This is a genomic window from Prevotella falsenii DSM 22864 = JCM 15124 (assembly GCF_000613945.1).
GTDB classification, from domain to species: Bacteria; Bacteroidota; Bacteroidia; order Bacteroidales; family Bacteroidaceae; genus Prevotella; species Prevotella falsenii.
In genome coordinates this window covers 1-44,437 of the sequence record NZ_BAJY01000023.1, presented here as the reverse complement: position 1 = coordinate 44,437, position 44,437 = coordinate 1, and the positions used below count along the sequence as shown (strand labels likewise).

General features: G+C 45.0%; 25 protein-coding genes, 3 pseudogenes and 1 riboswitch. Of the genes and pseudogenes, 15 read left to right on the top strand and 13 right to left on the bottom strand.

Going from position 1 to position 44,437, the window contains the following annotated elements:
• Positions 1–199 precede the first annotated feature (199 nt).
• The 10 genes and pseudogenes from tsaB to JCM15124_RS08965 all read left to right on the top strand — a co-directional run bounded on the left by tsaB (position 200) and on the right by JCM15124_RS08965 (position 9,570).
• Positions 200–892 carry a tRNA (adenosine(37)-N6)-threonylcarbamoyltransferase complex dimerization subunit type 1 TsaB gene (tsaB, locus tag JCM15124_RS09010; protein ID WP_024999166.1) on the top strand — a complete coding sequence of 231 codons (693 nt, stop codon included), beginning with the start codon at positions 200–202 and terminating at the stop codon, positions 890–892.
• A 53-nt stretch (positions 893–945) separates the two neighbouring features.
• Positions 946–1,548: a DUF4290 domain-containing protein gene (locus tag JCM15124_RS09005; RefSeq protein WP_024999165.1), complete on the top strand. Its 603-nt coding sequence runs from the start codon at positions 946–948 to the stop codon at positions 1,546–1,548.
• 4 nt (positions 1,549–1,552) lie between these two features.
• Complete coding sequence (murA, locus tag JCM15124_RS09000; protein WP_024999164.1) at positions 1,553–2,866, top strand: UDP-N-acetylglucosamine 1-carboxyvinyltransferase; 1,314 nt, start codon at positions 1,553–1,555, stop codon at positions 2,864–2,866.
• 13 nt (positions 2,867–2,879) lie between these two features.
• Entirely contained in the window at positions 2,880–3,401 is a 522-nt protein-coding gene (gene rimM, locus JCM15124_RS08995; protein WP_024999163.1) for a ribosome maturation factor RimM, read from the top strand.
• Positions 3,402–3,410: 9 nt separating this feature from the next.
• A complete protein-coding gene (locus JCM15124_RS08990; RefSeq protein WP_024999162.1) occupies positions 3,411–4,565 on the top strand; it encodes a 1-deoxy-D-xylulose-5-phosphate reductoisomerase in 1,155 nt (384 codons plus the stop codon).
• A 53-nt stretch (positions 4,566–4,618) separates the two neighbouring features.
• Positions 4,619–6,019: an RIP metalloprotease RseP gene (gene rseP, locus JCM15124_RS08985; RefSeq protein WP_024999161.1), complete on the top strand. Its 1,401-nt coding sequence runs from the start codon at positions 4,619–4,621 to the stop codon at positions 6,017–6,019.
• Positions 6,020–6,026: 7 nt separating this feature from the next.
• Positions 6,027–6,863: a LicD family protein gene (locus tag JCM15124_RS08980; protein ID WP_024999160.1), complete on the top strand. Its 837-nt coding sequence runs from the start codon at positions 6,027–6,029 to the stop codon at positions 6,861–6,863.
• A 43-nt stretch (positions 6,864–6,906) separates the two neighbouring features.
• Positions 6,907–7,625 (top strand): annotated as a pseudogene (locus JCM15124_RS13910) (IspD/TarI family cytidylyltransferase).
• A gap of 2 nt (positions 7,626–7,627) precedes the next feature.
• A pseudogene (locus JCM15124_RS13905) lies at positions 7,628–8,661 on the top strand (NAD-dependent epimerase/dehydratase family protein).
• A gap of 3 nt (positions 8,662–8,664) precedes the next feature.
• Complete coding sequence (locus tag JCM15124_RS08965) at positions 8,665–9,570, top strand: hypothetical protein (RefSeq protein ID WP_024999159.1); 906 nt, start codon at positions 8,665–8,667, stop codon at positions 9,568–9,570.
• A gap of 260 nt (positions 9,571–9,830) precedes the next feature.
• Here the strand turns inward: JCM15124_RS08965 and JCM15124_RS13900 are convergent, their stop codons facing one another.
• The 13 genes and pseudogenes from JCM15124_RS13900 to JCM15124_RS08890 all read right to left on the bottom strand — a co-directional run bounded on the left by JCM15124_RS13900 (position 9,831) and on the right by JCM15124_RS08890 (position 34,140).
• A complete protein-coding gene (locus tag JCM15124_RS13900) occupies positions 9,831–15,260 on the bottom strand; it encodes a DUF4465 domain-containing protein (RefSeq protein ID WP_232220142.1) in 5,430 nt (1,809 codons plus the stop codon).
• A gap of 443 nt (positions 15,261–15,703) precedes the next feature.
• A riboswitch (cobalamin riboswitch) is annotated at positions 15,704–15,887 on the bottom strand.
• A gap of 544 nt (positions 15,888–16,431) precedes the next feature.
• Complete coding sequence (ispF, locus tag JCM15124_RS08955) at positions 16,432–16,908, bottom strand: 2-C-methyl-D-erythritol 2,4-cyclodiphosphate synthase (RefSeq protein ID WP_024999158.1); 477 nt, start codon at positions 16,906–16,908, stop codon at positions 16,432–16,434.
• A gap of 41 nt (positions 16,909–16,949) precedes the next feature.
• On the bottom strand, positions 16,950–18,128 hold the full coding sequence (gene porV, locus JCM15124_RS08950; RefSeq protein ID WP_024999157.1) for a type IX secretion system outer membrane channel protein PorV: 1,179 nt from the start codon (positions 18,126–18,128) through the stop codon (positions 16,950–16,952).
• 88 nt (positions 18,129–18,216) lie between these two features.
• A complete protein-coding gene (gene porU, locus JCM15124_RS08945) occupies positions 18,217–21,762 on the bottom strand; it encodes a type IX secretion system sortase PorU (RefSeq protein WP_024999156.1) in 3,546 nt (1,181 codons plus the stop codon).
• Positions 21,763–21,804: 42 nt separating this feature from the next.
• Entirely contained in the window at positions 21,805–22,422 is a 618-nt protein-coding gene (locus tag JCM15124_RS08940; protein ID WP_024999155.1) for a fumarylacetoacetate hydrolase family protein, read from the bottom strand.
• A gap of 716 nt (positions 22,423–23,138) precedes the next feature.
• The gene (gene tsf / locus JCM15124_RS08930) at positions 23,139–24,137 is read right to left on the bottom strand and encodes a translation elongation factor Ts (RefSeq protein WP_024999153.1); all 999 of its coding nucleotides are present in this window, start codon (positions 24,135–24,137) and stop codon (positions 23,139–23,141) included.
• Positions 24,138–24,250: 113 nt separating this feature from the next.
• Positions 24,251–25,092, bottom strand: a pseudogene (gene rpsB, locus JCM15124_RS08925) (30S ribosomal protein S2).
• A 206-nt stretch (positions 25,093–25,298) separates the two neighbouring features.
• Complete coding sequence (gene rpsI, locus JCM15124_RS08920) at positions 25,299–25,685, bottom strand: 30S ribosomal protein S9 (RefSeq protein ID WP_004367320.1); 387 nt, start codon at positions 25,683–25,685, stop codon at positions 25,299–25,301.
• Positions 25,686–25,698: 13 nt separating this feature from the next.
• Positions 25,699–26,163 carry a 50S ribosomal protein L13 gene (gene rplM / locus JCM15124_RS08915; RefSeq protein ID WP_024999151.1) on the bottom strand — a complete coding sequence of 155 codons (465 nt, stop codon included), beginning with the start codon at positions 26,161–26,163 and terminating at the stop codon, positions 25,699–25,701.
• 265 nt (positions 26,164–26,428) lie between these two features.
• Positions 26,429–29,062, bottom strand: a complete 2,634-nt coding sequence (locus JCM15124_RS08910) for a DUF3943 domain-containing protein (protein ID WP_024999150.1) — start codon at positions 29,060–29,062, stop codon at positions 26,429–26,431.
• Between the two features lie 714 nt (positions 29,063–29,776).
• The gene (locus JCM15124_RS08900) at positions 29,777–31,405 is read right to left on the bottom strand and encodes an SIR2 family protein (protein ID WP_024999149.1); all 1,629 of its coding nucleotides are present in this window, start codon (positions 31,403–31,405) and stop codon (positions 29,777–29,779) included.
• 319 nt (positions 31,406–31,724) lie between these two features.
• A complete protein-coding gene (locus JCM15124_RS08895) occupies positions 31,725–33,062 on the bottom strand; it encodes an SLC45 family MFS transporter (RefSeq protein WP_024999148.1) in 1,338 nt (445 codons plus the stop codon).
• A 52-nt stretch (positions 33,063–33,114) separates the two neighbouring features.
• Complete coding sequence (locus JCM15124_RS08890; protein WP_024999147.1) at positions 33,115–34,140, bottom strand: LacI family DNA-binding transcriptional regulator; 1,026 nt, start codon at positions 34,138–34,140, stop codon at positions 33,115–33,117.
• 276 nt (positions 34,141–34,416) lie between these two features.
• Here JCM15124_RS08890 and JCM15124_RS08885 point away from each other — a divergent pair, with 276 nt between their 5' ends.
• From JCM15124_RS08885 to JCM15124_RS08865, 5 genes are all read left to right on the top strand, one after another.
• Positions 34,417–37,497, top strand: coding sequence for a SusC/RagA family TonB-linked outer membrane protein (locus JCM15124_RS08885; protein WP_024999146.1), 3,081 nt, complete (start codon positions 34,417–34,419; stop codon positions 37,495–37,497).
• 23 nt (positions 37,498–37,520) lie between these two features.
• The gene (locus JCM15124_RS08880; protein ID WP_024999145.1) at positions 37,521–39,158 is read left to right on the top strand and encodes a RagB/SusD family nutrient uptake outer membrane protein; all 1,638 of its coding nucleotides are present in this window, start codon (positions 37,521–37,523) and stop codon (positions 39,156–39,158) included.
• 57 nt (positions 39,159–39,215) lie between these two features.
• Positions 39,216–40,400: a SusF/SusE family carbohydrate-binding protein gene (locus tag JCM15124_RS08875; RefSeq protein ID WP_024999144.1), complete on the top strand. Its 1,185-nt coding sequence runs from the start codon at positions 39,216–39,218 to the stop codon at positions 40,398–40,400.
• Positions 40,401–40,426: 26 nt separating this feature from the next.
• Positions 40,427–41,473, top strand: coding sequence for an Outer membrane protein SusF domain-containing protein (locus JCM15124_RS08870; RefSeq protein ID WP_024999143.1), 1,047 nt, complete (start codon positions 40,427–40,429; stop codon positions 41,471–41,473).
• 206 nt (positions 41,474–41,679) lie between these two features.
• Complete coding sequence (locus JCM15124_RS08865; RefSeq protein ID WP_024999142.1) at positions 41,680–43,698, top strand: alpha-amylase family glycosyl hydrolase; 2,019 nt, start codon at positions 41,680–41,682, stop codon at positions 43,696–43,698.
• Positions 43,699–44,437 lie beyond the last annotated feature (739 nt).

Genomic DNA, 44,437 nt, shown 5'->3' with positions numbered 1-44,437 from the left:
AAGACAAAAACTAAATTTTCAAACACCAAAATCAGAGTTCTACAGAAAAATATAATAATTTTGCACTTGCTGGTTGACTCTACCCTTTTGCTACACTTTGGTTGCTTTAATTTATTTTCAATACTATAAGGAGGAATAATCCAAAATTTAGTATTATCTTTGCAAGTTGTATGGATTTAGAAAGCTAAAGAAAAAGAATATGTCGTGTATATTAAACATAGAAACCAGCACCAACGTTTGCTCGGTGGCATTGAGCGAAGACGGTGCCTGCATCTTTACACAGGAAGACCATGGCGGCCCCAACCACGGCGAACAGCTGGGTCGGTTTGTCGATGAAGCCTTGTCGTTTGCCGACAGCCACGCCATTCCCGTCGATGCTGTTGCCGTCAGCAGCGGGCCCGGTTCTTACACGGGGCTTCGTATAGGCACATCGATGGCAAAGGGCATCTGCTATGGCACCGACATTAAGCTGATAGCAGTGCCTACGCTCGAACTGCTTTGCGTGCCTGTGCTGCTGCACCACGACGAGATAGAAGACAACGCATTGCTCGTTCCGATGATTGATGCACGCCGTATGGAAGTGTATGCACAGGTGTTCGACCGTGCCTTACACGAAATTCGACCTGTCCAAGCCGACGTTGTAGACGAAAATACCTACAAGGAATATCTCGACAGAGGGGCAGTCTATTTCTTTGGCAATGGTGCCGAAAAATGTATGGAAACCATCAATCACCCCAATGCACACCTGATAAAAGGCATCGAACCACTGGCAAAAAACATGCTGCCGTTGGCTGAAAAGCGCATTGCATTGGAACAATACGAAGATGTGGCATACTTTGTGCCGATGTACCTAAAAGACTTCGTGGCAAAGCAAGCCAAGCCCTTGCTGTAAAACAAGGCAGAACACAGACAAAAGAAACGAAACAGAATAAAAAGAATAGTTGAATGAAGATAGACGGACTGGATTACAACACGCAGCGCGAGAAACTATTGTTGCCTGAATACGGACGCGAAATACAAAACATGGTGAGCCACTGTGTGGGACTTCCAACGAAGGAAGAACGACAGCAATGTGCCGAAACCATCGTTTCGATTATGGACAGAATGAACCCGCAAGGCAGAGAAAGTGCCGACCACGAGCAGAAACTGTGGGACCATTTAGCCATTATGGCAGACTTCAAACTGGACATTGATTATCCGTACGATGTATCGCAGGCATTGAAAATAGCAACGAAACCGGAACCTATGCTCTATCCGATGTCGAAAATACCTGTACGCCACTATGGGAAAATGATGTTCGAGCTGTTCGAACAGCTGAAAACAATGGAGGAAGGCGACGAGAAAGAAGAGCTTGTAAGATTGGTTGCCAACCAGATGAAACGCTGTTTGATACAATGGGGGCACGGTTCGTCGGACGATGAGAAAGTGGCTTCCGACCTCGCACGCTTCACCGACGGTGCAGTGCAATTGGACTTGGACGTCTTTAAATTCGACAAGATAAACCCCAAAGAATTGCAACCTGTACGCAACAACAAGAAGAGAAGATAAGTCTATGGAGTGTTTTGTCATTGAAGGCGGACACCGCCTATCGGGTAGCATCGTGCCTCAAGGGGCTAAGAACGAGGCTTTGCAGGTGATTAGCGCAACATTGCTGACCACCGAAGAAGTTGTTATCGACAACATTCCGAACATCTTGGACGTAAACAACCTTATAAAACTGCTCACAGACATTGGCGTAAAGGTAACAAAACTGAACGAAAACAAATACTCTTTCTGCGCCGACGAGGTGAATTTAGAATACTTGGAAAGCGTAGAATTTGTTGAAAAATGCTCGTCGCTGCGTGGTAGCGTGCTGCTTTACGGGCCTTTGCTGGGCAGATTTGGCAAGGCAACGATAGCCAAACCGGGGGGCGACAAGATTGGGCGTCGCCGTTTGGACACCCACTTCCTTGGTTTCAAAAATCTTGGAGCACACTTTGAACACAGAGAAGAGCGCAATGTGTACGAACTGAAAGCCGAAAAACTTGTCGGAACTTATATTCTTTTAGACGAAGCATCGGTTACGGGCACTGCCAATATCGTTATGGCAGCCGTCTTGGCAGAAGGTACAACCACGATATACAATGCGGCTTGCGAGCCTTACTTGCAACAACTGTGCAACATGCTCAACGCCATGGGTGCGAAAATCAGCGGCGTTGGCAGCAACCTGCTTACCATCGAGGGTGTGAAAACACTGAAAGGAACGCAACACCGCATACTTCCCGATATGATAGAAGTAGGGTCGTTCATCGGCATGGCAGCCATGATAGGCGACGGCATCAGAATAAAAGATGTGTCGGTAAAGAACCTTGGCATCATTCCCGACACGTTCCGACGACTTGGCGTGCAGATTGAAGAAGAAGGCGACGACCTTTTTATTCCACGGCAAGAGCATTACATCATTGATTCGTTTATCGATGGAACCATCATGACCATTGCCGATGCACCGTGGCCGGGCGTAACACCCGACCTTATTTCGGTGTTGCTCGTAGTCGCAACACAAGCAAAGGGCAGTGTACTCTTCCACCAGAAGATGTTCGAAAGCCGCCTGTTCTTTGTCGATAAGCTCATCGATATGGGGGCACAAATCATTCTTTGCGACCCACACCGTGCGGTAGTGGTGGGAAACGACAACCTTCGTGCGTTGCGAGGGGGCAGAATGTCAAGCCCCGATATTCGTGCAGGCATTGCCTTGCTCATCGCTGCCATGTCGGCACAAGGCACCAGTCGCATCGACAATATATCGCAAATAGACCGCGGGTACGAAAACATTGAGGAACGGCTCAATGCACTCGGTGCGAAGATAAAGCGTGTGGACGTTTGCTAAAGAAGTCTTACAGATGATAAAACGAGAGGAAGTATATAAGATAGGTGTACTTGGAAAGCCGCACGGAGTAAAGGGCGAGATACAGTTTCGCTTCACCGACGACGTGTTCGACCAATGCGATGCCGACTATCTGGTGCTTGACATGGAGGGCATTTTAGTGCCCTTCTTTATGGAAGAGTACAGATTTCGCTCTGACGAAGTTGCACTGATGAAGTTCTGCGACATCGACACCGAAGAGCGTGCACGCGAACTTACAGGCACGGAAGTGTACTTCCCACGTGCCATTGCCGAAGAAAACACAGACGAATTGTCGTGGGCACAAATCATCGGATTTAAGTTATTGGACAGCAAAACAAGCAAGGTGGTGGGCGAAATAGTGTCGGTCGATGAAACAACCATCAATCTGCTGTTTGAAATAAAGACCGAAACAGGTGGCGAACTCCTTATACCTGCCAACGAAAACCTTATAATAGGAATAGACAAGGCACGGCAAACGATAGAAGTAGAAATACCTGACGGACTTTTAGAGCTTTAGTTTAGAAAGATGAAACAACAAATATGTATCCTTGGTTCAACGGGAAGCATCGGCACACAAGCCCTCGATGTGATAGAGCAACATGCCGATTTATACGAGGTTTATGCCTTGACAGCCAACAACCAATGGCAGAAACTGGCAGCACAAGCACGTAAATTCCGGCCTGCAGCAGTGGTCATTGCAAACGAAAGCCACTACGAAGCATTGCAAAAGGAACTTTCCGACCAACCCGACATAAAGGTTTATGCCGGCAAAGAGGCGTTAAAGCAGATTGTTGAAGCCGAATCTATCAACATGGTGCTTACTGCCATGGTGGGTTTCTCAGGTCTTGAACCTACCATACACGCTATTAAGGCACGCAAAAGAATTTGTTTGGCAAACAAAGAAACACTTGTTGTGGCAGGAGAACTGATTTGCAAGTTGGCAACCGAATATCATACGCCTATTCTTCCCGTAGACAGCGAACACAGCGCAATATTCCAAAGCTTGGTAGGAGAGGATAATAACGAAATAGAAAAGATATTGCTGACATGCTCCGGAGGGCCTTTCCGCCTTTTCGATGCAGACAAATTAAAGACTGTTACCGCTGCCGATGCACTGAAGCACCCCACTTGGGACATGGGAGCAAAGATAACAATAGACTCCGCTTCGCTGATGAACAAAGGCTTTGAGGTAATAGAAGCCAAATGGTTGTTCGGTGTTCCTGCCGACAAGATACAGGTTTTGGTGCACCCACAGTCGATTATTCACAGTGCCGTGCAGTTTGTCGATGGTGGCGTAAAGGCACAATTGGGAGTCCCCGATATGCGTTTGCCTATACAATATGCCTTCTCTTTCCCCGAAAGACTTGCACTAAAAGGCGACCGTCTGGACCTATTCAGCCGGCCTTTGGAGTTCTTTGAGCCTGATATGGAGAAGTTCCGCTGTCTTGCCATGGCGTACGAAGTCATTGAAAAAGGCGGTAACATGCCTTGTATCCTCAATGCTGCCAACGAAATAGTAAACGAGGGGTTCCGTAAAGGGCAATGCTCGTTCCTTAAAATGGGCGAAATCATCGATGAAACGATGCAAAAAGTGGCATTCGATGCTACGCCATCGCTTGACGTTTATTTGCAAACCGATGCCGAAGCACGCAGAATTGCAAGTGAACTGATGGGCAATTAAGAGATTAGAAAATAAGAAAACAGAAATAAAAAATAACGATTATAAAGTAACGAATGGAATCAATTCTTATACGATTGCTCCAGTTTATAATGGCAATCTCGCTGCTTGTTCTTCTCCATGAAGGCGGCCACATGTTCTTCGCAAAGCTCTTTGGTGTTCGCGTAGAAAAGTTTTTTGTATTCTTCGATATGGCTATCGGCAAATGGAACGGTATGCTGTTCAAGTGGAAACCCAAGAATGACGACACAACATACGGCATGGGGTGGCTCCCACTCGGCGGTTACTGCAAGATTTCAGGTATGATTGACGAGAGTTTCGACACGGAACAGATGAAGAAAGCACCACAACCGTGGGAGTTTAGAGTGAAACCGGCATGGCAACGCTTGCTCATCATGATTGGCGGCGTACTTGTAAACTTCCTTTTGGCACTGTTTATCTACTCCATGATAATGTTTACGTGGGGCGAAACCTACTTCAAGGTGTCGGATATGAGTATGGGTATGCAGTTCAACGAACAGGCAAAGGCACTCGGTTTCAAGGATAAAGACGTCATGTTGGGCACCGATAAGGGGGCTTTCCGCGAGTTTGCCAACGTAAACGGCGACTTCTTCCGCCAGATTGCACAATCTAAATATGTGGAAGTGTTGCGCAATGGCAAGAAAACACGCATCGAAATGCCGGGCGATTTGGACATGCTTTCCATGATAAAGGAGCGTCCTTTCTTTGCCGAGCCTTATATTCCGGCTCGCATCGACAGCGTTGCAGCCAACACACCGGCAATGAAAGCGGGCATAAAGGCAGGCGATTTGCTGAAGTCTATCAATGGAAAAGCAGTTGAAACATGGGCAGACATGAACTACCAAATGGGTATTTTGAGCGATGTGGCAGCTGTTAAGAATACCCATAAAGATTCTTTGGCACTCCGCAACGTAGTACTTACCGTGCAACGCAGCGGCACAAGCAAGACAGACACCATAAGAATGCAGCTCAATGCCGAACTTAAAATGGGCGTAACACAAAGTACGTTGCTCTCGTACTACAAGCCCACGCAAGAGAAATATTCGTTCTTCGAGAGTTTCCCGGCAGGTGTAAAGTATGGCGTGAACATTCTTCGCGGCTACGTAGGCAACTTTAAGTACCTTGCTTCTGCCGATGGTGCAAAGAGTTTGGGAGGCTTTGGCTCAATCGGAAAGATGTTCCCACCTTATTGGGACTGGTATATGTTCTGGAACATGACTGCTTTTCTGAGCATCATTCTTGCTTTTATGAACATTCTGCCTATCCCCGCACTCGACGGCGGACACGTTATGTTCTTGCTTTACGAGATGATTACACGTCGTAAACCATCAGAGAAGTTCATGATTCGTGCCGAATATGTGGGCATCACCATACTTATTTTTCTGATGGTCGTAGCCAACCTGAACGACGTTTTGCGCTGGTTGGGCGTAATGTAGCATTGGAATGACAAAACAATTCAACACCGGCGAGACCCAAGAAACCCTCCGTCAGGACTACAACCCTGACGGTTCGGTACTGCGGCGGGCACAGATGCGCATGCTCGATATGGCTATCTACTTGCAGGAAACAGCCAAGAAGATAGGCATTCCGCTAAGGTTAGACGGTGGAAATGTGCTCGGAGCGTTGCGCCACGGTGGTTTTATTCCGTGGGACGACGATATAGATATGGTAGTAAGTCAGAAGGATTTCAAACGCCTGTGCGACTATCTCAAGGCGCACCCCCACCCCGATTACGTGTTGCAAGACAACTCTACCGACCGCGGATTTTATAAAGAATGGGCTTGTCTACGCGATTTAAGAAGCGAAAACCGCAGCCACGAAACTTCCGAAAGCGAGAACCGGCGCATTCACGAAGCGCAGAAATATCGCGGATTGCACGTCGATATATTCCCTTACGAGGGCAATATGATACCTTGGCTGCAACGTTTTGCAGCGAAACTATCGGTGAATGTGAACCTTAAAATGGCAGGTCGATACCCCCGGATGGCACAAACGTGCTACAATGTGTTGCACTTCGGTGTCTTCCCAATGTTCCGTTTCATCGGTAAAATATTCGGCAATCCGGACTTATATATGCACTCTTACGGTGCGTGGTTCTACGAACAAAACCCCAAACGCATTATGGTGCCGCACAAAGACATTGTTTTCGAAGGCTACACGTTTGAAGGACCGGCTGATGCGGAGGAACTTTGCCGCATCGCTTACGGCGAATTTATGAACCTTCCACCACGCGACAAGCGCGACAGACACAAGGTTGATGTGGTGTTTTTCGACGAGTAGAAAGCACCATAAAGACAGAAACAAAACCAAAAACAGCATAAAAATGAATATAGCCGTTATCTTTGCAGGTGGTTCGGGGCTACGTATGCACACCAAATCGCGCCCCAAACAGTTTCTCGACCTAAACGGAAAACCCATTATCATCTACACGCTCGAACTCTTCGACAATCACCCACAGATTGACGCCATTGTTGTTTCGTGCATCAAAGAGTGGATTCCGTTCCTCGAAAAGATGCTCCGCAAGTTTGAAATAAACAAGGTGGTGAAGATTGTTCCGGGTGGAGCAACGGGGCAAGATTCTATTTACAACGGTCTGTGTGCTGCCGAAACGTATGCGAAAAACGAGGCAGCAACCGTGCTTATCCACGACGGCGTGCGCCCGTTGATAACCGAAGAAACCATAACGGACAATATAAATAAGGTGGCGGAATGCGGTTCGTGCATCACCTGTGCGCCTGCTACCGAAACGTTTATCGTAAAACAGGAAGACGGCAGCTTGGAAATTCCGACACGTGCCAACTCTCTGATAGCACGTGCACCGCAAAGTTTCCACCTCGCCGATATTCTTTCAGCCCACCGCCGTGCGATAGCCGAAGACCGGCACGACTTTATCGACTCGTGTACGATGATGAGCACTACGGCTACAAGTTAGGAACGATTATCGGTCCGATGGAAAACATAAAGATAACCACCCCCACCGACTTCTTCGTATTCCGTGCAATGGTAAAGGTTCACGAAGACCGGCAAATCTTTGGCTTATAGAAATGAATGCTATTCTTGAACAAGATGTAGAGCAATTCGCCCATCGCTTCGCCCTAAAAGACGAACTGCGGGGAAAGACGGTTGCCGTAACAGGGGCAACAGGACTGCTCGGAACGTGCATGGTGCGCTGTCTGTTGGCATTAAACCGCCGGCAAGGGCTTGGTCTGCGAGTGCTGGCAGTGGTCAGAAACACGGCAAAAGCCGAAGCAATGTTTGGCAAACAAGATGCTACATTGGGGTTTTATGCTTACGACTTTTCGGCAAACGAGGTCTTCAACCCTACCGAAAAGATAGATTTCATCGTACATTTTGCCGGTCCTACGGCTTCAAAATACTTTGTGGAATATCCTGTTGAAACAATGGTTACGGTGTTTAACGGCACGAAAAATCTACTCGACTATGCACGCAAGCACCACACTCAATCGGTATTGCTGGCATCGTCGTTGGAAGTTTACGGCACCATTACCGACGACAGCACACCGCTTACCGAAGACGCACAGGGCTATCTCGACCCAATGGCGGTGCGCAGCAGCTATCCAATGGCAAAGCGGGCTGCCGAAACGCTCTGCCACGACTATGCAAAAGAATACGGAACACACGCGAAAGTGGCACGTTTGGCACAGACTTTCGGTGCGGGCGTGGCACAAGACGATAACCGTGTGTTTGCACAATTTGCCCGCAGCATTATCAAGGGCGATGATATTGTGATGCACACAAAGGGCGAACTCTGCCGAAGCTATTGCTACACGACGGACGCCGTCGCTGCCATGCTCTACATTCTTCTGCGCGGCAAAGACGGCGAAGCCTACAACGTGGCAAACGAAACCACTTATATCTCCATAAAAGATATGGCAACTTTCCTTGCCGAAACATTCAATCCGCGTGTGAAAGTGGTGGTAGAACCAAAAGAGAATATGGCTATTCGCCTACAACAAAGTTGCGTTTGTCTACCGATAAGGTGCAACAGCTGGGTTGGACACCCCAATACGACCTACAGGAAATGTTCCACCGTCTCATCTCATCGCTGAAACAATAGTCTATGTCTGACAATATCTTCCACCGAATCAGCCGGTCGCTCTTTCACGTCTACGAGCGGAAAGACCTTCGCCAATGGGACGTTGCTCCACAAAAGCACCTCCCCATTTACGGCATCTACCACATTATGTTGGACACCGGCTGGGAGAAACTGGCACGAAAGCAAATAGAAAACTTGAAAAACAGCGGACTCTTGGCAGCTACCGAAAAGCTTTTTATCAGCTGTATTGCAGCCGACGAGGGTAAAGTTGATGAACTAAAGCGATTGATTGACAGCGAGAAGGTTGAACTCATCGCCTTCTCTACCAACCCCCAAAAGTACGAATACCCTGCCCTTCAGTTTATCAAGGAACTCAGCCAACGCGAAGATTGCCTTCTATATTACTTCCATTCAAAAGGCATTTCTTACCGGTCGTTAGCGTCTGACGACCGCCTTTTCCGTGCCTTCCAACAGAAAATAGAAGCATGGCGCGAAATGTTGGAGTACTTCGTGTTCGATAAATGGCAGGTGGCTGTAAACGCTTTGTCGAACAGTTTCGACACTTACAGCTGCTATCGCTGGCCTCCTCGCAACTACACAATGTATTCGGGCAGTTTCTGGTGGGCAACATCGGCGCACATTCGACAGCTACCCGACTTCCAACCCGACGTTATTTCGGCTAACCGCTTCTACTCCGAAGTGTGGCTGTTCGAGCGCAAACACCGTCAGTTTTCGGCGTTCGACACCATTGCCGACCTTTATTTCGTGCGCATTCCACGCTCTGTTTATGCCGACGGAACGCCGTCTTTCATCGACAAACTTCGTTTCTCGTTTATGTATAACTTCCGAAAAATAGAGAAACACATATTCCATTACAACTACAAAAAGCACTGCCAACAACGCTTTCAACAGCTAAAAAAGAAGATATAACGAGCAGTAGAAACTTCGTTTGGCAAGGGATAATCTGCTCCTTTTTATGGAAGAGGAAAACCGAAAAAACACCTTTACTTTGTAAAGATTACTTCTTTGAAAAACGATAATTTCGATTTGGCAGGGCGAATAGGAAGTTTTACCTTTAAACACCCCTACTATCAATAGACTGCGATGCCGATACGACAACGCTTCTGTATAAACAAAGAAACCGTGTGGCATTGCTGCCACACGGTTTCTTCTATTCTGATATTCGTGTATTACTTTACAAGAACACTCTTTGTAATCTTTTGGTTGCCCATAACAACCTTGACAATGTACAAGCCCTTGGCAGTGCTTGGTATGCGAACTGAGCTGTTAGCGGTTCCGTTCTCCTTGCCTACCAACATTCCCGATGTAGAGTAAACCTCTACGGTGTAGTCGTTTGCTGCACCCTTCACAACGATTTCGCCGTTCTGAACGCCGATAGTTGCGTCGTTAGAACCTTCGGCAAGTACGTCAATGCCGGTAGCAAAGGTTACAGGAATGCGGACATACTGCGTCTTACCGGCCTGTGTCATACTTACAACGATTGCAAACTCCTCGTTGGTTTCGCCCTTAATGGTGAGTTCGCCCGTTGCTTCGTTGATGCTAACCGATGCCTTCACCGTGCTTGGAACAAGTTCTACGATAGCATATTTCATCGTAGCCTTGCTGCCATCAGGTGTAAAGTTAGACGAGATGTCGATAGGTTGGCCTTGTGCCACTACTGCTGCGCCCGTCTTTTCGTTGCGTACGCCGTTGAAGTTATCGAAAGCAAAGTAAGTCGGTGTGGTAAGACCCCACTTGTTCTTCTTCGTTCCTTCCATCTTGAACGAAACGGTTTTCACTTCGCCCAACGAGCTAAGGTCTACCCATTGCCACGTATCAATAATGTAACGGTCGGCTTCGTTCTCTGCACGATAGTCGGCAAGGTAGTATTCTACTTTGCTTTCCGTACCGTCAGCCTTCTTACCTGTAACGGTAAGTTTGAAGTAATCGTCCTTTTGGAAGCCACCTTCAACATCCGACATTCCGTCTCCATCTTTAATAGCATAGTAAGTCCATGGAGTATTTGTAATGTAGAAACCACGAATGCTGTCGCCGTTTTCCTTGTTCATTACATCAATCGTACCTTTTTGCGGATAAGCTACACCATAGATTTCAGAGTTGTCGTAGCCCTTGCCAACGATGTTGCGCCATTGGTCTGACAAGTCTTTGTATGTTGTGGCAGTCTCGTTTGAATACATACAATCGTAGTAGAAGTTGTATTGAGCGTTGGCTCCGTTATGGAATTTGTAAGAGCCGCTGAGGAAGTAACCGCCTCCTTCGCTTCCGTTCCAATGGCTTTCCTTATCCAAGTAAAGGTTTTCGAGGGTTGCAGTTACGGCTTCGCCCTTTACAATAACATCGCAGACAGCCTTTGCAGTCTTACCGTTCTTGTCTACAACCTCTACCGTGTATTGGTCGCACTCGGTAGGAACAACATTAGGTTCTACCTTCTGACGCTTGCCGTTGTACCACGTTATGGTATAAGGCTCGGTTCCACCGGTTACAGTTGCCTTGAGGTTGGCAGGTTGTCCTGCTTCTACCGTAATGTTTTCTGCAGTAACTACCGGCTCAGGTATTGGTGTTGGCTTGGCAACCTTGAATGGTTTGGTAGCCTCAACCTTACTCTTGCCACCACGTGTGCCCTCGTAAACAATGTATGCCACGTAGGTTTCGTCCTTGGTTAAGTCCTTGATAGTCTGTACAACTTCAGTGTCTTTGCTGATAGAAATAGCAGTACCGTCCTTCTCTACTTCTTCTACCGATGGAGCGGCGTCAGCTTCTTTCTTCACAAGGATATAAACCTTGCCGTTTTCGTCAGCCTTAATCTTAATATCAGCAGAGTTGTCTGTAATGTTCACAACTTCAGGATAGCCCTCTACCGACTTAGGTATTACGACCTCTTGAGAAAATTCGTAAGCACCCATGGTTGGGTGGTCGGCATTGCGTTGCTTGTTGTTAATATCCTTTGTAGCATAATCAAGCAATACGGTATTTACCAAATGACCGACTTCTTTTGGCTCAAGCACTTCTGCATCTAAGAATTCAACCTTTTCGTTGTAGCTGTCTGCCTCCTTAGAAACGGCTTTCCAATCGTCAAAGGTTGCATACTTGGTACCGGTCTTTATTGCAAACGACTCGCCCGTTGTATAGAGATTATTCTTCAAGAACTTAATGGCATCAGGCGAGTTCTTGCCTGTGAGGAAGTAAACGTAGCCGCCTGCTTCGTTCTGAATGATGTTTTGAGTAACCACGACGTTGCTCAAATCAGATGAAAGTTGAACAGGCTTGCTTCCTTTCGCATTACCACGGAAGACAACCGTGTTGTGTGCGATGTTTATATTTGCAGTTTCTGTTCCGCCAATCTGTATGCCATAAGAAGTATCAAAATTAGTTTCGTTTATGATAGAGTTGTTTACAATCGTTGCAGGAGTCGCAGCATCGGCAGCAATAGCACGAACATAGATAGCACCTGAATAATCTTTCGTCTTCAGGCTAATCTTGTTTTGTTCTATCTTAACTTGCCCATAAGCCGTTATATCAATAGCTTTGAAATCTTTTTTGTCGGCTTCAGTATTAATAATGGTGTTGCCAATGATTTGCGCATCGTCTTCCCTTGTAACATACATAGCCTGCGTACCATTGTTTTTGAAGGTGTTATTCAAAACCTTACCGCCCACTTCTTTTGGAAATTTTACCGTGGTGGTACCACCCAACTTAATACCTTGTCGTCCACCTTCGAGGGTTGAGCCCTTCAATGTAAAATGGTCGTTGTTCTTGTTAGGCTCGCTAAGCGAGTACATATTTACGAGTATGACACCATCTGAAAGGTTGGAACTCATCGTGGTGTGAATGTAACAGTCTTCAACAGTTACGTTACGGCTCATATTGCGAACGTGTACTACTGATGGATACTTCGCATTTCCATCAATTGTAACTTCAATTCCACGGAGCGTTGTATAAGTTGCACCATCGAAAGTGAATACGCCATACTCTCTTGCTAACTTGTCGTCGGAGTAGCCAAGTGAGTATTTGTCATTATGTAACTTAACATCAGAAGACTTTCCGGTAGATGAAGTAATGAGCAATGTATTGTTTTCAGACATACCGGCAATAGCAGGTACAAGCACATTTTCCTTATAATCGCCCGGCTGAATGCTGATTGTTACAGGACCGTCAATACCACCCTTCAATGCATCGACAGCCTTCTGAATGGTTTTATACTCCTTATCTGCACCTACTTCCAACGTTCCGCTTATACCTTTCTGAATAGTTGTAACAGCTGTAACATTGGCTGCAGGAGTTTCAGTCTTGATGTTTGTTGTGATTGAAGCGAGTGTAGCAGAAGCCTTATCGCCTTCGTTTGCAGTGGTAGAAAGGTCGTAAGTAATCCAGAAGTAGTATGTACCGCGGTCGTTCATCGTATAATCACCCTTTACTTCATAAGGGCTTGTAGTAGTCTGACCGAAGAGATTCACCGATGCAAATGTCTTGTCCTGACCTGTTGCATAAACTTTTACGTTCTTAACGATTGCTCCGTCGGTCGCTGTTACGGCGAAATTCTTAACGTCTACCGTACCATAGTCGCCCACAGTCTCAACATCGACACGCATCATAGGAAGGTTGGTAGAGCCTTTCATGCTCTTTTCGCCTACGATACTTTCCGTCTTAACAGAAGCAACGGCAAGTTCCGAGATTTTAACACTGCTCACTTCGATTGCAAAACCCTTACCGGCGTAAGTTGTAGTGTTATAGTTTACAGTGATTTTACCGTCCGGCGACTTTGTAATGAGTTCTTCAAGCTTAGGGTCTCTGCCATATTCCAAGTCTGCCTTGTCCTTCTTTTCGCCACCATAATAGATAAACATCTTGTTTCTACCGGCTACATTCCACTCCTTGGCAACAAGTTTGATACCGTAACCTTGGCTTGCAGGCACGAAAGTAATTGTACCATCGAAGTTCTTAGACTCATTTCCATCGGCACCACCGTCATCGTAGAACATTACAGAACCGCCGTCAGAGATTGTCTTTGTTTTATTCTCACCCTTCTGAAGTACAACAATATGCTTTACAACACGCTCTCCTTCAGGGTCGCCATTACTTATATTTTCCTTCTTATCGCCAAAATCGAGTGCAGTAAGTGCTGCGTCGAGCTTGCTTTCTGCCTCTGCATCGTCTTTCACATCATAGCGTACACGCAACCAATTGTTGCCCTCTACGAGTGCAAGTGGTTCGGTAAACTGAATGTCAAGTGTATTGTTCGCACCAAATTCGGTTACGGTAGCAACTGTTTTGGCATTGCCTGTAGCTTCTTCCGTATCAGCTGCGCCCAGCACTGTAATCTTGCTGATAGCCTTCTTTGATGACTTAAGGTCGAGTGTAATACCCTTTAGGTTGAGTGTGCCCTTATCGCCTTCCACCTTAACATTGAAGCTGATAATGTCCAAATCGGTAGCACCTGCTGCTGCAATATCTTTAGAGAGTTGGTTTACAACAGCTTCTTTAAATGCAAGGGGTTTACTTTCGTATTCAGCAACTTCCGCTTCAAAACCATCGCCGGTATAATAAGAAGCGTCTGTCTTAGGATTGAAGACGACAGTTAATGCGCCATCGTCTGCTATTGAGCGTAAAATCTTCTTAGGACCGACCTTTGCAAGGTTGTGATTATCGAGTTTCCAAAGTAATTGTCCGTTCTTGTTACGACCGCTGTAAACTGCAAATTCAGCACGAACACCGTAGGTTGCGCTACTTGAATACATTATATCAAAACGTGAGAAGTCTATCTGAATTTTCTTTCCTGCGTGAACCGGCAAGAAGGTCATAGTGCGTTCTTCTTGCGAAGTCTCATAGCGAGTGCTGTAACTATTGGCGTTCTTTGTCTTGAAAATAAGTTTGTTGTTTACTTTTCTTGTATTGTTGCCTTTTACAAACTCGGCAACATTCTTTACCGTTCTGTCGCCGACAGGATTTCCGTTATCAACTGCGTGCTCGCCATCGCTGAGTGTTGCACTGATGAGAGCAGCATCGACTTTCGTTCCTTCCTCTGCCGTCTCGCTGATGTCGTAGGTCAGCCAGAACCGGTTATCGCCTTCAAAGAGTGCTGTTGCTGCCGTAGAAATAACGAATTCATCAGCATTTACAGCTATTTCGCCTATCTTTTTAGCTCCTTCAAACTTATCAGACTGCCCTGCGTAATAAAGCGTTGCATGTGCGATTTGTGCCTGTGTACCGTTCGTTTTAAACTTAAAACTCGTGGTTGTAAGCGGGTTCAACACTTGTTCGGCTTTGATATTGAAGCTAAGAATCTGTTGTCCTTTATCATCGGCACATACCGTTCCGTCGGTAAACTGCTTCACATCGAAGCCGGTAACAGTCATTTGCTGCGGCGTAAACAGAGAAACGACAGCCTCCCAGCCTGCTTTTTCCATCGCATAATCGTTCTCGAACACTATTGTAAGTGCGCCGTCGTCAGCCATAGACCTTACAATGCCTGTTTCATTCTTTGTAAAAGTCTTCAGCCAGTTAGCGTTTTTTGCTTCCTTTCCGCTGTAAACCTTCAAGTATTGACTGTTCTTTTCTCCTAAAGAAGACAGGAAAATGTCCACCTTAGTGAAGTTTACCATCACCTTTTTATCCGGGTTTTCCGGCACGAATGTGATTTCGCTAACTCGCTTAACTTCGCCTTCTCGAGGTTTTGCCGGCCCCGTAGGTCCGCCTTCATCGTAGAAATTGATACTATTGTCTCCAACAGTAATCGTTTGTTTAGTGTCCGAAATATTGACTTCCGTAGCGTTCCCTGTGCCATTACGGGCATAGAGATAGCCGACAGTGCCATTGATAACGACACCAATAGTAGTTTTGTGTTCATAAATATAACTTGTTAATATAAAAAATTTAATTCCTCTTGTTTATAGTTTCCGCTTTCTCCCGACGGATTTACGCTCTCGCACATAGCCCAATACTACGGTTTTCTTGTATAAGCTATAAGCAAATACTAAAAACCGGCAATGTCTAATCTTATGTAAACTTCAATTATTCTACTTCACAACCTATCCCAAAGAAGTTTTATAGAAGTATTGCAATGGCAGGTATTCTGACTTATTGTCTGACCACAAACCCCTTCCCAAGCCTTTTGCTCAGTGGTATATGTTTGTGTCTACAATGACAACTTACAGCAGCCGGACTGTTTAGGTTTTGCACCTAATTCCCTATTAATCGCTGTTGCGAACCAAATTGCACTGCAAAGATAACGATAAAAGATTGAATAAACAACAAATCGACCATTATTCAGCAAAAATAGGAAGTAAAAAGAAGTTTTAGAACACATTTGTTCCGCTTACAACATGCAGGCAATAAACCCTACGTGAACCGTGCATCGCATGTTGCGGAACAGTACGAAAATAAAGCGGAGACAACTTGCTTTATAGGCAGAAAAAAGGCGAAAAATTTGTAAACATTTATCGCAAGCGTAGCTATTGCGTAACTATTTATTTATCAACGCTTTACAAAACCTATTGTTTTGCATTCCAAAACCGTAGGTTTTGCACGGTAAAAGCGTAGGTTTTGCGTTGCAAAACCTACGCTTTCGCAACGTCAAAACGCAAATACCGATTTTTAACGAAATTATCTTTACAAATTAAGGGTGAATTTCCGTGTCTGTCTTCAGTAAGAAAACGAAAAACAAATGCCTGAATATCGACTTACGGAAGAAGGATACACGTTATACCAACACGTAGAAAACGGGACGAATTTCAAGGTACGGAAAAAGGGTAAACTTCTTTTAAGTTCAGAAGTTTACCCTTTTTCTATTAAGCAAACAGCGTAGGCTGCCATACCTTCTTCTCTTCCTACAAACCCCATTCGCTCGGAGGTTGTGGCTTTGATGGATATGTCGTCTTCGTCGCAACCGATGATTTCTGCCATACAAGCCTTCATTGCCGGTATGTGCGGATTTATCTTCGGACGCTCGGCACACACTGTTGCATCTATATTTCCTACACGGTAGCCCTTTGTTGCTATCAGTTCTACGGTTTTGCGAAGTATCACCTTGGAGTCCATATCCAAAGTTTCGTCAGCCGTATCGGGGAAATGGTAGCCTATGTCGCGCATATTGGCTGCACCCAGCAACGCATCGCAAACTGCGTGCAGCAATACATCGGCATCGCTATGACCGAGCAAACCGAGCGCGTGGTCTATCTTTATACCTCCCAGATAGAGCGAACGCCCTTCTACAAGTTTATGGACATCGTAGCCCATTCCTATTCTTATCATCTTCAAGGAGTTTGTGGGAAACAGCCTGATCGCTACTGCCGTTATCTTCTATTAAACAAATCCTTCAGTCCGTCCATATCGAACGTTAAAGAGAAACGCAAAGTCTGGTCGAGTGGGTTGCTCTTTGCCGTTGCAATAACATAACCTGCGTCGAGCGAGAATACGCTCATCTTGAACCCTGCCCCCACGGTGAAGTACTTGCGGTTGCCTTTATTCTCGCTTTCGTGGTGGTAACCGGCACGAAGAGCAAACTTATCGTTATACACATACTCTGCTCCAAGGCTCCAGTTTACCTCTTGAAGCTCTTCTTTTGCTCCGCCCGGGGCATCGCCGAAGCTCTTGAAAATACCCGAAATAGACGATATGTCGTAGTATTCCTTCTGCAAACGCTCTTGGTAATCTACTTCCGACTCGTCGGTTTTGCGCTTCGGATAAGTGGGAACAAGCAGCTTGTTGGCGTCGGCAGAGATGGTGAAGCGGTTGAATTCATCGACAGGAATCATCAGCGATGCACCCAAACGCAAGTTGGTAGGGATAAATTCGGAACGATTATCGCCACCGAACGTAATTTTCGAACCAATGTTAGAGATGTTCAAACCTAAACCCAACTGGCACTCGCGACTGCCCATATTGATGTAATTCTGATAATAGGCAGAGATGTCGGCTCCGAAAGCAGAACCCGGTGATGTCTCTTCTGTGAAAGTGTAGGTAAGGTCAGAGTATATCCAACGTACGGCAGCACCCAACGAGAACGTTTCGCTCAACATCAGCGAATAGGCTATATCGGCAGAAAGTTCGTAAGGCTTAATGGTCAATGCAGCCGAACCATCGGTGCTACCGGTGGCTTGCACTTCGCCCAAAGAGAAATAACGAAGCGAACCGGACACTGCACTGTAATCGCCAATGCGGTAGTAACCCGAGAGATAAGCCAAGTCCATATCGCTTACCAACTGCCGTAACCAAGGCGTATAGTTCAATGAGACGCCGGCACGAGAGATTGTAAACGGATATTTTGCAGGGTTCCAGAACTGCGAATTCACATCAGGGTCGGTGGCTACGCCCACGTCTCCCATACCTGCTGCACGAGCATCGGGTGCTATCATCTGCGACGTAACGGCATGGTTCACCGGGTTAAAAATGTCCTTCTTGTCTTGCGCCATCGCTACGGAAGTAACTAATGTAAGCAAGAACAGGCTTAATATTCTATAAGTCTTATTCATTCTTTCTGTATTCCTTTCTGTTTGTTTGCATAATAGTCCGAAGCCAATTGCTTAAGAACATAATTAAAACACAAACGTACAGAAAGTCTTATTTATTGTTTATAATAATGAGTTTCTTTGCTTTCGACTCTTTCACGGCACCGCCACAGCTTAAACGGACACGATAAAGGTAAACACCCGTTTGTAAACGTGCACCCGAATTAACGGTTAAATCCCAGTTCACGGTGTAGGCATTGCCCGTTGATACTCCGTTTTCGTTGTGTCGCCACAACAAACGACCCGACATGTCAAGCACTTCTAACTCTATGTCTACATTGGAACCAACATAATTGTGGGTTACAATGAACGTTGTTTCGGTCTTGGCAGGATTGTTTGTGCAGCTCACATCTTGTATCTCAGGAGCCATTCCCTTATCTACCGTAAAGTCGAGAGTGGCAGTAGAGACATTGTTAAGAATGTCCCAAACACGGAACTTCAGCTGATGGCGACCCTCTGACAGCTCAGGAATGCTGAAGAAAGTGGAACCTTTCGTGTAGCTACCAAAATCAAAACGGAAGTTATCGTTAAGGTTGTAAGTGCGCATCATATCGCCATCGATGATAAGTTGCATATCGTGCCCGACTCCGTTGCCCGCTGCATTGATGCCATTGGCATCGGTAACTTGCGCTATAAAATAAGGTGTGCTGTTCACCTTGCCACCGTTTACAAACGACGGTGTGTTGAGATAACAATAGATGGAAGGACCTATGGAATCGTTGCTTACCTGCTCTGAGCCGTTAATACTGAACTTGTCTTCTGCGCCATTCGCCAATAAAGTATGGTCGTTATTTACTGCATAGACATTTATAAGACCGCTACCATTGGCATAATTAAGGTCGCGGGGAACAGCAAAAGTAAAACTAAACTCGCCATTGCGAACACTGTCTGAACCATTGTACAGCACTTTTTGGCGGTCGTAATAGGTAAAGGCGGTGCTCGAAGTCTCTTCTTGCTCCTTGCAAGTTATCAGCTCTCGGGTGTCGCGCACGGTTGCCCACATCAGTCCGTTAAAGCTCTTCACCTTTTCAGAGTCCTTCTCTATATGTCCTTTCACAGTGGCAATAGAGCCTCCTTTCAGTATTATTTGGTTTTCATTGTTCACGACTGTGCCGTTAATGGTGTCGATAACAACGTTTAAGGTGGGCAGATTAAGCGACAAGGCAGGGTCGCCCAACAAGGAATATTGCAGCTTATTGCGTGTTTGGTCTTGCCCTGTATTTATCATATCTATCTTCGCCAAGCGTTGTGCTTCGCCGAGTGTGATAGGCTTACCATCTTTAAAGCTCAGCACATGCTTCAAGAAAGCAGTGTTTATGTGTTTGTTATAACTTGCATATACGGTTCGGGTAGTTCCCCAAAAAGCGACAGAGCCACCCTTTTTATTCAACATTGCTTCTTCTCCGATGGTGGCTATTGTTCCATCGAAAGGCATAATGTCGCAGCTGGCAGTTATCCAAAGCGGAAGGTTGGCATTGGTAAAGTTTGTAAAATCGGTAATGCGCAAGACAGCTTCGTGCGATATTTGTATTTCAGAACCATGCCCGGCATAGTCCATAATGAGTGCACCTTGTGCCTGTTGTTGCTTTATGACAGAGCTTACTTCGGGATATGTAAAGCCTGTAGAGGTGCCAACGCGGGTATAAGCGTCCCACATAACCTTCTTTACCAAATAGTTTGGATAGGCCGTCATAATGGTTTCGGCAGTATAGTTTACGTCGCGCATGTGGAGATTGTCGTTTCCATCGTCTCCCATAAACATAATAACGTTCTGCCAATCGCCGGCATTCTTGTTGCTTGCATAGTTGATGGTCTTGTCTACAACGGTCTGCGCATCGACAACCGTGGTAACAGGAAATCGCCCAACACCAAGGTCTTCCTTGTCGATATTGGTAGGATTAACGCCTTCACCCTCGTCCATAAGCGTGTACCAGCCATCGTTTATGTAGCAATCGGTCAGGCTGAAAGAGTTGTCGCTTTCGTAAGCGAGCAGGTAATCATCAACATTGAAATTCCTACATTCGGGTGTTACCATACGATTGTCCCACACACAGTCGCCAAAGAGCAAGAGCGACTTCGGTATTTCGGCTTCGGTAGCAGCACGGTCGTATAGCATTTTCATGTAACGGCGATACGCCATAGCGTCGGGAGTGCCACTCGAAAACTCGTTAAATATTTCATCGGCAGGCACAATGCGCACCTTCATTCCGTCGTGTTGTTCGTGGAAAGCTGCCAAACGCTGTGCTTGCTTCAGCAGTTTTTGACCGGTTGGGATAATAATAACAAGGTCTACGGGAGTGTGGCTGTGCAAGTCTTGGTTGGTAATGTTATGCACGTATTCAGGAACAGGGAAGGTTCCTTCTGCCAAATTCGGAGCAGAACGAGGCGTGTCGTAGGTCATTGATAAATAGTCCAAACGTGTCGGACCTCCTGAAAGCGTGGTTATCTTAACAGAATCCACATCGCGCAACCCTGTCAGTGCGTATCTTCTCTCTACCTCTGCACCAAAGTCGAACTCGCCGGTAGACATTCTCAGTTCTTCTTTCTTCTCGCCATTCACTTCTATTTGCACGGTTGTTCGTCCCTTTCCGGCCGATACTCCGATAGCAAGTGTACCATTGGCGGCTTTCGCTGCATTGGCTAAAGTGTAGGTATGCGAGTTCCCAACCGGGATTGGAGTGTTCTCGAAGAAGCGTCGTCCACCCGGAAACCAACTGTAATTCTCTATTTCGTGCAGGCTATGATAGTCGTCAGCGGTTGGATATACCGACGAGAGAAAGGCATCGGCATCTATTGTCAAAGGTGCTTCTGCGCTTTCGGTTATGAAGTAATAACCATAGTCGGAATAGTGGTTACGGGTGCGTACTGCTGCCGTATTGCTTTCCCAACTTACCGGTCCACGGCCATAAAAGAGGCGTTTGCCACCAATAAGGCAGCTTGGAACTTCCTTTAAATCGTCAAACTCCTTCAAATAAACCGACGATATTTTTTCGTTTTGCAAATTACCACCATATCCATAAATGCGCACTTTGCTTAAATCGGAGAAGCCGGCACGGCGCACCACATCGGCAGTAAGGTTGTAAATGCCATTGGCAGGTACGCGAATTTTAGCCCATTTGCCCGACGACAGCACGGAATGGGCAGCATAAAGCGGTGTACTTTCGGCCGGTGCAGGGTGATTGGCACGAACTTGGCGGGCATTACGAGGCTTTGAAGTGAGTGCAATCATAAAGCTAACCAAGAACTGTTTCTTGCCATTGCGCTCCACAATGGGGACAAGCGAAAACTCAAGAATGCCTTTTTTGCGCTCCACTACCATTTGCTGTTGTATCTCGGGCAAAGTCGGGAGCGGTGCACCGGACAAAGCATTGTAACGCGCAACATCGGTGGCACTCATGTCAAGGAACTCCGGATAGCGTATTTCCAACTGATAAACGGAGTCCGCATAGTTTTCACCGATAGGAATGGCATAGGTGAAATGTGGAAGTAAAGAGTCTATCGTAACATCTTCAACCGTAAGATTGAAGAAACGTTGTTTTTGTGCGTGCGCCGAAACAGCGAGCAACAAAAGCAAAAAACCTAATATTTTACATTTCATTCGTGTCGTCGTTTAAGGTTGGAAAGCAGGTCTCCAACATCGTTATTTACAATTAAAGTCGAGGACTTTCCTATCCTCAACATAACCTTCCAAGTGGTCGTTTATAGCCACGGGAGCACAACCGGCAGGGCAACCTGTATAAATTATGTCGCCCGTCTTCAGCGTGAAGTATCTACTGATGTAGCTGATAAGCTCGTCTACCTTATAAAGCATATCGCTTGTACAGCCTTCCTGCACCGTCTTACCGTTGATGTCGAGGTGGAAATGAATACGCTGAATGTCCAAAAACTTTTCTTTATCCACCCAGCTGCCTAACGCTGCAGCACCATCGAAACTCTTTGAAAGTTCCCAAGGCAGTCCTTGTTCTTTTAGTTTCTTCTGTAAATCGCGCGCTGTAAAGTCGATTCCAACCGTTACGGCATCATAGTAACGGTGGGCAAATCGCTCAGGAATGGTCTTTCCTAAACGACAAATGCGCACCACCAATTCGGTTTCGTACTCTATTCGTCCTAAGTCATCGGGAATAAAGAAAGGTTTGCTGTCCTTCAATAACGACGAGTCAGCCTTCAAGAATACCACAGGTTGTTCTGTCTTACTTAACGTTCCGTGTAGCGATTTATTGTGCTCGGAATAGTTCATTCCTATTGCAAATATCTTCATTTCTAATTCGTTTGCGATTTTTTAACTTATATACAATAAACTAAGTGCAAAGCATTGGCGCACCGATAGGCATCTATTCATTTTGCAAACTTACATAAATTTTTCGTAACCGAACATTAATAGGATAAAAAATACATACGCGCATGCTTCTTTTACCTTATATATCCCATCACAAAATTTTCTTTGAAAACTTGCAAGAAAACAGTTTAAAAAAGCTCTTAGCAGGGTACTTCTCTCCCATTCGTTTAAGGTTGATTTCTTTAAAAAGTGCCTTGGTTTTGTAAATATAATTCCGTTAAAAAGTAACAATTTCGTTTCTGCGTTGCGAAAGCGGCTGTTTTGCAACGCAAAACCTACGCTTTTACCGTGCAAAACCTACGCTTTTGGAATGCCAAACAATAGGTTTTGCAACGCATTGATAATAAACAGATTACACGATAGTTACACTTGCGAAAAATATTTACAGCTTTTCCGCTTCCTTTCCAACTATAAAACAAGGAATGGGAGGGGAAGCAAAGTAGCGGGTAAATCATTCTTACGCTTAGAAAAATTTCAATATACGATGCGCTTTATTATATTTCTACCATCACAAAGAAACATTGTTGATAGAAACAAAGAACAGACTCACGGATACGAAAAAAGGAATCCGAAGAGTAAAAACCTCTTGGATTCCTTTTCTATATATTTATAGAAGTGTTACTTCTACATATTATTGCTTATTCGGCAGAGAGTGTGAAACGCTTGTAAGCAACCACTGCAAGGTCTTTGTCTTGGCTCTTCAACCAGTCGGCAACATTGATTTTGTCGCCTTCTGCAAATTGGAACTCTTGGTCTACAAGACAGTTGTCCTTGAAGAATTTATTGAGACGACCCTTAGCGATATTCTCTATCATATTCTCGTTCAAGTTAGCAGCCTTTTCAGCACTTACAGTCTTTCTGATTTCGATAGCCTTGTCAGCGTCTTCACGTGTAAGCCAGCCCTTGTTGATATTAGACTCGATGTGGTCGTCGCTATCAACCAAGTTCGGGTTAATACCTGCTTTCTTGATAGCAGCTACAACAGCTTTCTCAACTTGTTCTTCCTTTGTTTTCTGGATAGCAACCTTGTATTCCTCGTCCTTAACTTCTTGCGGAACAGAAGCTTCGTCCAAAGCTACCGGCTTCATGGCAGCAACCTGCATAGCTACTTTGTGTGCAGCTTCTTCATTGTTCTTGTTGAGCTGAACGATAGTTGCAAGTGTGTGCTTTGCCATATGGTCGTAAACAGAGAGGTTTTCGCCCTCGATGAAATTGTAACCATCGAGTTCCATCTTCTCGCCTGTGATGCCGGAACGCTGCTGAACTGTTGTAGCAGCATCTTCACCGTTAGCCAACTTCAAAGCCTTAACCTCATCGAGAGACTTAGCTTTTGCAGCAACTGCGGCGTCAAGAATTTCTTGTACCATAGCGATGAAGTCCTTACCGTTAGCAACAAAGTCGGTTTCGCATTTTACAGCTACCATTGCAGCAAAGCCATCAACAGCCTTTACGAGCACGCAACCATTTGAAGTTTCACGGTCTGAACGCTTGGCAGCAATAGCCAATCCACGCTCGCGAAGTATTTCTTTTGCTTTATCAAAATCGCCTTCAGCCTCGTTGAGTGCATTCTTAACGTCAGCAAGACCTGCGCCGGTCATGGCACGTAGCTTCTTAATATCTTCAATTGATACAGCCATTTTTCTCTTTTCCTTTCAATTTATGGTTAAAAAATGTGGGCGTTGAGGAGCGTTAATGGATTATTATTAAACCCATAAGCGTTCACCAACGCCCATTTTATATTGTCTAAAAATTATTCTGCAGCGGGTGCTTCTTCCTCGTTAGCAGATGTTTCTTCCTCATTAGCAGGTGCTTCTTCGGCAGCAGCCTTGCGTGCAGCACGCTTTGGTTTTGCTTCAGCAGCTTCCTCAGCCTGTTCTGCAGCAGCTTTTTCATCAGCCTTTTCAGCCTTACGCTCTTCAAGACCTTCTGCAATGGCAGCGCAGCAAGCACCAAGAATAACTTCTACCGAGTCCTTTGCATCATCGTTAGCAGGAATAACGTAATCGATATTCCTTGGATCAGAGTTTGTATCAACGATACCGAACACCGGAATACCCAAACGATTAGCTTCCTTAACAGCAATATGCTCTTTCATTACGTCGATGACAAAGAGTGCTGAAGGCAAACGAGTAAGGTCTGCAATAGAACCAAGGTTCTTCTCAAGCTTAGCACGCTGACGTGAAATCTGAAGAATTTCGCGCTTTGAGAGATTAGAGAATGTACCATCGTTCATCAATCTATCGATGTTCGTCATTTTCTTAATTGCCTTACGAATAGTAGGGAAGTTGGTAAGCATACCACCTGCCCAACGCTCGTTTACGTATGGCATATTAACCGATGCAGCCTTTTCAGCAACAACGTCCTTAGACTGTTTTTTAGTAGCAACGAACAAAATCTTCTTTCCGCTCTTAGCGATGCCCTTGAGAGCCTCAGCAGCTTCGTCTATCTTAGCAACGGTTTTATGAAGATCGATGATGTGGATACCATTGCGTTCCATATAGATATATGCTTCATAGCCGGGTTCCACTTACGATGGAGGTGTCCGAAATGACAACCTGCCTGCAATAATTGGTCAAAATTTGTTCTTGACATAGTCTTTTTTCCTTTTTGTTTTGTTTACTTTCTTTTTAATTCTTTCTTGGCGAATGAGCTTCGCCCGGCTTGTTAGAATCAACCTGTGAGTAGTCCCCGATTTGAAATCTCACCGATTTAGATACTAAACTCAAGCGCAATTCAATACTGCCGGAAACGCAAAGCAAACCTTCTGCCGACGTTCCACAGCATATAAAGCAGTGTGATTAACGCTTGCTGAACTGGAAGTGAGCACGTGCCTTTGGCTGTCCCGGCTTCTTACGCTCAACCGCACGGCTATCGCGTGTCAGGAATCCGTGGTCTTTCAAGTTCTTCTTATCTTCAGGATTAATCTCAACAAGTGCGCGTGCAATAGCGAGGCGGAGTGCCTGACTCTGACCGGTAAAGCCACCACCGTAGAGATTTACCTTAATATCGTACTGACCTTCTACACCGAGCAACTGCAATGGTTGTTTTACAACGTACTGCAAAATAGCTGATGGGAAATATTCAGTAATATCTTTTTTGTTGATTGTAATCTTGCCTGTACCTTCTGAGAGGTAAATACGAGCAACGGCGCTCTTGCGGCGTCCAATTGTGTTTATTACTTCCATCTTTTTCGCCTAATTATTTATACTGGTTAATGTCTATTGACTTTGGCTTCTGTGCCTCAAGTCCTTTCAACTCTGTACCTTCAATTACATAAAGGTTGTCAAGCAAATGACGACCGAGGATACCCTTTGGCAACATACCCTTTACTGCGTGGCGCACCATCTTCTCTACACCATTCTTCTTTGTGCGAAGTTGTGCCGGTGTGTTGAAACGCTGTCCACCCGGGTAACCAGTATAGTGAGTGTAAACCTTATCGGTTTCCTTGTTGCCTGTAAACTTAATCTTCTCAGCATTGATAATGATTACATTGTCTCCACAATCAACGTGCGGAGTAAAAGTTGGCTTGTATTTTCCGCGAAGCAACTTAGCAACTTTAGAGCAGAAACGACCCACAATCTGGTCGGTAGCGTCTACTACCACCCACTCTTTCTTAGCTGTTTCCTTGTTTACGGAAATAGTCTTATAACTTAAAGTGTTCATTTTTAATTTTAAAATTTTACTACTAAAAACGTTTTTAATTCTTGCCCGTCGGATTCACTAACCATGCAGCTCGGCCAAAAGCAACACTATTAACACACAACGTGCTGAGGGCTCTAAGTTCACCCTCGAAATAATCGGTCTGCAAAATTACTCATTTTTTATTAGCTACAAAACGCATAACAGTGCGAAAGTGTTAGTATTAATTATTATTAACACAGTTTAGCGTTTCAAAGAGAATTAACCGGCAACTATATTGATGGTTAGTTTAGAAATGATAAGCGACGCCCATTTTCACTTCAAACGTTTCAGCGTGCACATTATTATAATAAGCGTAACGTGTGTTCCTTATATAATAAGAGCCGGAAAGCACAACACTCATACGTTTGTTGAAGTCGAATTCCCATATTGGATTTAACACAAGCAAGTCGGCATTGCCCTTATCGCCCTGCGCATTCAGATACAAAGGGTTGGTTGTTGCAAGTTTTTCCTTGTCGTATCCTTTCCGTGTGTAGATATGATAGAAGGCTGCGTGCATAACGAAACGCCCAAAATTATGAAACTCCATAAAGGTTTTCGTCTTCACCGAGAAGCCCGAACCCATATTATAGTCGCGGTCGATAACATTATAATAATCGCTTTTCGTGCCTCCCAACAATATTCCCGAAAGGAAAACGCGCTGTTCCAACTTCGCAAGTCCACCCATATTGAGAAACGAAATCACTACGCCCGGTCCAAAACTAGCAGCTTCTGAAATGCGATAAGGAGTTTGCTTGCTGCCTTCTTTCACAGGGTCGGAATCGTAGTAGTTGAAGTGTTGGAAGATACCAACCTGCGCTTTAAGGTTCGTACCCGTAAATACAGGTGCGCCCCACAAACGTCCCAAAATATGAATACCATTCACAAACGGCTGATTACCGCCCAATCCCAACGACAGTTCCATAGAAAAGAAATCGTAAGGCTTGCCGGTTGCTCTGTTCAGAGGGTCGCCATATTCCAAGAAGATGTTAAAAAACGAGTTGTAGTCGCCACGGAACATCGCTCCGTTATCAGCCAGATAGCGACCGCCAAGCGAGATGGAGAGGTCTATCGGCAATGTTTCATAATCGTGATACTTGTAATATTCGTTCTTCACATGCCATGCTTTTCCCGTTACAATTCGATTAAAGCCGCCCATAGGGTTGATGATTGCAGCACCAAACTCTCTGAGAAAACGGCGGAAGCCCCTACTTCTGTCGTTCAGCAACAGGTGCGAAATGCGGTGCGATATTTCGCCAAAACATATTCCACCCACCGTCGTGGCAAGAACGTCGTTAATGGCAGGCGGTTCTACTTCACCCATAAATTCCCACATGAGCGAACCGCCCAAGGCGTAGGGTGCCGACTCCCAAAACGACAAACCGTTGCCACGTGCCGAATTATAGTACAGACTGCCATGGTAAGGGTGTGCAAACAAGTTGGTAGAAAACTTGTCGTTGTCCCACACAAATCCATTTTTAAAGTTGTTGTGTATGCTCTTAAAGTTTACTTTTGCAAAGTCGTAGCGAAAAACAAACCTGTCTACGCAGTGCACCAAAACGTTTACGGCGGTTGCTTCGGCGGATGCCTTCCAAGGACGTTTTCGCTGTTCTTTAGGGTCGTTATAGGCAAACTGAAGATTATGAATGTGCAAAGTGGAATCGTTTTCCATCAACATTTTATACCGTTCTGCCATACTACGTTCGGTAGTTCCGGTAGTTCCGCCGTACGATTGTGTATTCTCCGGTTTAAACCGCATTACGATTCCTGCTTCCAAAAGCAGCTTGTTTCTGTAATGCTCGTTATGTCCGTAGTAGTGCGTAGTGCCCCACCCCGCTGACACGAATACCCCCAGCTTCTTATTAATATGGTAGTCTAAGTTTACACGCCCTTGCAGCGAGTACAGCCGGTGCGGCTTATCGGACGTTTCTTTCTCAAAGGTTTCTATATGCGCAAAACCTATATCGCCGCTCAACAACCATCTCGGTGATAAGTTCAGGTAACGCCCCAAACGGTAAGACACTGCACCCGAAAGCTCGTCGGTGAAGCCCATATAACGCGTACCTACCGATAACAGCGAATAGGTGTTCCGGTTTCTGAAACGCAAAGCCATATTTACAAGAGCGTAGTTGCCCCAATAAGCCAAAACATCAATCTCTGTTTGCGGACTGATGTTTATCAATCCTATTTTGTGCGTCAGTGTATCGCGACTGTAATTGATAATACCGAGCTGCAAACCCTTCGGCTGTTGCAGTGCAATATTTACCAATCCTATCTGCGCACCCCGCAATGTGTCGGCGTAATTATAAGTGCCCAACTGCAAACCGCGCATTGTTTTCGATGTGATATTGGCTATACCGCCTATCTGCACACCTGCTTTTATGCCCATTGCAATATTTGTGAAAGCACTCAACTGCAATCCGCGGAAAGGTGTCCCTACGATATTTGCAAATCCCGACAGCTGAACGCCGTGTATATGTCGAGCCACGTTGGAGATACCGGCTAACTGCATGCCGCGCATTTCGCCACCTAAGGTATTCATACCAAAAGCCGCTTGCAAGCCATCGATGCGCCCACCACCGGCAGCAAACAGTCCCCCGATGTTCACACCCTTCATCTGATGGTGTGCAATACTGCTGATTCCACCTATCTGAAAGCCGTGCAGGGTGTCGGTAGCAGCAAGAATACCGACATTCGCACTTCGCCATCGCGAAGAATCTGCCGCATTGTGGCCTATGCCCAAAGCCCAATTATAGAAATGGCGTTCGGTAGTTTGCCCGTTTGTTTGTGCCCGTAACGAAACTGTTGTTGCCAAAAACAAGACAACAACTGCCAATATGTTTCTACTGCTTCTACCCAAACGGAACAGCACGCTTTTCTCCATAGACCAATCACGGCTTGCTATCGAACGGCAATAACCAAACTTCTCGTTACGAACTTTGCGCAAAGGTAATAAAAGTAATTCAGAAAAACAAAAAGAAAGCATAACTTTGAACTATTTTCCGTACTATGTATATCCAACATAAAAAGTTCGGAAACGCTACTTACTATGCTTCGGAAAGAACACAAACGTTAGGTTCGACTGAAAAATATTGTGCAGCTCGATATTCGTTTTCTTATTGAAGGCAAATCCCGAAAACAGCCCTGATATTGTAAAGATAATTCTAACGAAAAATGATAATTTCGATTTGGCGTTGCGAAAGCGTAGGTTTTGCGACGCAAAACCTACGCTTTTACCGTGCAAAACCTACGGTTTTGGAATGCAAAACAATAGATTTTGCAAAACGTTGATAACGAGATGGTTACGCAACAGATATGTTTGCGAAAAATATCTACAGAATTATAGCACTTTTTCCGCCCTTAAAAGTAACGTGAATTTCATAAAATTTACCGAAAGAGATAAAAACTAAGAGTCGATTTTCATAGTGAAAACCAACTCTTATTTTTTATTAGTGAAATATCAAACAGCCCTATCAAGTCCAACCTTTTGGTCATGTCCGCCAATTAAAGAGGCAAAAACTCATTATCCCTACCGATTATAATGTAAGCTTCGCCTCTCTTTCTGCTCTGCAACAGGTTTTCTTGAATAGCTTTGCTACTATCCCTTCGTATTAGAGAGAATACGCTTAAAGTCCGGATCATCACGAAGTCCGTTCCAATCTTTATCTTTCTCCACCATTTCCACAGAGACATCATGTCTTGAAAGAGAACGCTCCAAATACTCCAGTGCTTCTTCTTTCTTGTTTCTTATGGCATAAAGACAAGCCAAATTATAGGAACGACCTCCTTTCTCAATCGCTTGTTGATACTTTTCAAAGGCTTTGTTGTATAGGTCTTCAGCTTCGCTAACGGATTTTGCCTGTGCCAGAACATATAAAGCATTTCCCCAATTATTATATGCCTCATGGAAGTCTGGCTTAACCTCTATTGCCCGATGATACTTTTCAAAGGATTTTTTGTATAGTGCTTCAGCTTTAATACCAGACTTTATCTGTGCCAAAGCACTTAAAGCATTTCCCCAATTGTAATATGCCTCATTGAGGTCTGGGTTAATCTGTGTTGCCTGTTCATATTTTTTAAAGGCTGCTTTGTATAGTTCTTCAGCTTCAATACTAGACCTTGTCTGTGCAAGATCGCTTAAAGCATTTCCCCAATTGTTATATGCTTCATGACTTTTAGGTTTTAATTCCGTCGCTGCCTTATACTCTTCTGAAGCGTCTGAGTATTCCCCATTCAAATGATACTTTAATCCATTGTTGAAGTGATTGTTTGCCTCTCTCTCTAAAAGGAGTAGTTGTCTTTCATTCTCATTCTGTACTTTTGAAAGTCTCTTCGTAAGAGAATCAATTTCTTTTTCAGACTCTTTAAGTAGGTCGGAAAGCACCTTCTCTTGAGAACTTTTCTTTGCTTCTGCATCCTGCTTAACTTTTATAAGTTGGTCTATAACCTTTGGAATTTCTGTATAAGAAGCAACTTCAATGGAAGTTAGGAAATTAAGAGATTTCTCTAACGGCTTATCAGTTATGATATAGTGCTCTTGGTCGTAGATACCTTGAACCCTTTTGATTTCCTTAAAAATACCATTGATCTGAGGATCGCCCAAACCTGTTCCAATAAAAAGGAAGGTTTTATTGAATATGAGATTTCTCAAAGCATATAAGGCATGTTCTGCCTCTCGTCCTTTGCTCTTATAAAGTTTATCATAATCTGACGGAAATAAGACCATAGAATCTAAATGTTCTATGCAACCATGCAATTTAAATAAAAAGATGGGGTCTTTCTTCAGTCTGTTTAACTCATAATCTTTACTCTTATATGCTTTTGTTTCTTGAAGTTCAGGAATGGCTTTCTCAAAAGCTCTATCATAGTTGGTAGTAATAATCTTTGTTGATAGGCTGAAAAGCTTCTGCTGAAAAGACAAATCGTTCTCCTTTCCCAATGTAAAATAGTGCTTGACAAATTCGCCAACTTGTCCTCTATTTATTCTTTCAGTTTCTAATTTTTCAAGAGCTTTTATCGGCTCTAATGCATCGCAAGATTGTTTTAGTTCAGCTGTGATATGCCCTTTCTCATTCAGATGAGAAGTTATAGATTTAACCATTTTGTCCCAACCTTCGAGAGATTCATTGTTCGTGTTTTTTAAGTTCCAAGATAAACCGGCACCAATGAATAGTACTAAATCGTCAGCTTCGATTGCTTCTTTTAATCCGGGAGGTATATTTATCATAGTTTTATTATTTATTTTACACAGTGTAACTGCTTTTATAAAGGTAAACTCGTGTGGTATAAGGTCTGAACAGCCAATCGGAATTTAGGCTAACAGATTTTCATAGATGCAAAGATATAAAAAATATTGATGTTCAAGAGAAGGTTTTCACGAATTAATGAGAGGTTGGTAAAATAAAGTGAGTTTGAAAGATTGTAGAGATAATAGGTATTCAGCCAAGGCTCCGCCCTTCAACAACACAGCCTGCGCTCTTGGCGCAGGCTGTGTTGTTATCTCTACTTATGCAAGCGAGATTGTCTAATATATATTGTATAGTGGCTTAATGTTTATTTACGTCCTTGATAATCGTTACCGACAGTGCGCCGGCAACAAGGGCTACGCCTGCCACAATCATCATATTGCTTTGCACAGAGCCTACGAGGTGCAAGATGACACCGCCAAGGGCTGCTGCAATAATCTGTGGTATGCAGATGGTTCCGTTGAACAAACCAAGGTAAGCACCCATGTGTCCGTAGCCTTCAAGCGCATTGGTAACAAAGGTGAAAGGCATGGCAAGTATAGCTGCCCAAGCGCAACCGATGAGCAGGAACGGAAGGAACATAACGTATTGGTCGTGAACGAAAGAAGTCATTACAAAACCTATACCGCCCAAAACGAGCGAAAGACTATAAGCCAACTTGCGGTTTTTGAACATCGGCAACACCATTGCCCAGACCACCGAGCCTATGGCTTGCACGGCAAAGAGTATGCCCACCCAGTTGCCGGCTTCCTGATAGCTCAAAGTAGCAGTAGCATTGGCAGCTGTCATGTCTACCCCCCAGCAGTTGGCAGCTACTGTTCCGTTGGTGTAGGTCCACATATACATAAAGGCAAACCAAGAGAAGAACTGTACCAATCCCACTTTCCAGAAAGTGGCAGGTGCATTCTTCAAGAGGTGTATCCAGTTGGATTTCGATTCGTTGTCGGTTTCTTTCAAGTTGTGATATTCGGCATATTCCTTCGGTGGCATCTCCTTTACCTTTGCCGTAGTGTAGAGTACACACAGAATAAGAATGGCTGCACCAATGTAGAACGAATAAATCACAGAGTCGGGGATTACACCTTTGGGGGCTTCGTTGGCAATACCGATGGCGGTAAAGAAGAATGGGAACACGTAGCCCGCTAACGAACCGGCATTGCAAAGAAAACTCTGAATGGAGTAAGCCAAAGCCTTTTGCTTTTCGTTTACTTCGTCGCCCACAAGCATTTTGAAAGGCTGCATTGCCATATTGATGCTTGTATCGAGGAACATCAGAGCGATTAAGCCGAACACCATCGCCGTGGAAACAGCCATACCGAACGAACCGGCATTTGGCAAAAGGCACATTACGAGAACAGCAACGGTAGCTCCTATAAATAAATAAGGTATACGACGACCGAAGCGCGTCCATGTTTTGTCGGACAACGTTCCTACAATCGGTTGCACAATAATGCCCATCAGCGGGGGTAAAATCCAGAAATAGCTCAGGCTGTGCGGGTCGGCACCCAATGTTCCGAATATACGCGAGATGTTTGCGCTTTGCAGTGCGTAAGCTATTTGCACGCCAAAGAACCCAAAACTAAGGTTCCATAGTTGCCAGAAACTTTTGTCGGGGCGGGTTTTTAATTCTTTATTCATAGTTGAAAGTGTGTGAGTTGCAGTTTATTTGTTGTTGATTTATATCTTGTCGTTATCGTGTTGTGCCTCGAACGATGAGCCTTGTGCGCACCACACGCTTCTCGATAGAGTCGTTGGGAAGTACGCCTTCCACCTTATTTATAAGTATGTTTGCAGCTTCTTCGCCCACACGCACGCCACGCTGCTCTACCGTTGTCAGCATCGGGTCGCACGCTATGGCACGTTCGCAATTGGTGAAACCGCAAATCGACACATCTTCGGGAATACGCAAACCCATTCGCTTGCACGAATAGAGAATGCCAATGGCAGTGTCGTCGTTTACAGCGAAAAAAGCATCGGGCGGATTTGAGACGCTCATAAGGTCGGGAGTGATGGACTCTGCATCGCTGCGGTTGTCGCACATACGAATGAGTTGCTCGTCGGGCTGTATACCATGCTTCAGCAAAGCATCGCGATAACCATTATAACGGTTCTTTCCGATTTCCAAATTCAACGACACACCATAGTAGGCAATGCGTTTACAGCCGGTATTAATAAGGTGGTTCACGGCTGCGAGTGCCCCCATATAGTCGTCGATAACCACGCGGCTGGCATTTACACCTGTACTCACACGGTCGTAGAATACAAGCGGAACATGCCGGTCGATAAGGAATTGGAAGTGGTCGTACTTGGCTGTATCCTTCGCTTGCGATACGATTACGCCGCAAACTTTATTCTCGTAGAACGATTTGCATATCTCAACTTCTCGCTCATAGCGTTCTCCGCTTTGTGCAACCAATAGCTGATAGCCACGCGCAGATGCCTCTTCTTCTATTCCTGCCAATATGGAAGAAAAGTAAAAATGCGTAAACTGCGGCACAATTACGCCAATCACTTTCAACGGTTGCACTTTGCTTTTGCGCAATGCTTCGGCTATGATATTCGGTGTGAAGTTGTGTTCACGGGCATAACGCTTTATTTCTTCTTTCTTTTCAGCAGAAATGCGTGGACTGTCCTTTAATGCACGCGAAACAGTGGCAACAGAAACACCGAGTTCCCGTGCAATATCTTTCATCGTAACACTTCCACTTTTTATCATAATTCTGTAAGTATGATTTCTGTTTTTGTTATTCCTAATGGCAAAAATACACATTTTTACACTAACGTTGATGCAAGTCAAGAATTTATTTATCGCATTATTAGCGCAAACGTTTGCGCATTTTAATTAACGTTTTTTAATGAATAAAAAGTACTAATATGGAATTATCGACCTATCTTTGCACTGATAAGCTTTATATAAAGAAAGGCGGACATCACATAAATCTATAAAAGAGATAACAATTTACTCAATATTAATAACTTTAGCAATAAAAAGATGAAGCAGGTAAAAAGCAAATTCCCTGTCAGGATAACGACACTTGTTTTAGGTCTATTCCTGTCTATCAGTGCCTTTGCACAATCGACTATCAAAGGTCTTGTAAAAGATGCTTCCGGCGAACCGGTTATCAGCGCATCGGTTCTTGTTACAGGAACCACCAACGGCGTGCAGACTGATTTCGACGGAAACTTTGAAATTAATGTGGCACCGGGTACTCAACTAACAATTTCCTACATTGGTTACGTAAAGCAACAAGTAGCTGCAAAAGATGGTATGGTAGTTATTCTCCAGCCGGACGGTGCGCAACAAATGCAGGAAGTAGTGGTCATCGGTTACGGTGCTGTGAAGAAGAGCGACCTTACAGGTTCGGTTCTCGCAATGAAACCGGACGCAAAGAACAAAGGTCTTGTAGTAAACGCACAGGACATGATGCAAGGTAAGATGGCCGGTGTGAATGTAACAAGCGATGGCGGTACCCCCGGTGGTGGTGCACAAATTCGTATTCGTGGCGGTTCTTCATTGAACGCATCTAACGCTCCGCTTATCGTTATCGACGGTGTGGCATTGGATAACACGGGTGTGAAAGGTATGCCCAACCCTCTTTCTATGGTAAACCCACAAGACATTGAAAGCTTCAACGTCTTGAAAGATGCTTCTGCAACAGCTATCTACGGTTCGCGCGGTTCTAACGGTGTCATCATCATCACCACAAAGAAAGGACGCGTCAATCAGCCTCTCTCTGTTTCATACGCCGGTAGCGTAACTGCAAGTGTTAAGAAAAAGACCATTGACGTAATGAATGGCGACGAATATCGCAAATTTGTTACCGATATGTTTGGTGCAGGCAGCAAGCAAGTGGCTGCACTTGGCAAGGCTAACACCGACTGGCAGAACGAAATTTATCGTACAGCGTGGGCACAAGACCACAGCGTAACTTTGACCGGATCGGTTGGTAACAGTGCGAACTCTATGCCTTTCCGCATTTCAGCAGGTTACACCAACAACCAAGGTATCGTGAAAACCTCAAGTTTCGAGCGTTACACAGCTGCTGTAAACTTAAATCCATCGCTCATGAACGACCACTTGAACATGAATTTCAATGTGAAAGGTATGTTCGCAAAGAACCGTTTTGCCGATGGTGCAGCTATTGGTGCAGCCGTTTCTTACGACCCAACTCAAAGCATTTACGATTACGATTCACCCGACGCAGCTAACTTTGGCTACTATCACGCATGGCGTGGCGTAGGTCTTGCTGCAAGCGAAGACCCAACATGGCCATCTACTTTTAACTCTTTGGCAACAAAGAACCCGATGGCTATCTTGAATTTAAAGAACGACCGCTCTCGCAGCCGCGACGTTATCGCAAATGCAGAGTTCGACTATAAGGTGCACGGATTTGAAGATTTGCGCTTGCACGTTACTGCCGGTGCCGACATCGCACAAGGTCAGCAGGACACAGACATCGCACCATCTTCTCCATTGGCTCCTTATTATGGCTACAACGGTTGGAGCAAACAGTTGAAGCGCAACCTCACTTTCAACGCATACGCACAGTACTATCACGACTTTAAGGACGCTGCGAAGAACCATTTCGACATTATGGCAGGTTACGAGTGGCAACATTTCTGGAAGAAGGACAAGAGCCGTGCAATACAATATTATCCTTCTACCAACTCAAAAGCCGGTCAAATCTATAGAGATAGCGGTAAGGACTATAACGGCGACGGCATTTTGGAAGACTATGTATATCCAACTGAAAACTTCCTCGTATCATTCTTCGGTCGTGCCAACTGGAGTTTGATGGACCGTTACTACGTTACGGCTACGTTCCGTGCCGACGGTGCATCACGTTTCCAAGAGCACTGGGCTTACTTCCCTTCATTTGCATTCGCTTGGAAGGTAAAAGACGAGAACAAGTTCCGCGATATTAAGTGGTTGAGTGACTTGAAACTCCGCTTAGGCTGGGGTATGACAGGTCAGCAGGAAGGTATCGGCGACTACAACTACTTCGACATTTATCAGACGGGTACCGGCACAAACAACTACTATCCATTGCTTGACGGTGGAACTGTTGTTCGTCCACAGGCTGTAAATAAGGATTTAACTTGGGAAACAACCACAACTTACAACGTTGGTCTCGATTGGGGCATCTTCAACCAACGCCTCACCGGTAGCATCGACTGGTACTATCGTAAGACCACAGACCTTTTGAACACAGTAACCGTTCCTGCAGGTTCTAACTTCCGCAACCAAGTTCCTTCTAACATTGGTTCATTAAAGAACACCGGTGTTGAAGCAGCATTCCGTTGGAGAGCCATCGAAACTAAGGACTGGTATTGGACTATCGACTATAACTTCACATACAACAAGAACGAAATTACCGACCTTACAGGTGGCAAGGGAACTAATTTCTTTGTTCCAACGGGCGGTATCTCAGCAGGTACCGGTGGCAATGCGCAAGCACACGCAGTAGGACACCCGGCTTCTTCATTCTACGTTTATCAACAGATTTACGACAAAGACGGTAAGGCAATCGAAGGTGCAGTAGTAGACAGAAATGCTGATGGACAAATCACAGAAGCCGACAAGTACTTCTACAAAAGTCCGATGGCACCTGTAATAATGGGTCTTGCTTCTCGTTTAGAGTACAAGGGTTGGGACTTCGGTTTCTCTCTCCGTGCAAGTCTCGGCAACTATGTGTTCAACGATTTGATGGCCGGACAAGCTAACGTTTCTCCTGCTGCTATCTGGGCATCATCTGAATTCCTGTCAAACCGTCCAACAGCATCAGTTAAAGACAACTGGCAAACAAGCCACACCACAGCAATTCTTTCAGACCGTTGGGTGCAGAATGCGTCATTCTTGAAACTCGATAACGTTACATTGGGTTATAGCTTTGCTGACCTATTCAAGACCGGCGGCTGGCATGGCTTGAGCGGACGTATTTACGGTACTGCTACAAACATTCTCACACTTACAAAGTATAAAGGTATAGACCCTGAAGTATTTGGCGGTATTGATAATAACCTCTATCCTCGTCCAATGTCATTCATTGTAGGTCTGAACTTAAATTTCTAATTCTATCCTAAAAGTCAATAACAATGAAACAATATATTATTAAGAAATTAGCTCCTGTAGCAGCATTACTGCTTACATTGAGCATCACTTCTTGTGTAAAGGATTTGGACGTAAAGCCAATCGACCCAAACCTTCAAACAGAGATAAATCCAAATCATTTGTTCAACAAATGCTATGCAAACTTTGCATTGGCAGGCAACAGTGGTCCTGACGGCGATTGCGATATTGACGGTCTTGATGGAGGAACAACCGGTTTCATCAGACAGTTGTTCAACTCTAACGAACTTACTACCGACGAAGCTATTTGCAGCTGGACACAAGATGAAGGTATTACAGAGTTCAACTTCGATACCTTTGGCAGCTCTCACCCAATGCTCAAAGGCTTCTACTATCGCCTTTACTTTGGTGTTACCATCTGCAACCAATACATCAACAACTTCGGTAATTTGGACAAGCAGAAGACAGCAGAGGTGCGCTTTATCCGTGCACTCGACTACTACTTATTGATGGACGCATTCGGCAATATTCCATTTACGGAACAAGTATCTGCCAAAGCTGCTCCGCAATATTCGCGTAAGCAGATATATGACTATGTTGAAAAGGAACTTTTGGAGATCGAAAACGACTTGATGGAGCCAAGGGCAAAGAGATCTACCGATGCTAACTATGGCCGCGTAGACAAGGCTGCAGTTTGGATGTTGCTCTCTCGTCTCTATCTGAACGCTGAGGTTTATACCGGTACACCACAATGGCAGAAGGCTGCCGACTATGCTAATAAGGTAATCAATTCACCTTATCAGCTATATACAGGTGCAACAACGAATGGCTGGACTGCTTATCAACAACTCTTTATGGGCGATAATGGCGAAAACGGCGCATCAGTTGAAGCTGTCTTCCCAATCCTCCAAGATGGTAAGCGCACCGCTGCTTACGGTGGTACGGTATTCTTGATTAATGCTTGCTACGACAAGGCTGCGACTGTAAACAGCAACGGTACACCCGGTGGAAATCTTTACGACAATGCAAACTGGGCGGGTGTTCGTGCTCGCAAGGACCTTATCGACAAGTTTTTCCCTAACAACAATGCTCCTTCGGTTACCGGAGCTGTCATGCCTACGGAAGCAGGCGACGACCGCGCATTGTTCGACGGTGTAGACAGAACGATTACACAAGAGACATCAAAAGACCTTTCGGTATTTACAAAGGGATTCGCAGTAGTTAAATACAACAACTTCTACTCAACAGGGGCAGCTGCAAAAGACCTCCGTTATGCCGACACCGACTTCTTCTTGTTCCGTGTCGCAGAGGCTTATCTTACTTATGCAGAAGCTACTGCTCGCTTGAATGGCGGTCAGACTACTGCTGAAGGTACAGACCTCATCAACAAACTTCACCTTCGTGCTCACGCTCAACCGAGAACTTCAGGAGCTTACACACTCAACGACATTCTCAATGAGTGGTGCAAAGAGTTCTACTTCGAAGGCCGTCGCCGTGTAGATTTGGTTCGTTTCAACAAGTTTGGTGGTAATGTAAACTACAACTGGGCTTGGAAAGGTGGCGAACTCAACGGACGCAACTTTGCTGCAACACGCAACATCTTTGCTATTCCGAACAGCGACATCATCGTAAATACGAACTTGAAACAGAATTCCGGTTATTAAGATTATTCAAGTTGAGGAGGCAACTCCTCAACTTTCACAACCAAAAAGACAAGAATTATGACAAAGATATTAAAGTCAGCATTGCTGCTTCTTTGCACTGTTTGCTTCTTTACAGCCTGCAGCGATGACAACGACGAAAATCCAGTAGTAAAGACGCCAACTACTTTCCACCTAAACACACCTGCCCTTGCAGCGAATGGTGTTTACGATTTGGCAAGTTCTCAAAGTATCGAGCTTACATGCTCACAACCTGACTATGGCTACCCTGCCGTTACAAAATACACGGTGGAGGTTGCAACCGATGCCGATATGTCGGACGTAAAAGCCATGGGAACAACTTTCACAACTGCCAAGATGGAAGTAAACGCTGCGGAATTGGCAAGCTTGCTTACCGACCTGCACGTTGCAAAGGGTATGAGCGAGCATCAATTCCCTTTTACAGCCCCTGTTTACATTCGTGTAAAGGCTGTTCAGACAACTGCCGATGGTAGAGAAATAGAAGGAACATCAATTACATCGAACGTCATTACATTGAATAAGGTGTATTTAGTCTTCTCTCTTCCTCCTGTGAGCACACCTGAAAAACTCTTCCTTGTTGGTAACTTCAACAAGTGGTCATGGGACAGCGCATTGGAAATGACACCTGTTCACGGTGCACCGCACATTTTTTGGCATCTTGTTTACATTGATGGCCAAGGCGAAAGTGCCGGTGTTAAGTTCAACAGCGACAAGGCGTGGAACGGCAACGATATTGGTTTCGACAAGATAACGATTAACCCTGCAAGCGAAAAAGGTTCTGACATTATCAGCGTTAAAGGCAACATTGGTTCTTCTAAGGCAGGCTGGTACCTGATGATTGTAGAGTGCACGGTAGAAGGTCGCGACATTAAGTACAACGTAACCTTCAACAATCCTAACGTTTACCTACAAGGTTTATGTACAGCATCGGCAGGTTGGGACCTTATTCCGGAAAACCTGTTCACTGTTCCAGCAACAGCTGACGGCGAATTCGTGTCTCCGGCTATTGGCAATACTGTTGCCGGTGGTCCTACAGACGGCGACCCGGGTGTACGTATCTGCGTGAAGATACCTGATACAGACTGGTGGAAATCGGAGTTTATCATCTACGACAAGAAGATTGCTTACCGCGGAACAGGTGGCGACCAAATTCCACGTGTTGCCGGTACAGCAGGTCAGAGAGTCTACTTGAACTTCACAAACGAAACCGGTGAAATAAAATAATAACAACTTATTATTAGAAAACAGTCATGAAAAAATTATCATTATATATCACAGTCGCACTTGTAAGCCTCGTTCTCGGGGCTTGCAGCGACGAATACGAACCTTGGGGTAACCCTCAAACCTACCCGGAGGAAAATGCTATCACCATTCCCGGTATGAAAGCAAACGCTGTTGCAACGCAAGACTTAGGCACAGTTGGCGAACAAGTTCCTTTGTTCACCCTCACCACAGCCGAACTTCCTGAAGGTTATACCTTACAGAATGCTCGTGTCGGACTCTTACCGGAAAACATCAATGGGCAGTTTGACGGTGCTACGCCTACAATTATAAACACTACACTTGACGGCAAAGCATCAACAGAAGAAGTGCAAGCACTGATTGAAAAGTACTACGGCAAGCGTCCTGAAGCACGCACGTTCGTTGCATACGTATATGTAAATGCCGTAAAAGACGGTCAAGCGGCTCTCATCGATGCCGGTACTATCAATGTTGTGGTAATACCAAAGGGGCTCCAATTCACCGAATTCCTCTACATGGCAGGCGATGCGAACTCTTGGAACCACTCAGATATTCTCCACGGACCGGCGTTCGATGGTAAGTATCTCGGCTATATGTACCTCAACCAGAAAGGATTTAAGTTCTGTACACAACCAAACTGGAACGGTACAAACTATGGTAAGGACTTCAGCACAGCAGGCGATGCTGCCAACATTACGATGACCGAACCTGATGGTTTCTATAAGGTAGAAGTAGACTTGAAAGCCTTTTCTTACAAGCTCACATCTATTACAAGCATCGGTATCATAGGCGACGCCACAGGTAGTTGGGACAACGATATTGCTATGACTTACGAAGCAGATTCTCACGAATGGATTGCCAAGAGCATAACGCTCAAAGACGGCGAAATGAAGTTCCGTGCCAACGGTGCATGGGATATTAGCTGGGGTGGTACAGACCTTACGAAGCTCACATCAAACAACGGTGCCAACATCAAGGTCAATGCAGGTACATACACCATTAAGCTGAAACCTTCTTACGACGGTAACACAAAGGCTGAACTCATCAAAGAGTAAGTCCACTTCAACAATACTTTAAAGTATATACACCAAGGGGAGAATGCAGATGCGTTCTCCTCTTTTTGTTTGTTCAAAAACAAAGTTGCAAACGTTTGCGCTTATATTAATACTTATTATAAATCAAGTTAGCGCAGGGAAAGGAAATAAGTTGTATATTTGCGAAAGCATAAATAATTAGGATAAAACAAAATCAAATCATCATTATGAAACGTACCTCAACTCTGCTTGCAGTTTTGTGTCTTGCCATGACAATGCTTGCACAAGGCTGGAAAGCCAATTATGGCGGCGTAATGCTGCAAGGTTTCTACTGGGATTCTTATCAGGATACGAAATGGACAAACCTCGAATCGCAGGCAAAAGAACTTTCCGATTACTTCGACCTTGTGTGGTTGCCACAAAGTGCGCAAGCACGCAACACAACTTCAATGGGCTACGACGACTACTATTGGTTCAGCAATTACAACAGTTCGTTCGGCACAGAAGCTGAACTCCTGAGCCTCATCGGCACTTTCAAAGCCAACGGCATCAAGACCATAGCCGATGTTGTCATCAACCACCGTGCAACCACGGCAGGGTGGTTCGACTTCCCGACCGAAACTTACAATAACGTAACGTACACCATGACATCGAAAGATGTTGCCAAAAACGACGATGGCGGCGAGGCATTAAAGCAAGCCCAAAAGGAAGGCGTGCAGCTTAGCGACTTCATCGACTCGGGCGAAGACTGGCCCGGAATGCGCGACCTCGACCACAACAGTGCAAACGTGCAAAACACGGTAAAGGCTTACTTGCAGATGCTGAAGGACAAATTCGGCTATGCAGGCTTCCGTTACGATATGGTAAAGGGCTACGGTGGCAAGTTCACGGCAATCTACAACGATGCTTCGCAGCCCGATTTTTCTGTCGGTGAATATTGGGACGGCGATATAAACAAGGTGAAAGCGTGGATTGAAAGCACCAAATCGGACAACGTTCCTACGAGTGCTGCTTTCGACTTCCCTATCCGTTACACCGTTCGCAATGCTGTGAACTACGGCAACTGGGGTGCTTTCGACGGTACAGGCTTGGCGAAAGACCCCAATTATGCACGCTATGCCGTTACTTTCGTAGAGAACCACGACACCGAAGACCGTGGCGGCAACAGCCACCAAGACCCTATAAGGAAAGATACATTGGCAGCAAATGCCTACATTCTCGCCATGCCGGGAACGCCAACCATATTCTTGAAACATTATCAGGCGTACAAAAACGACATCAAGAATATGATTAGCGTGCGCAAGCTGATGGGCATCAACAACGAGAGCAAGGCTGTAAAGTACAGCAGCAGCTCCGACTACTATGCCTTTACCACCACCGGTACGAACGGCGAAATGCTTACCGTGCTCGGTCCGGCAAAGAGTTTCTCCAACACAAACCGATGGATAAAGCTCACCGGCGGATACCACTGGGCTTACTACGTGGAGAAGAGCAAAGCTGATTTTGTATGGGCAAGTCTTGCGAGCGGTACTTACGATGGTGAGCAAAGTGTAACGCTGACAGCCATCAGCGACGATGCGAATGCACAAATCGTGTACACCACCGACGGAAGCGAACCGACAGCAAGCAGCACAAAGGCTGCAAACGGACAAGCACTGACCATTCCTGTGGGTACAACCGTGCTGAAAGCCGGATTGCTCGTTGGCGGTGTTGTGAAAAATATCATTACCCGCAACTACAACATCATCGACTTCAAGCCTTACAACATCAATGTATATGTGAATGCAGACGATGCCGATGCCGCATGGGCAAGTGCGAAGATGACAAGCAGCAGCCCTTCCATCAACTTCTGGGTATGGGGCGGAACACACAAAACCGTAAAGGGTTCGTGGCCCGGCGATGCCGTAACAACAACCGAAACGGCAAACGGCAAGAAATGGTTTGTGAAGGAATTTGCCATTACCAACTCTAACGACATCGTGAATTTTGTATTCAGTGTAGGCACAGGCTCGCCACAAACAGTTGATATTGAAAACATAAAGGCAACCACCTTTATTAATATATCAAGCGAAAAAGAAGGCGGAAAGAACAAAGTAAACGTTGTTTCTACAGGCATCGACAACGTCGTTGCAGAGCAGAAAGCCAACAACGACCCTTACTACTATACGCTTTCAGGGCAACGCATAGCCAACCCAACCCAACGTGGCATATATATCCACAACGGAAAGAAAGTACTGGTAAAATAAAAGAAAAACGATATGAAAACAATTATAGGCAGAAAGTTTGCCCACAGAAACGTACCGGTAAAGTAAAAGAAAAACAATATGAAAACAATTATAGGCAGCAAGTTTGCCCACAGAAATGTACCGGTAAAGTAAAAGAAAAACGATATAAAAACAATTGTAGGCAGCAAGTTTGCCCACAGAAACGTACCGGTAAAGTAAAAGAAAAACGATATGAAAACAATGCGAAGGCTCTGCAATAAGAATACAGAGCCTCCGCATCGTTTTTGTTGTATAGGTTCACAAGAGAGAAAGCCGTGCATCGGGTCTGCCGATAATCAGCAAAATGCTATCACATTATTTGGTTCTTCCAACTAAACAGAGCCGTTTTGCCACGACACCACTGCCTCTATACACCTTATTATATATGGGCAAAAAAGAATTAAATATAGGCAAAAAAAGACGATAAAAGTGTAAATATTTTTCGCAAGAATATCTATTGTGTAACCATCTCGTTATCAACGCTTTGCAAAACCTATTGTTTTGCATTCCAAACCGTAGGTTTTGCACGGTAAAAGCGTAGGTTTTGCGTCGCAAAACCTACGCTTTCGCAATGCCAAATCGAAATTATCACTTTTTAAAGAAATTATCTTTACAAAACAACAGGTGTTTTTAGCTAAAACTATTGCTTATACGTAGGGGCGTGATTTGCCACGTTCCTTGTATCCAACACAATTTTTCTTCGGTGTCAGGAAAGTAGGCA

Bases quoted from the DNA above. Each gene is read 5' to 3' on its own strand.
- tsaB (WP_024999166.1), top strand. From the start codon at position 200: ATGTCGTGTATATTAAACATAGAAACCAGCACCAACGTTTGCTCGGTG.
- JCM15124_RS09005 (WP_024999165.1), top strand. From the start codon at position 946: ATGAAGATAGACGGACTGGATTACAACACGCAGCGCGAGAAACTATTG.
- murA (WP_024999164.1), top strand. From the start codon at position 1,553: ATGGAGTGTTTTGTCATTGAAGGCGGACACCGCCTATCGGGTAGCATC.
- rimM (WP_024999163.1), top strand. From the start codon at position 2,880: ATGATAAAACGAGAGGAAGTATATAAGATAGGTGTACTTGGAAAGCCG.
- JCM15124_RS08990 (WP_024999162.1), top strand. From the start codon at position 3,411: ATGAAACAACAAATATGTATCCTTGGTTCAACGGGAAGCATCGGCACA.
- rseP (WP_024999161.1), top strand. From the start codon at position 4,619: ATGGAATCAATTCTTATACGATTGCTCCAGTTTATAATGGCAATCTCG.
- JCM15124_RS08980 (WP_024999160.1), top strand. From the start codon at position 6,027: ATGACAAAACAATTCAACACCGGCGAGACCCAAGAAACCCTCCGTCAG.
- JCM15124_RS08965 (WP_024999159.1), top strand. From the start codon at position 8,665: ATGTCTGACAATATCTTCCACCGAATCAGCCGGTCGCTCTTTCACGTC.
- JCM15124_RS13900 (WP_232220142.1), bottom strand. From the start codon at position 15,260: ATGGTAAACTTCACTAAGGTGGACATTTTCCTGTCTTCTTTAGGAGAA.
- ispF (WP_024999158.1), bottom strand. From the start codon at position 16,908: ATGATAAGAATAGGAATGGGCTACGATGTCCATAAACTTGTAGAAGGG.
- porV (WP_024999157.1), bottom strand. From the start codon at position 18,128: ATGAATAAGACTTATAGAATATTAAGCCTGTTCTTGCTTACATTAGTT.
- porU (WP_024999156.1), bottom strand. From the start codon at position 21,762: ATGAAATGTAAAATATTAGGTTTTTTGCTTTTGTTGCTCGCTGTTTCG.
- JCM15124_RS08940 (WP_024999155.1), bottom strand. From the start codon at position 22,422: ATGAAGATATTTGCAATAGGAATGAACTATTCCGAGCACAATAAATCG.
- tsf (WP_024999153.1), bottom strand. From the start codon at position 24,137: ATGGCTGTATCAATTGAAGATATTAAGAAGCTACGTGCCATGACCGGC.
- rpsI (WP_004367320.1), bottom strand. From the start codon at position 25,685: ATGGAAGTAATAAACACAATTGGACGCCGCAAGAGCGCCGTTGCTCGT.
- rplM (WP_024999151.1), bottom strand. From the start codon at position 26,163: ATGAACACTTTAAGTTATAAGACTATTTCCGTAAACAAGGAAACAGCT.
- JCM15124_RS08910 (WP_024999150.1), bottom strand. From the start codon at position 29,062: ATGGAGAAAAGCGTGCTGTTCCGTTTGGGTAGAAGCAGTAGAAACATA.
- JCM15124_RS08900 (WP_024999149.1), bottom strand. From the start codon at position 31,405: ATGATAAATATACCTCCCGGATTAAAAGAAGCAATCGAAGCTGACGAT.
- JCM15124_RS08895 (WP_024999148.1), bottom strand. From the start codon at position 33,062: ATGAATAAAGAATTAAAAACCCGCCCCGACAAAAGTTTCTGGCAACTA.
- JCM15124_RS08890 (WP_024999147.1), bottom strand. From the start codon at position 34,140: ATGATAAAAAGTGGAAGTGTTACGATGAAAGATATTGCACGGGAACTC.
- JCM15124_RS08885 (WP_024999146.1), top strand. From the start codon at position 34,417: ATGAAGCAGGTAAAAAGCAAATTCCCTGTCAGGATAACGACACTTGTT.
- JCM15124_RS08880 (WP_024999145.1), top strand. From the start codon at position 37,521: ATGAAACAATATATTATTAAGAAATTAGCTCCTGTAGCAGCATTACTG.
- JCM15124_RS08875 (WP_024999144.1), top strand. From the start codon at position 39,216: ATGACAAAGATATTAAAGTCAGCATTGCTGCTTCTTTGCACTGTTTGC.
- JCM15124_RS08870 (WP_024999143.1), top strand. From the start codon at position 40,427: ATGAAAAAATTATCATTATATATCACAGTCGCACTTGTAAGCCTCGTT.
- JCM15124_RS08865 (WP_024999142.1), top strand. From the start codon at position 41,680: ATGAAACGTACCTCAACTCTGCTTGCAGTTTTGTGTCTTGCCATGACA.